The sequence below is a fragment of the Psychrobacillus lasiicapitis genome (assembly GCF_006861795.1).
In the GTDB taxonomy this organism is placed as follows: domain Bacteria; phylum Bacillota; class Bacilli; order Bacillales_A; family Planococcaceae; genus Psychrobacillus; species Psychrobacillus lasiicapitis.
In genome coordinates this window covers 230685-288355 of record NZ_VDGH01000002.1, presented here as the reverse complement: position 1 = coordinate 288355, position 57671 = coordinate 230685, and the positions used below count along the sequence as shown (strand labels likewise).

Sequence of the window (57671 nt, the reverse complement as noted above, 5' to 3'; positions counted from 1 at the left end):
CATACCCGATCGATAAAATTCCCTATTGCTCCGCCGAGTAGCATCATCAATCCGACTTGAAATACCGGCTTGCCTTTTGCTTCTTTATGAAAATAATAAATAATCCCGATAATAACGATGACTGTGATAATGGCAAATAAACCAAATTGTCCTTGAAGCATTCCCCATGCTGCTCCCTTGTTCCGATGGGAAAGTAGTGCAATATAAGGGTCCAATATAGGGATACGTTCCCCTAGTTCCATATTTTTAACAATTAACCATTTAGTCCACTGATCAAGGGCAATGACAATTGCCGCTATTCCATAAAATTTCCACACATCAAATTCCCCCGATTTAAAAGAATCTTCCCTAGTTTACCATACAATGCAACATTTCGTAAAAAAACAGAAAAAGAAATAAGCAATCGCTTCACTTTAAGTATTACGGTTGAATTCAGTTGCAGTATAGGGAAACTGCGCGGTAAAGATCTCAAGATGTTCGCCATGATTTCCGCTCCAGGCGGACGCTTTCCGTGGGGCGAGCGGTGAGCCTCCTCCTCCGCTAACGCTACGTGCGGGGTCTCACCTGTCTCGCTAATCCCACAGGAGTCGCCGCCTTGCACTCCAATCAATGGTACCTACTAATAATCACTATAAAGTATGTCTTATTCCATTAATCATAGGTTTTCCCTATAGAAAAAACAATGTAGCACTAGATCTAGTGCATTATGTCTTAGTAATTAGCAAACTCTACTGGATTGTAGCGAAAGGGTGGCGACTCCAGCGGGAACAGCACGAGCTGAAAGCCCCGCAGGAGCGTGAGCGACGAGGAGATTGAAGCCGTGCCCGCGGAAAGCGTCCACCCTGTAGCGAAAATCACGGCGGATACCTAATAAAGCCTTACCGCGCAGTTTCCCTATACTGCGCTTCATAGCTTTAGGCAAACGTTACACACAATATAAATTTTATCATTTCCTAAATAACAAAAAATGTGGTCCTGCTAAGAGGACCACATTTACTTATTACATATAATTTTCTTCTACAACATCCGCACAGCGCGCACATAATGTTGCGTGTTTGTCATTTGTTCCAACTGTTTCGGAAATAGTCCAACAGCGCTCACATTTTTCGCCGTCTGCTTTTTCTACTAATACAGACGCATGCTCTAGTACAAGACTATTTTCAGCAGCAGCTTTCACTAACTCAAATTGAGAGACAATGAATAACTGTGCAAAATCAATCGCATCTGTTTCAAACAATGATGTGTATTCATCTTTCACATATAAAGTTACTTTTGCTTCTAATGATTTACCAATTGTTTTTGCATTACGTGCTTCTTCCAATGCTTTTAACACATCATCACGTAAATCCATAATTTTCGTCCATTTAGAAGCTAAGCTTTCGAAGTTTGGATATTGTACCGCATCTGGCATATCCGTTAACTGAATACTTTCTTCTGTTTCATGCTCCAAATAAGCCCAAAGCTCATCTGTTGTATGTGGCAAGATTGGTGTCATTACTTTCAATAAAGTAAGTAATGTATCATACATTACTGTTTGCATAGCACGACGATCCGGATGATCCGCTCCATAAATGTACACAACATCCTTCGCAACATCTAAATAGAACGAACTTAACTCACCAGCAACGAAATTGTTTACAGCATGGTAAACTGCTGCGAAATCGTAGCGATCATATGCTGCACGAGCTGTTTTTAAAACATCTTGTAAACGCATAAACACGTATTGATCCATTTCACGTAAGTTTTCGTATGCTACACGATCTTTTGCAGGGTTGAAGTCTGCAACATTTCCATGTAAGAAACGGAAAGTGTTACGAATTTTACGATATACTTCCGAAACTTGTTTTAGCATATCCATCGAAATTCGTACGTCACCTGTGTAATCTACCGAAGCAACCCATAGACGTAAAATATCTGCTCCATATTGGTTCATTACTTTAGAAGGAAGAATAACATTTCCAACTGATTTACTCATTTTACGGCCTTCTCCGTCTAAAACGAAACCGTGAGAAAGCAGCCCTTTATAAGGTGCGTATCCATTAATCGCAACACTAGTAATAAGAGATGAGTTAAACCATCCACGATATTGGTCAGAGCCTTCTAAATAAAGGTCAGCTGGATATTTCATCCCACGTTCGACAAGTACACCTTGGTGAGAGGAACCTGAGTCAAACCAAACATCCATAATATCATTTTCTTTTGTAAATTGACCATTCGGGCTACTTGGATGTGTAAAGCCTTCTGGTAATAGTTCTTTCGCTTCTTTTTGGAACCAAATATTAGACCCATGCTCACGGAACAATTTAGAGACATTTGCAATTGTTTCTGGTGTAATAATCGGATCTCCATTTTCTGCGTAAAAAATTGGAATCGGTACACCCCATGCACGTTGACGAGAAATAACCCAGTCTCCACGGTCACGAATCATATTATACAGTCGAGTTTCACCCCATGCAGGTGTAAACGCTGTTTCGCGAACTGCTTGTAATAATTCATCGCGGAATGCATCAATAGAAGCAAACCATTGTGGTGTTGCACGATAAATAACTGGTTTTTTCGTACGCCAGTCATGTGGATAAGAATGTTTAAAGAAAGTTAACTTTTCAAGTCTTCCAAGCTCTTTCAGTTTTTCTGTTATAACTTTGTTTGCATCATCATAAAATAATCCTTCAAACCCAGGTGCCTCGTCTGTATAGCATCCTCGATTATCAACTGGACTCAAAATATCCAAACCGTATTGTTTACCAACTAAGTAGTCATCTTCCCCGTGACCTGGTGCTGTATGAACGCAACCAGTACCCGCATCAGCTGTTACATGCTCTCCAATCATGACAAGGGAATCACGGTCATAAATCGGGTGCTTAGCCACAACATATTCTAGGTCTGCTCCTTTTACTTCTTGCAACACTTCATATGCTTCCCACTCTAAAGTTTCAGCTAAGGAAGCTAGTAAGTCTTTCGCGACAATAAATTTATTGTCCGCTACTTGTACTACTGCATAAGTGAATTCCGGATGCACGGAAATACCTAAGTTTGCTGGAATTGTCCAAGGAGTTGTCGTCCAAATGATGAATTTTGCATCTGCTGGTACAACACCCTTTGCATCTTTTACTTCAAAGCTCACATAAATAGAAGGTGATTTTTTATCTTGATATTCGATTTCTGCTTCTGCTAATGCAGATTCAGATGATGGTGACCAGTAAACCGGTTTTAATCCTTTATAGATATAGCCTTTTTCAGCCATTCTACCGAACACTTCAATTTGACGAGCTTCAAATTCAGGTTTCAATGTAATATAAGGATTTTCCCAATCCCCGCGAACTCCTAAACGGCGGAATTGAGAACGTTGGTTATCAATTTGCTCATAAGCATATTTCTCACAAAGCTCACGGAATTCCGCAACAGTCATTTCTTTGCGTTTTACCCCTTTGTTAGTCAACGCTTGCTCGATTGGTAATCCGTGTGTATCCCAGCCTGGTACGTAAGGTACATGGTAACCAGTCATGGAACGATGACGAGCAATCATATCTTTTAGTACTTTGTTTAAAGCGTGCCCGATATGAATATCGCCGTTAGCATATGGTGGTCCATCATGTAAGACGAATTCTGGACGATCCTTTGTACGCTCTAGCTGTAATTTGTTAATGTCCATTTCATCCCATTTTTCTTGGATTTTTGGTTCATTTGCAGGTAAATTTCCGCGCATTGGGAAATCTGTTTTCGGCATCAATAATGTGTCTTTGTACTCCATTTAAATTCCTCCTAAAATGTTTGCGTAAGCGCCTAGTCGAAGGAATACAGTCTAAGTTCGCGATCTTGTTTCGCAACGATTGCATAACCTGCTTCCTGTAGGCCTCCGACAGACAAATGTCTTTAAAAAACAAAAAAACCCCTCATCCCAAAAAGGGACGAGAAGTTTATGCTCGCGGTACCACCCTACTTGCGATTTTTTAAAAAATCGCCGCTTAGTATGCCATAACGGGGCATAAACCGAAGACACTTACTTTGTTTTTGGGTGTCCTTGCTCCAAAGTGATAATCTAAAATATTTTCATTGCTTGAGCTCTCACCATCCCCAAGTCGCTTGTTCGAAACTATTTTAGACGTCTTTTTCAACGCATATTTATATGATATGAAATCATTATAGAAAATGTAAGTCCATCAGTCAAGAATTGTATTATTCTTCTGTTGCCGAAACGCGATCCAGACTTTCTGTATCCACATCGTACTCCATTAAATGATTCCAATCATCTGTATTGATAAGATCCAGTTGTGCTTCTACCAGCATTTTAAATCGATTACGGAACACTTTTGACTGTTTTTTCAGTTCCTCGATTTCTATCGCAACTCTTCTTGCCTTGGATAGTGCTTCATTGACAATTCGATCCGCGTTTTTTTCTGCTTCTTTTACGATTAACTTCGCTTCTTTTTGAGAGTTTCTTCGTACTTCTTCAGCAGCTTCTTGAGCAACAACGATCGACTTATGTAAAGTCTCTTCAATCGATGTGAAATGCCCAACTTTTTCGCTTGAAGATTTTAATTTGTTTTCTAGATCTTTTTTTTCTTTTAATAAGATTTCAAGATCTTTCATTATTTGATCAAGGAATTCGTTTACTTCATCTTCATTGTATCCACGAAAACCTTTACTGAACTCCTTGTTATGTATATCAAGTGGTGTTAATGGCATTTGTTCCATCTCCTTTGACTAGACTATCATTCGTCTCTCTATTATACATTTACGACAGTGGGAAAACATCTAAAATTCTAAGATTATGCATATATTTATTTTTTTTGCTCTAAACGTCCTATTTGTAGTCGTATTTTATCTTTTTTTGTTCTTCCTTCCATCATCAACAACTTAACTCGTCCAAATCCACGAATGGAAAGTAAATCCAGCTCCTGCAGTTCCAAAGACGTTTGATCTTTTTCTGCCCAGTTTACTTTCACTTTCCCACCGGAAATAAGTGAGGCAGATTTTTGACGAGAAATATTAAAGACTGCAGAAAGCACTGTGTCTAGTCGTAAAGAGCTTACTGTCAAAGTCTCGGTTAACCATTCCTCTGATTGGTCAAAATAATTTTCCGGATCTTCCACTAATTCCATTTGTACCTTTACTTTTCCGATAGCCGTGAAGTTCGCTCTTACATAGTCCAATACTTCCGAAGCAACGACAAATTGAATAGCACCATCTACTACTCGGATATCCCCAAATTTACTCCGGTCAATTCCTAACGACATCATGGCCCCTAGAACGTCCTTATGCTTCAGTGTAACAAACTTTGTCGGATATTTTACTTCCACTACAGCCATCGAAAAGTCTTCAGTTGTTGGTACAAAATAAGAAGGGAACAATAAAACTCTTTTTCGTTCTGCTTGATCTAATGCACCATCTGCTTCAGATTCGATTCCTTCATATTGCCTTCGAATAGAATCTACGATAAATTGTTGTCTTGGGTCTAAGAAATCAGTCAACTTAGGGGCATATCTATTTTCCACTTCATGCATCATGCTCACGGCTTGCTCTATAAAAGGCTGCTCTTCTTTCCTAAAATGCTGTAATACGTGTTCCATTTGAGTTTTTCTCCTTATGTATATTGAACTACCCCCACTTTTCCTTCGATTAAGCGCTCGTTGGACATTGTAACTATCCTTCTAAGATGAGGGGGAAACTAGTCAAAAAAGTGGCACTCCCCAATCTCTTCTTATAGCTGAATTTGTTCTGGAATTTGTCGGTTGCGATGGATACAAGGGCATTCACCAGAAGAATATCATCCGATTCGTTGCATTTATTGTATACCTATCTACTTCCTGAGTTTCGGTAGCTATAAGTAGTTTTCCATGATTGCCATATTTTCATACGTTTGTTTTATTGTAGGACTTGTCTATATGTACAATCGTTTAAGAAGGGATCATTTGGAAACGACAAAAACCCCACGTATGTGAGGTTTAAATGAATGCGAATAAAAGATACGCTACCCCACTCATTGCAAGCCTTAAAGCAAAAATAGCAACAATTGGAGAGATATCAATCATACCTATTGGAGGGATGATTTTACGGAATATATCTAAATAGGGATCGCAAATTCTTCCTAGAAACCTGCCGACTGCAGATTGTTGAATACTCGGCACCCATGACATTAATATATAAATAATCAATGCATACGTATATATTGTCACCGCTTGATTTAACAAGTTTAAAAATAAAATCATATTTTATAATGCTCCTCTATTAATCTAAATCGTTATAATAATAATCCGAAATGGCTCCTGCTACTTCTACGGAATCTGGAGCACAAAGGAAAATATCAGTGCCGACTCGTTGGATGTCTCCTCCTAAAGCGTACACGGTTCCGCTTAAAAAGTCGATGATTCTGATTCCTTGGTCTTTGTCAATACGCTGTAAATTTACAATGACCGCTTTTTTATTTTTTAAGTGTTCGGAAATATCTTGGGCTTCTGCATATACACGTGGCTCAATCAAAATTACTTTAGAAGACTTTTGCACGTTTTGAATGCTGACTAAATTTGGTACAGGCATTTCTTTAGGTGTCGTATTAAATTTACGCTCTTTCACAGGGGACTTAACCGGTTGCTGTCGCAGTTGACTTTCTACTGGTTGTTGCTGAGGTTTTGGCTGCTGTGCTACTGAAGTTTCTTCCTCTTCATCTAAGTAGAAGAAATTTTTCATCCAGTTTTTCATGCTCATTTAATTTCCTCCCTCTCTTTACCTACTAATGCTGTTCCGATTCTAACAAATGTAGCACCTTCCTCAATTGCAATTTCATAGTCTCCGGACATTCCCATGGATAGCTCCGTACAAGGTGCATGAATTAACTGTTTTGCTGCAATTTTTTCTTGTAATGCTTTTAACTGACGAAAGACATTACGGATAACGGAATGATCGTCTGTATTGGGAGCCATCGTCATTAATCCCACGACGCGAATACGGGAGTAATTCTCTAATTCACTTATAAAATCCTCAGCTTCTATGATAGAAAGACCATGTTTTGACTCTTCTTCTGAAACATTTACTTGTACAAAACAATCTACCTTTGAACTTGCTCTTTTTTCAATTTCATCTGCTAGACTGATGCGGTCAAGTGAATGTAAATAATCCACTTCATTGATGACTGCCTTTACTTTTCTCGTTTGCAGCGTTCCTATGTAATGCCATTTGACATTGTCTGAAATGGCATCTAATTTGTTCTTTAATCCCTCTGGTCTATTTTCTCCCAAATGGTTTATGCCGGTAGCGATTACTTCTTTTGTACGATTCACAGAAACTTCTTTCGTCACTGCAATAATCGTTACATCCTCTACTTTTCTTTCGGAACGATTACATGCGTCTTGAATATGTTGTTTTATTTGTTGTAAATTTTGCTGTACGTTTGTCATATGAAAACCAACTTTTCATCATTTGTTTTTGTTTATTGTATCAATGAAACACTGATTTATCAATGATGAAACATGCCTATTCTATGTTTCTCGAAACAATTATTACATCTTTACCAATAATAGCTATATTTTGAACTGCAATTTTTTTAGTTTCCCTTTTTTTGTTAAAGAATGCTGGATATGATCCATTAGTTTCCACAATAAATGAAGTAATATATCCGCTCTCTTTATCAATTTCCGCATCGACTATAAATCCTAATAATTGCCCACTACTCGCCTCAATTACTTCCTTTTGTTGCGCATCTGAAAATTTCATCGTCAACCTCCTTTTACCACATTGTATGAACGAAATCGAAAAAAAACGCTTCTTCTATGTAGAAAAAGCGTTTTGCCTATTTATCGTTGAAAAATTTTTAACATCTATTCATTTAGGATTCAAATGGCTTTGTATCGTAGACAATGCACTTTTTTCTAATCGCGAAATTTGTGCTTGAGATAATCCTAAGTCTGTTGCAATTTCCGTTTGTGTTGCCCCGTAGTAAATTCTTTTCGTTAATATTTTTTTCTGTCTTGCATCTAGATTTTGGAAACTTTCTTTTACTGTAAAATAGGTTACCCATTGTTCTTCGGATACATCATTATCACATAATTGATCCATCATATATATAGCGTCTCCTCCGTCACTAAAAATAGGTTCTTGGAGAGAAACTGGATCTTGAATAGCATCCAAAGAAAGTAATATATCTTCCACTGGTATTTCTAATATTTTCGATAAATCATCCAGTGTTGGTTCTTGTAAATGTTCATTTATATATTGTTCTTTTGCTTTCATCGCTTTGTAAGCAATATCTCGTAACGATCTAGAAACGCGTACCGAGTGATGATCGCGTAAATGTCTTTTAATTTCTCCAATAATCATCGGAACCGCATACGTGGAAAAACGAACGTTATGCTTTAAGTCAAAGTTTTCAATTGACTTAATGAGTCCAATACATCCAACCTGGAACAGATCATCTGCTTGTTCCCCGCGGTAGGCAAAACGTTGAACAAGACTTAGTACTAGCCTTAAATTACACATAACTAGTTCTTCCTTAACCGACTCTTCACCTGCTTGTAACCTGATAAACAACTCTTTCATTTCTTCATGCTTAAGTAAAGGAAGCTTAGATGTATCAATGCCGCATAATTCTACTTTTGTTCTCGTCATAGATCTTCCTCCGGACTTTTTAATTGGTTCTTAATCAGTTTGTCCTGAGGAGAGAAGATTATTCCGAGACGCCAAATCCAATTTCAACCATTACGCAATTGGTTCGTTTAGCAGCTCTTTTAAATCTAATATTATTTTCTTTTCCAAGCGAGATATATAAGACTGTGAAATACCCAAATGATCCGCAACTTCTTTTTGTGTCATTTCTTCTTTTCCATTTAAACCAAAACGACATTGCATAATATACTTTTCCCGATTTCCAAGTAGATTAATCGCTTCAAACACATGTTGTCGCTCTAGCTTTTTTTCCACATCCTCGATGATCAAATCTTCACTAGTTCCTAATATATCGGATAAAAGCAGTTCATTGCCATCAGAATCAGAGTTTAATGGTTCATCGAAAGAAACTTCGGATTTCATTCGATTCGTTTTTCTTAAATGCATTAAAATTTCGTTCTCAATACATCTGGATGCATATGTAGCGAGTTTAATTCCTTTATCCAGATTAAAAGTTTCTACCGCTTTAATAAGTCCAATGGAGCCAATACTAATGAGATCTTCTATATTCGTATTCGTTTGATCAAATCTTCTAGCAATATACACAACAAGCCTTAAATTTCGTTCAATAAGTACGTCTCTCGCATGCTCGTCTCCATCCATGAAAGCTAAGAGCATTTCGCGTTCTTCTTCTCTTGTGAGCGGTTTAGGAAGAGACTCATTTCCTCCAATATAATGTACGCCGCTTCTTCTAAAAGATAAAATCCAATAATATAATCTTCTTAGTAATCTCAACAGCATTATCTAACACTCCTTTTCTTTAAATGGAAATACGACGAACTATGCAAAATTCCATCTGCACCGTGTGGGAATTTATCTTTTACTCTTGTCATGACAATATAGCCTTTAGGTAATGATTGATCATTTACTATCCAGTCCTCGTACTTTATCCCAATGACCCATGTTTTCTCTTTTTGGATTGTAGATATTGGTATTAAACGTAATTTAGTAGCATATTCTTTGGAGAGTTTGTCAAGTCCTTTATCTTTTTCAAACTCCCAGTCACTAATAGCTTGAAACAATTCTTCTGGTAGCACATCTTGTAACACTTCTGATGCAACGAAATGTACTGGATCATTTGAAAGTGGTTCTTTACATACATTTCCCGAGTCAATAAAGAGAGTTAGCTCCTTTGTTTCGCCAAACAAAGTTATATGCGATGTATATAGTAACTCTCTTTCTGCATTTGATATGTTGAGATGTAGCACATGTTTTGTTAAGAAGTAGAGCCCACCAATTGCGATTAATGCGAAATTCACCATCATAAAAGCACTATTACTTTTGCTGTACATTGGTGCTATTGCAGTTAATAAACCTCCAGCGAAAATGCTAGCAAGTAATGTGAGTGTAATCGCTTTAACAATTTGTGTGCGTTTTTTCCAAAAGGCTATGCCGATCATCACAAAAAAAGATAAAAATATCGTACTTACGTGATGAGAGAAGATGACTGTAATCACTCCAGCAACAAAAGCTGAAAGGAATAAATATCTTTTTTGGTTTTCAATCCAACCAATTTTGTTCGCAAATGCTAACACGGTATAGTTGAAAAAAGTATTCGTTGCGATCATGACTTCCGCGTACATGATTCTCCCTCCTTTTTTACTAAATGGTACCATGTCATTTATAAAAACTTTGTCAAAAGAACGGTGGAAAAGCTTCTTTTTTAACGACAAAAAACCATAATAAAAAATATCTTTTCATGGTAGTGAGTGCACAGTATAGTGAAACTGTGCAGTGGTGCATTGAATGAAGAGTCCGCTAAAATTTCCGCTACACGGCGTACGCTTTCCACCGGCTTGGCTTCAGCCGCTTCCTTCGCTACGCTCAGTCCAGGGTCTTCAGCTCAAGCTATTCCGGCTGGAGTCGACGCCCTTCCGCTACAATCTATGAAGTATAACTTCATCTAATAGCCGTCACTGTTTGTGCTGTAAGACTGCAACCAGTTACTCTTAACATTCGTTTGGTTGCTCTCAGACTAGAACCGGTTGCTTTCGGCAGCTGTTTGGTTGCCCTTAGCCATTTATTGGATTTAAATTTCGAAAAAATGTTGATGATTTTGTTTTTAGCAAGTCGATTATCAATTAAAAAGAAATTACCATTGATTTTCACTGCTGGCGGCGACTCCAGCGGGAATAGCGTGAGCTGAAGACCCCGCAGGAGCGCAAGCGACGAGGAGGCTGAAGCCATGCCCGCGGAAAGCGTCCGCCTGAAGTGAAAATCATGGCGGACACCTATATGAAGCACTACCGCGCAGTTCCCCATATTACGCTTTTACCAAAAAGAACAATCCCGACACTGTTTGAATTGAAAAATTTACATAACAAAAAAGCTATCTCCAAATCAAATTTGGAGATAGCTTCACCTGTAACTATTTATATTAGCGACGTTGACGATTTCTTAAGAATGTTGGGATATCTAGTGCATCCTCTTGTGGATGGTTAGACACTTGACGTTCTTGACGTTCATGTTGCATTGGTTGTTGTATTTCTTCTTTACGTTGATCACGAATTGGAGGAGTTGGAGCAGCTTGTTGTGTTCTACTTCCACCAAAACCTGAGCTTCTTGGCTGTTTTTGCATAATTAGTTCTTCGTTGAAGCCAGTCGCAATTACCGTAACCACAATTTCATCTTTCAGGTTATCATTAATAACCGAACCGAAAATCATGTTTACTTCCTCATCTGAAGCGGATGCTACGATATCAGCAGCTTCTTGTACTTCAAACAAACTTAGGTTAGATCCACCTGTAATATTCATCAGCACTCCAGTTGCACCATCGATCGATGTTTCAAGTAATGGACTGGAAATGGCTTTTTTCGCTGCTTCTGCCGCACGGTTTTCACCCGAAGAAATACCAATCCCCATAAGTGCTGCACCTTTATCAGACATAATCGTTTTTACATCCGCAAAGTCCAAGTTGATAAGTCCTGGTACAGCGATTAGATCGGAAATACCTTGAACCCCTTGACGTAAAACATTATCTGCTTCTCTAAAAGCTTCTAGCATTGGCGTGTTTTTATCTACGATTTCCAATAAGCGGTCATTTGGAATAACGATTAATGTATCTACCGCTTCTTTCATCATACTGATACCGCCAACAGCTTGAGTAGAACGTTTACGGCCTTCAAAAGTAAATGGACGCGTTACTACACCAACAGTTAATGCGCCTAAATCACGAGCGATTTGAGCGATTACAGGAGCAGCACCAGTACCAGTTCCTCCACCCATTCCAGCTGTAACGAATACCATGTCTGCACCTTTCAATGCCTCTTCGATTAGTTCCTTGCTTTCTTCTGCGGCTTTTTTACCGACCTCTGGATTTGCACCTGCTCCTAATCCACGAGTCAGCTTACCACCGATCTGTAATTTCACTTCTGCTTCTGACATTTTTAAAGCTTGTGCATCCGTATTAACAGCGATAAAGTCTACTCCTTGAACTCCATGCTCAATCATTCGATTAACTGCGTTATTACCGCCGCCACCTACTCCAATAACTTTAATAACGGCTAATTGATCTTCGTTTGTTTCAAATTCTAACATGCTATTGCCTCCTATATTCTCTCAGCTATGATAAAGGTTTTGTTATTCAAAAAATTTGTCGAAAAATTTCTTCGCTTTTGACATTGCGCTTTCTTTGTTTTCATTTGTCGAATTTTGAACAGTTTGTTTTTGTTTTTTAGGACTTGAAACTGCTTCACTACTAGCCATTTGTGCTAATGCTTGGCTATTACCAATTTTACCATAGAAAAGATCTTCTTTATAGGCATATCTTATAAGACCAACAGCAGTTGTATATTGTGGTTCACGTACCCCAATATAATCTGGTGTATATAATCTCACTCTTGTTTGGAGGATATGTCTCGCTAATTGACCTATTCCATCCAATTTAGAAACGCCCCCAGTAATTACCACACCACCAGGTAGGTCTTGTAGACCCATTCTATAAAACTCTTCTAAAACCAATTCGAATAATTCTTCTAGACGAACACCGATGATCTCAGCAATATACCGCTGAGAATATTGCTCTTTCATATCAGCTCCAATTACTGGTACTTCAAAAAGTTCATCATCAGAAGCATCATCGTAAAAAGCATGTCCATATTTTATTTTAATCATTTCTGCTTGCTCTGTAGGCGTTTTTAATACAATCGAAAGGTCTTTTGTAATATGCTCTCCACCTACAGGAATCACAGAAGTATTGATCAAATGTCCTTCACTGAAAATCGCAATGGTAGTTGAGCCACCACCAATGTCAATGTAAGCAGTACCATGGTTTTTTTCATCTTCTGTTAAAGCAAAATGGCCAGCTGCAAGCGGTTGTAAATATATCTCTCTAATTTGCAGACCAGCTTTTTCCACACACCGCAACACATTATGTAAAATTGTTTTCGATGTTGTCATCATAATCCCGTCTAGCTCGAGACGTGTTCCGATCATACCGCGTGGGTCTTTTATTTCTTCTAGATGATCCACTATAAATTGCTTTGGTGCAATATTGATCAATTCTCTTTCAGGGGGTATAGACATTACTTGAGCAGATTCAATGACACGCTCCAAATCCCCATCAGTAATTTCTCTATCTTCTCTATTTACAGCTACTACGCCCTTAACGTTTTGTATATTTGCTAAATTAGCTGGAATTCCTAGAACGATTTCATGGATAGCCATTCCAATCATTCTTTCCGCTTCACTTATTGCTTTTTTAATAGACTGAACAGTTGCGTCTATATCGACAATGGTGCCCTTTCGAATCCCATTTGATTTTACATTACCTACACCTATAACATGCAGCGAGTCATCATTCATTTCTCCTATTAAAACTTTAATCGAAGACGACCCGATATCTAGTGATACATACAATTCTGATTGATTCAACCCGTGGCACCTCCTATTTGCTCTTTAACTATTATTCTAGTGTAAAAACCTTATAAAGTCTAAAACTTTATAGTTCGTAGAGTTTAATATTCAAATTTTTCGTACATATTGCTCATGCATTTTTTCTTTCTGACCATTTTGTCAATAGCATTCGACGAATCACCGCTATATTTTGAAACAAACGAACGCCAAACGCAAAAATAGCAGCCAAATATAAATCTACTCCAAGATGAACTCCTAAAAACGCAAGCGCTGCTGCAAGTCCGATATTGAAGAAAAATCCAGATACAAATACTTTATCGTCATATACATGTTGTAATTGAGCCCTAATACCTCCAAAAAGCGTATCGAGAGCAGCTAGTACAGCAATAGACAAATAGCTTTCATATATTTCTGGAATCTGGATATCTGTTAAAAGTCCAAGGGAAATCCCGAGTATTAAACCTAATAATGGCAACCACATGCGTTACTCTCCTCCTGGAATCTCTTTTAAGAATTGATTGTTTACGGATTGGTCATAACCAGAAATAGTGAGTTGGTTTTCTGGATCACCGATTTCTAGCGTTAAATTATCGATATAAAAGTCATCACCAATAGCCGAAGCCTCTAGTTGATTATACATTTTTTTTGCATCTTCAAACGTTGAGGTTCCAATTTTAATCGTAAAAGGGGCATTTCGTATTGTTAAATTATTTACAGTCGTTTTCCCATTTACATCTCTTATAGCTGACGAATAAATAATGCGTTTACCGTCAATTTCTACGGCTTTTGATTTAAATCGATTAATCTCATTGACCAATCGAATAAGTAAATCGGGTGAGATTCCTTCGATTGCTTGTCCCATTGCGATACTTTCTAAGGATGGCTTTACAGTAATGGTAAGCCCTGGGCCATCAAATGCTTCTAGTCCAATATCTTTTTTCAATTGATTCACTGTATCATTTAAAGCTACTTCGGGACTTTCATTTCGCATATTTTCGTATTTACCAATTGTTTGTTCTAGCATGCGCACTTCCGATAATAACTCCGAATGTAATTCAGTTTCTCTAGCAAGCTCCTGACGAATAGCCCAAATGTCTCTTGTGTCTCTCGCTTCTGGATTTTTGACGGTATTATATTGAACAGCTAACATAAAACCAACTATTAACAAAATGATCGTAAACCGAATATAGACGGCTTTTTTCATTATTCGGCCTCCTTTAACTTAGGAAATCATTAAATCTACAGTATGTGGACACCTTTCTACATGTAATTCTCCGTCCAGACTCCAGCGCCTTGCTCCTGCGCACAGCTCGTCGCAGAAGAACGTTGCCCCTCGGGGTCAAATGTGAAAAAGCTGTGGTGACTGAGGAGCTGCCTCCTTGGCCCGCACGATGCGGGTTATGTCTGCTTTGCCACAGGATGTGGCGCACTTTACAGATCTACCACATCCCCATTTGCCTTTCGGGGCAGACATAGGCGCTTGCGCTTTTGTTACTTGTTAGCTTTTTTCATCTCGTAGTGCGGGCATTGTTATGTTACCTTTCTCTTCAACCGTCACGACAATATTATCACTTGTTAGCTGGTCTAAGACGCCACCTCCTAGATGGACAGAAGCTAATAGTACTTCGGGATCTCCTACTGCTTCAATTGTAAACGGTGCTGGAAATGTCTTTCCATCTATCGTTATAACAGGGCCCGTACAACGAATAAACGAATTGGCTCGAAGTCTTTGGCCATTAATGGAAATCGCTTCTGCTCCCGAAATTTTCAATTCGTTCACCACTTTAAACACATGACTCTCATGGACAATATAATCATTCGGATTTTCTTGGGACGGGTTATATGCACCATCTTCTAATGATACCGAGATTCCCTTTCCTTGTGACGGTATATCCCCCATTAATAACCTTAACTTTTCTGCTTCTTTTACTAATGCCTCTGCACTTTCTTCGCTATTTGCAAATGTTTGCTCCAACTCCCGAATCGCTTGCTGACTTTCATTTATTTCTTCTGTGAGTTCCTTATTTCTTTCTTTTTGTTTAATTAATTCTTCTCTATATTTGGTCTGTTCTAAAAAACTTTCGCTTGTACTATTTCTTTCCGCTTCATTTTCTACGGCAATACTATAGGAATAGGCAAGTATAAAGCCTAAAACTAAACTTACTAAGGAGATAAGTATTCGACCTCGAGAAGGTATTTTAAGGAGTTGGTTCCTCTTCTTCAAGCTCTGTCGCCTCCTCGTCGATTTCTTCATTGTGCAATTCCATATATGGCTGAAAGAATGAGCCAACTTCTAGGTCAATAATTCCTTTTACGTCTGGATTTAACTGCGATACGATGGATGGATAAAAATTCATCTTTTCAGCAAAGGATGGAATAATGGCTTTTATCTCATTGCCATCATTCATAAATACTTGGATCGAGTATTTATCATTTTCTGTTGGCGTATAAATGATTTGCGAAATAGTTAACAATACTTCTGGTTGTAGATTAGCTAATTCTTTTATTAATCTTAAACGAACTTTTTCTTCTTTAAATCCGGAAAAGATCGGCCCTTCAAAAGGCAAGACTTGTCCTACTGTTTCAATCACTTTGCCATTTTCTAAAATAATACTAAGTGTTCCTTCTTTTTCCTCGTATCCAATTTGTTTGTATTCTTCTACTTGGATATGTACTTCTGTGAGCCAGTTGCGTTTTACGTGAGCAGATTTCACCCACTCATTTTGTTCTAAGTTTTTTTCAATATTCTTTTCGTTAAAACCCCACATTGAATCGCCCAATTTTAATGTACTTTGTTTAATATACGTTTCTTTTGGAACAAGGACAGCGCCTTTTAACTCAATGGCCTGTACTTGACTATAAGCTGATTGAAAATAGAGAACGATTAAGAGAGTCGTGACAAAGAGAAAAAGTAGAATGGAAAACTTTTTGTTTGTCCTGCGTCTCCTACGTTCTTTTAAAGTGGGTATACGATCTTCAATATCGATGATTTTTTCCATTCTACCGCCTCCCTTCTTGTATAGATGTATTTGCTAGATTGAATATAATCCCAATAATAATCCAAGTCATGACAAGAGATGAACCACCATAGCTTATAAACGGTAAAGTAACACCCGTTACAGGAAGTAGCCCTGTCACAACTCCCATATTCAAAAACGTTTGAACAGTTAACAAAGAAGTGAACGCGATAATCATTAACTGTGCTTCTCTCGTTTTGGTTTTAGCTGCCATCATAAAGCTTGTCGTGAAAAAAGTTAGAAAAGCAATGATAACGATCAACCCACCTATAAAACCTGTCTCTTCTAGCAAAATAGAAAAGATAAAATCATTTTGAGGTTCTGGTAAGTATAAAAACTTTTGTCTACTATTACCATATCCGAATCCAAACAATCCCGCTGGCCCTATAGCAAGTAACGATTGAATCGCCTGGAACCCCGAACCTAAAGGATCCTTCCATGGATCTAGAAAAGCTTGAATTCGGACAAGTCTATATGGTGCAGAAATGATCAATGCTATAAAACCAATGATTCCAACCCCACCAATTGCTAGAAAAAACTTGATAGACAGTCCAGCTGCGAACAGTAAAAAGAATACTGCCATAACTAATACAAACGCAGATCCAAAATCCGGTTGAAGCATGATTAAACTAATTGGTATTAGAAGCAAAATGGCACTTTGAAAATACACTACTTTTTTTGGCTTCTTTTCATTTGCCAAAGCACCGGCTAATACACCTAATACAGAAATTTTAGCAAGTTCTGCTGGCTGAAAATTCATAAATCCTAATGGAATCCAACTTTGCGAACCATTTCTAACTACACCTATTCCAGGAATTAATACCCCTATTAATAATACGATAGAAATTAAATATAAAATTTGCCAAAATGTAGGAATACGGATAATGCTTTTATTTCGAATAAAAAAAGCTACCGCAATACCTACGATTAAATATGTTGCTTGTTTAATGGCAAACGGCATTTGTCCTTTATAATGCACTTCACTCCAATAAGAACCAGCAGAATGGACAAATAAAATACCAATGATTGACAAAAATAAGACGGAGGAAACAAATAATACTTTACTTTTAACTTCCGATTATTTCATCCTTTCGTTACTCTTTCAGAGAAATAACTTTATTAATAAACTCATCGCCACGTAACTCGAAGCTTGCGTATTGATCCCAGCTTGCACAAGCAGGTGATAATAAGATGACATCCCCTGCATCTGATACGCTAATACCTTCATCAATAGCTTCCACTAAATTATTTACGCGAATAACAGTCGGAATCGATTGCTCCTCTCCGAACTTTTGCAAACGTTCTGCAGTTTCCCCGTAATGTATCAAAGCTTTTACATGATGTAAATAAGGAATTAACTCATCAAAAGAATGGCCCCTATCAACGCCACCAGCGAGCAAAATAATCGGCTCTGAAAAACCTTCCAATGCACTTTTAGTTGCCAATGCATTCGTCGCCTTAGAATCATTGTAGAATTTTCTATAATTCCATTCTCGAATAAATTGCGTGCGATGTTTTACGCCGTGAAAAGTAGAAAGAACAGCCTTGATATCTTCAATAGAACAATCCATTAAAAGTGCTGTAGCAGTTGCAGCTAACACATTTTCTAAATTATGTTTTCCTCTAAGTGCAATGATTGATCTTTCAAATACCTTTTCTCCATTCCAATAGACAAACTGATCGTCTGCGCTTATACCATCATTCGTTTTCTGGCTAACATAAAACGGGACTTTCATCGCCATACTCTTCTCGGCATATTCCATCACGATCTTTTGCTCTCCGTTGTAAATGAACCAGTCAGATGCATCTTGGTTTCTCGTAATATTAAATTTCGCATTTGTATATTCCCTGAAATCCGAATGGTAATCTAGATGTGCTTCATATAAGTTCATCAAAATGGAAATTTTCGGTTTTAATTGTTCCGTTCCCATTAGCTGAAAGGATGAAAGTTCTGTTACAATCGTATTTTCTTTTGAAGCTTCTTTAGCCACACTACTAGCAACGGTTCCAATATTGCCCGCGATCAATGGGTGCTTTTGTCCTTGTTTAAGTATTTCAAAGATAAGTGTAGTTGTTGTTGTTTTACCATTTGATCCCGTAATACCTATCATCGGTGCATCACTTATACGATAGGCTAGCTCCACTTCTGTCCAAACCGGTATCCCTCTTCTTTTTGCCTCCGCAATAACGGAGTTTGTATAAGGAATACCAGGGTTCTTTACTATAAGACTGAATCCCTCGTCTAAAAGATCCTCCGGATGGCTTCCGCATATGACCGTTAAACCTTTAGAAAGTAGATACTGAGCATTTTCGTTTTCATCGAAAGGTTTTGCATCATTTACAGTTACAAAGGCACCTAAATCATGCAAAATTTCGGCAGCAGCCGTACCACTTTTAGCCAATCCTAATACTAATATTTTTTTATGATAGACAATTGGTAACTGTTTCACTTTACAAAACCTCCATCAATACAACAATCATAGCGGCAACAAAACCAACTGCCCAAAATACAGTTACAATTTTGCGCTCATTCCAACCAGAAAGTTCAAAATGATGGTGAATCGGACTCATTTTAAAAATACGCTTTCCAGTTGTTTTAAAACTAATTACTTGTAAAATAACGGACAAAGTCTCCACTACAAAAACAATCCCTATGATTACAAGCATTAGCTCTTGCTTGACTAAAATAGACACCATTGCAAGCGAACCACCTAATGCAAGTGAACCAGTATCACCCATAAATACTTTTGCCGGATTCTTATTGAATAGTAGAAATCCTAATAGAGCTCCAGCCACGCTAAAAGCGAAAATAGCTATATCTGTCTGTTCAAAAGTAAGTGCTAGCACAGCAAATGTTACGAAAGCAACAGAAGCTGTTCCAGATACTAGACCATCTAATCCATCCGACAAATTCACCGCATTTGAAAATCCTACTAACCAGAATATTAGAAATGCTACATAAAATTGACCTAACGAGAAATCGATATTCGTAAATGGAATAGCCAAAGTGGTGTCAAATGGTCCTAATTTTAATAAAAAATAAGCAATAATGGATATAACAATTTGGCCAATCAACTTCTGGATAGACGTTAGCCCAAGATTTCGTTTTAATACGACTTTGATAAAGTCATCCAAAAATCCAATTGCCCCAAATCCAACTAAAATGATGAGCAATACGATCGATTGCGTCGTTAACTTATCGAAGTAAAACGAAAGACCTATCGTTGAAACGATAATGGAAGTGATAAAAATAAGTCCTCCCATTGTTGGCGTTCCTGCTTTTTTTTGATGTGATTCAGGTCCTTCTTCTCTAATACTTTGACCAAACTTCATCTTCCTTAAATAAGGAATTACGATTGGTGCAAGAATGACCGATAAAAGAAAACTAACAAATAGTGTAATAATCGTTGCAGATAATGTCATGAAAAAATCTCCTTAATTGCCATCAACTATAGCTGAATGTTCCATAGTTATTTATTTTTAAAATTGGTTATTTCGTATATACATGTATGGTTCCATCAATAGGTATGAGACTATCTTCTTTTGGTAGCTGGGTCAGTATTTCTTCCCCCTCACCATGCCAAACTATTGAAAATGGATACATATAGGATGTTACTTCTTTTTTCTTTATACCTACTAAATTTGGAACGCGAACTTGTTCAACGTCTCCCCATCTGTATTCTTTTTCTAATTGTTTACCACCGCCGGTAACTTCCAATGAATCCTCGATGATTTGCCCAACAATGGGTGCTGCAATAGTAGAGCCAAATACCGTAGAACTTTTCGGATTATCAATTGCAACGTATACAACGATTTCCGGGTCATCCGCTGGTGCAAAACCGATGAATGATACGATATATTCCCCTTCTGCGTATCTACCGTTTATGACCTTTTGGGCAGTTCCTGTTTTCCCACCAATTCGTAATCCATCTCTATAAGCATTTCTTCCAGAGCCTAACGCTACAACATGTTCTAGCGCATCTCGAACTTTTGCAGAAGTTTCTTCGCTGATTACTTGCTTTTTCATCTCTGGTTCGGTAGTCGATAAAATGTCATTCGTTTCTCCGTCTAACACATTTTTTACGATATATGGTTTATACAAATAACCACCATTTACCGCTGCAGCAACCGCCTGCACTTGTTGAATCGGCGTTACGGAAATACCTTGACCGAATGATGTAGTCGCATGTTCAACAGGACCGTAACGATCTTTACTAAATAGAATGCCCGTCGATTCTCCAGCCATGCCTGATTCTGTCGATTTTCCAAAACCAAAATTTCGAATATACTCTTGAAGCTTTTCGGGACCAACTCTTCTACCTAGTTCGATAAAACCTGGGTTACAGGAGTCTTGAACGACTTCTAAGAAAGTTTCATCACCATGGCCTTGCCTTTTCCAGCAACGGAGTCTAGTACCTTCTACCATTACGTATCCTGGATCAAAAAAATGATCATTCTCTAAATCTACTACATTTTCTTCGAGCGCAGCACTCAGTGTAATTATTTTAAATGTAGAGCCGGGTTCAAATGTCATCCATACTGGTAAATTACGATTATAAATAGTCGATTCCACATCTTGATAATTAGCAGGATCAAAGTTTGGAGCAGAAGCGAGGGCGAGTATCTCTCCTGTTTTAGGGTTCATCGCAATACCAATAGCTTGCGTCGCATCGTACTGCTTCATCGCTTGAGAAAGTTCTCTTTCTACTACTTGTTGTATGTTCATATCAATCGTTAGCTGTACATGATTACCCTTCGTACCATTCTTCCAACCATCATCTACATGAGGTAGTGGGATGCCTTTTGCATCTGTGTACATCCGAATGGCTGATTCTTTCCCTGTTAAAACAGCATCGTATTGATATTCAATTCCCGCAAGTCCTTGTGTATCATACCCGGTAAAACCTAGCAATCTAGATAGCATCTCTCCATGTGGATAGTCTCTTATGTAGTCGACGCCTGAATATAAACCTTTAATATTCTTATCTTGTATTTCCATTGCTAGTTCAGTAGAAATATTTTTACCTGCCGGTGCAATTTTTATGATACTCTCTCTTTTATTTATTTGTTCCAACAGCTTTTCTTTATCCACCTCAATAAGCGGGGCGATTTGGTCTGCTACTTGTTCAGGATCATCATTTTGAGAAGGCATGTAAAATAGTGTCGGAGCGAGCTTATTTCCTACAATGACTTCTCCATTTCTATCCAAAATATTCCCTCGCAGAGATGAATAAGGCAGTTCTCGATCCCAGCTCTCTTTTGCCTTAGACGTCAATTCATCAAATTGAAAAAACTGCAGCTGTATTAGTTTAGCTCCAACCATCAAAAACAGAATAATCGTTATTAACCAAATCATTCGCAGTCGGATCATTTGCTTTAGTTTAGAAATGCCACTTTCTCCTTTTACTCGTTTTAGATAAGGTATGAGAAAATGACAATAACTATTCTATTTCTCTTCATATAACTCTTAATCCTGGGGTAGTTCTTCCACTATTTCCTCTTCCAAAGGAGCATTTTCTGTTACTTCTTCAGGTGTCGCTAGCTTGACTACAACAGGCGTTTCGCTGGATACAATAGAACCAGCTGTCAAACTTTGCTCTGTTACAAAGCCTTCTCCATTAATTTCAATAGGAATATTCGCTAATGATTTATATATCATTAAATTCCGCTTTGACCAACCTGTAAAATTTGGTAACTGGATTTCTCCTTGTCCTTTGATAAACACCGTGCCACTTGAAATAATAGAAGTGCCAGCAGACGGATACTGCTCTATTACATTTTCTGCCTGACCAATTATAACAGTTTTCAAACCTTGTGACTCTAGCATACTTTGACTTTCAATAATATTTTTACCGACTACGTTTGGCATTTCAATCGGACTAGCAAGCTCCAGATTTTCAGGTTGAACGTTTAAGTATTTCAGACTTTTTTCTGTTACTGTATTAAATACTTCCGCAACTGGTTGAGAGCCAGACTCCGTTAACTCTAAATGCGGTTTATGCACAGTCACATATACGATGAGTTGGGGATCTTCTACAGGTGCCATTCCTAAGAAGGAATACAGGAATACTTCCCGCCCCCAATAGTAACCTCCACCAGGTTTTGCGATTTGTGCCGTTCCAGTTTTTCCTGCCGTTGTATATTCATCTAACTTAAAACGCTTTGCGGTCCCATATTCAGATGTAACTGTACTTGCTAAAATTTCTTTCACTTTTTCAGCTGTTTCTGCTGAAATCGGTGATTTTTTTTCGGTTGGCTTATGATTGCTTAATACTTCACCGGTATTAGGGTCAACAATTTTATCAATCACATATGGTTGCATCATTTTTCCGTTATTTGTTATGGCAGTCATTCCTTGAATCATTTGAATAGGGGTTACAGTTGTACCTTGACCATATGTCGTAGTTACTCTGTTTAATGGATAAGTATCCAGAACTGTTCCTGTAGCTTCATTTGGAAGATCAATGCCCGTTTTCTCTCCGAAACCAAAACGATGAATATAGTCAATAAATACTTCATCGCCCATACGATTTAGTAAATATGCCATTGATACGTTGGAAGATCGTTGAAACCCTTCTAAAAATGTAATTGAACCCCATCCCTGTCCATTATTATGATCTCGAATAGTATCACCAAATAATGTATAGGAACCAGATTTAAAATGATCATTTGGATTCCATACGCCCTCTTCAATTGCAGAAGCTAATGTGAAAATTTTCATCGTGGAGCCCGGTTCAATTGTTTGTTCAGTGGCTTCATTTAGCCAATTCGTTGACAACCCATCTCGGGTATTTGGCTCAAAGGTAGGTCTTTGAGACATAGCAAGAATTTCTCCTGTTTTGGCATTCGCCACAATGGCCGTCATTTTTTCAGGATTATATTTTTCCTCTGCATTATTCAGTGCATCTTCTAAAAAGTTTTGAATCGTTTTATCGATGGTCAAATAAATATCTTGACCATTCTTCGGTTCCGTCACCATTTTTTCTGCATTTGGAAGTAAAAAGCCTTTGGTATCACTTTTAAATTCTACTTTTCCTGGGGTACCTGTTAGCGCTTTGTCATATATATACTCAAGGCCCATTTTACCTTTTGTTTCTGCTTCACCATCTTCATTTTCCTCTTTTAATGCAAAACCTATTAAATGAGAAGCAAATTGCCCGTTAGGATATAATCTTTTCAAATCTTGTGAAAAGATAATACCGGGTAGATTATGAGCTTTTATCTCATTCATTTTTTTATGACTAATGTCTCTACCGGCTTTACCAAATTCTACTTGATATTTCTCATTCTCTATATTTTTTTTCAATAAGGCTACTATTTCTTCTTCTGTCATATCAATATATTGCGATAATACTTGCGCCGTCTTTTCCGGATCTATTACATGTCGAGGAGCTTTGCTATTTTCTGTAGCTTTTGGGCTAATAACCGCAACCATCTTATAGCTTAGCGTATCTTGGACAATCACTTCCCCATTACGGTCGATAATTTTTCCTCTACTTGCCTGTAAAACTTGCTCTCTATTGTACTTTGAATCTGCTTTTGCTGATAACACTTGTCCTTCAGCTACTCCAGTGGCTTGAATATACATGAATCTACCCAATAATAGAAAAAAGAGCCCTCCATATAGTAAAAACATAAGAAAGGCTCCCCATTGAAAACGAAATTTTTTATTCATTGTCCTGGTACTACCTTCACGTTTTGCTCATTCAGTTTCAACCCGAGCTCCTCCGCCTTTTTCCAAATGCGATCATAGGTAGATAATTCGCTTACTTGTATGGACAAATCTGTATTTTCTTTTGAAGTAGTATCGATTTGTTTTTCGATTTGAGAAATGTCCGTAGTTGTAGAACGAACGGCCGTTTGCGTTTGAATAATCATGACAGCGAGTAACGTTACAACAGAAAGCAGACAAATGAGTAATATTTTCTCGCCTTTTGATAATAACTTTCTATGCCTCTTTACCGTTTTTTGTATTTGTGGTTGTTCTGGAATAGAAGGACGACTTATGTATGTTTCTGAATGATGATGGTTACGTAAAGCCATTTAGACACTCCCTTTTTCTATTAGTTTTTCCACAATTCGTAGCTTAGCGGATCGAGATCGATTGTTCACTTCTAGTTCTTCGGCTGAAGGCAATATCGGTTTTCTTGTTACTAGTTTTAACATTGGCTCCATCCCTGCTGGAATTATCGGCAAGTTTGGTGGTAAATCTGGTAACGTTGAAGCTTCTTTAAAAATTGTTTTCGCTAATCTGTCTTCTAGCGAATGAAATGTAATTACACTAATTCTTCCACCTACATTGATAAGTTGAATAGCATCCTCTAGAGAATCCTCTGCTGCTCCCAACTCATCATTTACAGCTATTCTGATGGCTTGAAAAATTCGTTTAGCCGGGTGCCCACCCGTGCGTCTTGCCGCAGCTGGAATTCCTGCTTTTATTAATTCTACTAATTGGAAAGTGGTCTCAATTGGAGCAGACTCTCGTGCCTGTTCAATTTTGCGTGCAATTTGTTTCGAAAACTTCTCTTCTCCATATCGGAAAAAGATTTTTACTAGCTTTTCGTATGCCCACTCATTTACAACATGGTAAGCAGTCAATTCGCTCGTTTGATCCATGCGCATATCAAGGGGAGCATCATAGTTATAGCTGAAACCACGTTCTGGTGTATCGAGTTGCGGTGATGATACCCCAAGGTCATATAAAATGCCATCTACTTTTTCAATTCCAATGTTCGCTAGCTCGTTTTTCAAATGGCGGAAATTCGCATGTACAAAAGTCACCTTTTCTAAATATGGTGCAAGCTTTACTTTTGCATTTTCAATTGCAGTCATATCTTGATCGAAACAAATTAACTTACCATGTGTATTTAGTTGTTTCACTAGGTACTCACTGTGACCCGCGCCACCTAATGTACAGTCCACATAAATACCATCTGGACGAACGGCAAGTCCATCTACCGTTTCTTTTAATAATACTGTTGTGTGATGAAACAAGCCTTTCCCTCCTTTTTCTCCTATTGATCAAATTCGCCTGGGGTATTTGCCTCATTTTTTTTCGAGCTTAGACCTGCGAAATACAGGTATCCCTCTAAAAAAAATCTGTGACATTCCCCTGAGGCTCTAACTTCATGCAGTGGTAATCTCCCCTGCTAAATAAAGTTAGATATCGAAGCCAATCATATTTTCCGCAATATCATTAAAGGAATCCTCAGATTCTTCAAAGTAATTTTCCCATGCATCTTTCGCCCAAATTTCTAGGCGATTAGAAACACCTAACACGATACATTCCTTGTCCATCTTTGCATAGTTACGAAGATTACTTGGAATATTTATGCGTCCTGTTTTATCGATTTCAACTTCAGTGGCACCTGAAAAGAAAAACCGAGTAAATGCTCGTGCATCTTTTTTCGTTACGGGAAGTTCCTTTAACTTTTCTTCGAGTTTTCGCCATTCATTCATAGGATAACCAAATAAACAATTATCAAGACCACGTGTTAAAACAAAACAGTCTTCTAAGTGTTCACGAAATTTAGAAGGTATTATTAACCGTCCTTTCGCATCAACGTTATGTTGATATTCGCCCATGAACATGCTACTCACCCCACTTTATGTCATTAACATACCACATCCCCCCACTTTCCTCCACCCATTTTTTTAAAAATGAGCATTTAATTTTTCAAAATGCGTAAATAGTACTTGTTGAGACAAAAATAGTGCTAAAAAGCTATATTTTTCAACACACAAAAGCCCCCACATAAACTGTGAGGGCCTGTATTTTTTATATATATACTACTTGATGTTTCCCATTAAACTCGTAAGGAAGCTGTAAAAGCTCTTTTATAAAGCTTGGTCCTAGCTCATTTAATAATTGAAGTGGGGAATAGGTTCTCTCTTGTAGTCCTCCATTTGGGATTAGATCCATTATAATTCTATCATAGCGATGAATAGAAGCATCTAACTTCCCAAGAAGTGTGTCATCTATTGCATGTTCGATAAATGTAAATTGTCTCTCATGATACTGTAAATTTTTTTGAACTAATGGACTTAGTTTAAGATTATCTTTTTGTAAGAGCTCCTCTAACTTCTCATACTTAGCAGCAAGATCTAGTCTCATCGTTTCAATCAACTGAGGAATTTGCTCATTCCGATGATTGTTAATGTACTGGAGTTTCGCCTCTTCCACTGCTCCATTCCATACATCTTGGATCGTGAATGAAAATTTATCAAGTAATGTTTGTGTTTTAGCATTAGCAACAGTGACACTTAGTCTTGGCATAATGACTGGCATTTTCATATGAAATAGCTCAAATGCCGTTTTCAATGTTCCCCAATAGGCGATTTCCCCCGGACCTCCGATAAAGCTCAATACTGGGAATACCATCTCTTGCATAATTGGTCGTGTTACCACATTATTACTTAGTCTTTCAGGATGATTCTTCGCGATATTCATCAACTCATCTTCTGTAAAGGATAGCCCTTTTGCTTCGTTGATGAATACTCCCTCTTTTCTTTCTAATAAATATCGTTCTCCAGCTTCCACATAAAATAAATGCGCAGCTGAATCCTTCGTTTGGATTGGCGTACCAAAGCCGCATTTCTCAAATTCACTTTCTTTTTCAAAGACGATTTTCGCAAGCTCCGAAGCATTCTTCACAAACAGTTGAAAATATTCGCTTTCTAGCTTTCTAAATGGTTCATAAGCAGCATCTATTAATAGTAATCCTTCTTCATGAAAAAGATCATTCATAAGCGCTGCAAAGAATTCTGTATACGTTTCGTTATCTTCTAAGTGAGCCATCACTTTAGAAAAAAGCTCTTTAGTGTACAACGTTTCCGGTAAACTTTGAAAAATTTCAGTCAAATACCGATCCATTAAAGGTTTATCAAATGTTGTTTCTGATGCTATTTTCTTTATTCTTGATTTTTCAGGATATACAAATTTTTGAAGCTTTCTACTTCTTTCTATGTAAACATGGTTAATCTCGTCAATATCATGATCTTCTCCAGCAATCCAAAAAACAGGAATGACAGGAACTCCAAGTTTTTCCCTTTGCTGTTTTGCTAATGTAATAACTGATATCGCCTTATGGATAGAATACATCGGTCCTGTTAATATACCAGCCTGCTGTCCTCCAATTACAACAACCCCGTTGTCTTTTAACTCTTCTAAATGTTGACTACTTTTTTCTGAAAGACCAAACTTCCGCATATAAGTCGTCAATACTTCTACAAGTTCCATTCTTTTGGTTTTGCTAAAATCAGTTTCTTGAAGTCTTCTATTAAGCGCCTCTTGATTCCATTCATAATGAAAAAAAGAAGATAAACTAGTTGCATCCTCTAAATATTTCTTATAAAAAAGGGTCGCGAATGGTTGTGTGTATTGCTCTAATCGCACGATTTTTCCACCTCTAATTATCAATTTCACCCCGCCGTTGCTTTTCAATAAAAAAGATATAAGCCGCCGGTTATTATCCTAATCCAACAATCTTTTTCGATCTACCTGAATTAAGACAAATTCTTGTTTGAGTATATCATTACAGAAGAAGGCGTGGAAAATTATTAGCTTATATAACTTAATACATATCGGATAACTCCGAATAACCAAAGAAACACATAAAAAAGACAAAGTAATATAAATAACAATCTCCAAATTTTTCGAAGTAGTGGCCCCACTTCAATTTCACGCTTTGATCGCCAATCCAAAAACGTCAGAACAGTTGCAAATATCAAGGAACAGATGACTAATTCAAAGCCAATATTCTTAGAGAAAATGACCGAAAAAACATGTGTAACCGAGAAAAACAATAGAAACGTGGTTATATCCGCCGCAATCCCGATGGATTTTTTTCGTTTGTGTAATATGTATTTAGAGACGATAAACGTCAAAATAAATAGCACGATCGGAAACAATATAAAAAACGAAACAATCGTATTAAAGATGTCTTTCACCTACTTTATTCTTTTCCTTTAGTAGTAAATAGAATGTATGCAATATCGGTAATTTCTTATTTCTTTTACTCGCTTCCGCTAGAATTGCACCAACAATTGTATCAAGTTCCATCAAGCGACCATTCTCATAATCTTTTAACATCGATGAGTGATTATATTGTGTATTTGTACAAAGCGTAACTACTTCATCCCATAAGAGACGATTTTTCCACTCAACAAACACTTCCATCAATTCATCGTATATATTTTTAGCAATCGTTTTATACGTTAAGTTTTGTACAAGTGCTCCGTTTGGCACACATGCAATCGTCGTTAAGGGATTGATCAAACTATTTAGCATTGCTTTTTTAAATAATACGTCTTCTATTTCGGAGGAGAATTCCACGGGAAAATGCTCGTTATGATGAAAGAATAACTCCCCCACTCTTTCCCATTCACCCTTCCACATACCAATCGTTGTAACTCCTATCCCTAAATGTTGAACCGTTTGGGCATTCTTTTTCATTGCTCCATGTAAAACAGAGCCAACCAATATAGTATCTTGCTTTAAATCAGCAGCAAACGAAAGTTGGAGTAACCCATTTTGCAAAAATAAAAGAGGTATATCCTTTGGCAACGCATCTAATCCATCCTTTAAAGAATGCAAATGATGATATTTCACCGCAATGATGATTAAGTCCATTTCATCTAGCTTGTCCATGCTATATACGAGCTTGCAAGGGATTAACTGCTGTCCAATATTGCTTTTTTCTATGTATAACTTAGTTGGCGTATTAGGATCTCGAACTAAAAATGTAATGTTATGCTTTGCTTCTGCTAAATAGGATCCAAATAACAGGCCGATAGATCCGGCCCCTATTATTCCTATATTCATATAAATCACCTCAGCTTATTAGTTAGAGGAATACAGTCTAAATACGCGATATAGTGTCGCAACGACTGGATATCCTGCATACCGACAGGCAAATGGGAACGTGCCTGGTCTATAAATTCCGCCATATCGTGCGGGCTAAAGAGGTAGCACCCCAGTTCACACAAGCGATTTTGTTTGCGACGAGCTGTGCACAAGAAGGCGCTGGATAGATACTGAATGAAAATAGTTTATATTTACTATCTTATAAAAAGGTCTACCGAGATGGTAGACCTTTTCAAAGATATTATACAGGAAGCACTGGGTGTTTTCGAGGTGCAGGCGCAATTTCTTTGTCTTCGTAATAACGAAGTCGATCGGCAAGCTCTCGGCGTAAATCACTTGGTGCAACAATTTCATCGATAATCATCTCGGAAGCTAATTTGTAAATATCAATTTCCTCTTTGTATTCCGCATGCTTTTCTTGTACAAACTTTAGTCTTTCCTTTGGATCTTCAATAGCTTCAATTTTATTGGAATAAACCGCATTTACAGCAGCTTCTGGACCCATAACGGCGATTTGAGCCGTTGGTAGTGCTATACATACATCCGGTTCAAACGCTGGGCCAGCCATCGCGTATAATCCCGCTCCGTATGCTTTACGGACAATAACAGAGATTTTTGGCACCGTTGCAGAACTCATCGCAGCAATCAACTTAGCTCCATGTCTAATAATTCCAGCTCTTTCCACCTTCGTTCCAATCATAAATCCTGGTACATCCGCTAAAAATACTAACGGAATCGAGAAAGCATCACAAAGCGAGATGAATTTTGCTGCCTTATCTGCTGAATCAACAAAGAGTACCCCACCCTTTGCTTTCGGTTGGTTAGCAAGTATTCCAACAGCCTGTCCTTCAATACGAGCAAACCCTGTAATTAGCTCTGGCGCAAAAAGTTTTTTCACATCAAAGAATGAGCCTTCGTCTATAATTGCTTCAATTGCTTCATACATATCAAACGGTGCATTTTGGTTTTCTGGAATAATCGCTTCTAGTGTTCTTCCTTCTTTAATCGCTCTTGTTTCTACTTTTTCAGGCTTTTTTGTATAGTTAGCTGGGAAGAAACTTAGGTATCGCTTAGCTTCAGAAATTGCCTCTTCTTCGGAAGTTACAAGTACATCCCCAACCCCACTAACTGTACAGTGCATTCTCGCACCACCCATTTCCTCCAATGTCACTTTTTCACCAATCACTTTTTCTGCCATTCGAGGTGAACCTAAATACATGGACGCATTACCCTCTACCATAAAGACGATATCACAAAAAGCCGGAATATATGCTCCACCTGCTGCGGATGGACCGAATAATAAGCAAATTTGTGGTATGAATCCTGAAAGTCTTACTTGGTTGTGGAATATTCTACCTGCACCTCGACGGTTTGGAAACATATCTAGCTGATCGGTAATACGAGCACCAGCGGAGTCTACCAAGTATAATAATGGCACTCTATTCTTTTCAGCTATTTCCTGTATACGGATAATTTTTTCAACTGTGCGAGATCCCCATGAACCCGCCTTTACAGTAGAATCATTGGCCATTACACAAACAGTTTGTCCATTTACTTTACCAGTCGCCGTTACAACCCCGTCTGCTGGTAGGTCTCCCGCTTCTACATTCGCAAATCGACCATCTTCCACGTATTCTCCATTATCGAAAAGTAATTTTAAACGATCTCGTACAAATAATTTATTTTGTTGTTTCATTTTTTCATGATATTTCTCGTGACCACCTGCGTAAATAGATGTTAGCTTTTGTTCTAATCGTTCATTATACCCTTTTGTTTCTCCCACTTTGTATTACCCCCTTATATGAATGCGCAAGCGCCTAACAAAGGAGACAGCCAAAGCTTGCGACCCTTGTCACAATGACTGTATGTCCTTCATCTTTTATGGGCTCCTGACAGGCAAAACGTGAAGGTAAAGCCCTAACATTGCGAGAGACTAGGTTACAGTTCTCTAGCCACCCCAAACGTTTTGTTTCAGCCGAGCTTAGCATAGGAGTACTTTTTCACATTTACCTCCGAGAGCCCCTAAAGCTGGACGCCCTATAAAAAAGATTATGCTTCCTTATTCAAACGTAACTAATACGTCGCCTTCGTTAACGAAATCGCCTTCTTTTACGTTGATAGCCGCTACTTTACCTGCTGTTTCTGCTTCAATAGGGATCTCCATTTTCATTGACTCAAGTACTAATACTACTTGTCCAGCGGAAACTTCCTCTCCTGCTGCTACGTTGACTGTAAATACAGTTCCTGCCATTGTTGATGCTAAATTTTTCATCGTGATCTTTCCTCCCTTTGATGTACCAACCATTCCCTTAAAAAGGATGTTACATATATTCCTTTTTTAAATCTTACAGTTTGTAAGAATTCATTGAAAAATGGAATATCTCCTTTACTCTTTCTATTTTAGCAGAAGAAAATACTTTATGTACGTTCTTTATTGCTAATTTTCTATTTTCTTCGATAAAAAAAAGCCTCTAAAATAAGAGACTTCTAGATTATTGTCGTTCTAAATGCGTAATTCCTTGTTTGGCCCAATTTAATAATTGCTCGTAATCTTGTTTTAATAAATTATAGGCACTAGAAATTTCATCATAGGATTGTTTCATTTCATCATAGCTTTCCATCGCTAACTGCAGATGGTTCTGTAATGTAGAGGAGTCTGCCACTTCTCTTACTACATGCTCTTTCCCGGTAGTTTCTTTCTTAAATATTTGTGGGCGTAAATTTTTATTCCACCTGAACGCACAAGCTTGTTTGGAGCGACCTAACAAAATGCTTGCTTCTTCAAACCCAGAAATTTGCGTAAGACCTTGCTCTATTTTCTTTAAAACTATTTCTTTTAAAAGATTGTCTTCTTCCGCACTCCAACTATCTTTTCTAATTTTAACATTCATGTTTATCACCCTTTGCTTTTTTACTAATATATGCAAAGTGGGTACAAATAGACTCTAAAAATGGTTATCTTTTTAAAAAAGCATCAACTGCCTTGTGATGCGTGTCTTGCTCCCAAAGAATGGAACAACCCGATACTTCATCCATAATTCGGTCATATAATTGAGTGTTTTCCCATTTTTGAATAGCTTGTTTCTTGTATGCTTTTAAAACAGAAGCATGTGGAATAATCATTTTCTCGCTAAACTTATGTAGCGCATTATATTTATCTCCTTCGTAAACTTCCGTTGCCCAGCCAATAGAAAGTAGATAGTCTGAAGTATATGGTACTGCTTCTGTCAGCATTTGTAATACGTGGTCATGTCTCATGCCTTTTTCAAATAAGTACGACCCTCCACCCCAGCCAGAAGTAATTCCTAATTTCCCTTGAATAAAACCACATTTAGATTCTTTCTTTACTAAACGAAAATCACATAACGTAGCAATTTCACACCCACCACCTACAGCAGTTCCGTTTAACAAAGCAATTGTTGGAATTTCTATCGTTGCTACTTCATATAAAACTTGCGCTGTTTCAATTAACATTTTGTATGCTTCTTTTTCTGTTTTTAACATATGGAATACAGAGAGATCCCCACCTGAACAAAACGTTTTTTCCCCCGCTCCTGTAATGACAGCAAGTTTGATAGAAGAATCCGTTTTTACTCTTTGTACCAATTGTTTAAATCCCTCTACCACTTCTCCATTAATCGCATTATGGATTGTTGGTCTGTTGATTTCAAAGATAATAATTTCGTCTCTTTTTTCGATTGTATATGCCATATCCATTCCCCTTTGCAATTTATATATCAAGGGTACCATACCTCCTGATTAACAAGAAGCATGATTATGGAGAAGAATTGCAAGATAATTACAAAACATACTTTGTGAAGTATAGGGAAACTGCGCGGTAAATTAAATGACTCTGTTAGTGTCCGCTATGATTTTCACTGCAGTCGTACGCTTTCCGCCGGGTGAGCGATGAGCCATCCCCGCAGCTTTGGCGTACGTTGGGATGTCTCATTTTGCTCCCTCATCCGGCAGGAGTCGACGCCTACAGCGAAAATCAATGATAAATTCTTTTTTATTTTGATCAACTTGCTAAAAACAAAACCATCGACAGTTTTTTTATAAATCCAATAAATGGATAAGGGCAACTAAGCAGCTATCTAAAGCAACCAAACAATGGTGGAGAGCAACCAATTTTTCATAAAACAAGTTTACTTGGAATGAGACTCCTACATAATAGAGCATTATTTAGGATTACCTCACAAAAAGCTTGTATAGGGATCCAAAAACAGGATGTTGGTCTCCTAGGCTGTGCCACACGATGTGACGCTCTTAGCCTTTGTTCCTAAAGTGAGAAAGAGAGTTCAAAGCGTCCGCCCTGTAGCAAAAATCCTGTGGACACTTCATCAACTATCTAAGTCGCAGTTTCCCTAAACCCTCTATCTCATAAATTATTTCCTAAAACAAAAAAAGACTACCGAAGAGCCATGGTCTCTTTGGTAGTCTTTTACGGAACAAATACTGAATTATTTGCTCACTACTTCTTTCCCTTTGTATTGACCGCATGATTTACAAATACGGTGAGCCAATTTCATTTCACCACAATTTGAACAAGCAACCATACCAGGTACGGATAATTTAAAATGTGTACGACGTTTTCTTTTTACAGTTTTAGAAGTTCTTCTAGCTGGTACTGCCATTGGTGGCACCTCCTTACAGATCTATTATTCGTCTGTTTGATCAAAATACTTAGCTAAATCAGCTAGTCTTGGATCCAATTTTGGTTGTTCATCTTCTTGCATATCGTTCAGATCATCATCTGTTGTATAACTCCAACCACTTCCACCTTCATGTCTAAATTGGTCTGCACCTTCTTTATACACTTGCAATGGAATTTCTAAAAGAATTAACTCTTCTAGAATAGGGTCTACATCAATGACATCTCCTTCTACCACATGGAAGTTATCATGTGCTTGCGCCGAAGCAGCTGCCGTCTCAGACCAGTTGAAGATTTCATCAGATTGAATTTCAAATGGATATTCTACATCTTCCCATGTGCGAGCACAAGGTAATATAAGAGTCCCTGAAAGCTGAAAATGACAATTCATTTGCGCTGCACCAAACGTGCAATGCCCTTTTACATGAACGGGTGAAATCTTTCGAACGTCCGGGTTTCGTTCCTTCACTTTTTCAAGTGTGACGAACTCATCTAACGGCATCCCGTTTTCACGATATTTTGCTAGTTGACTAATTGCCCATTTCATACGATTATCACCTCAAGACAACAAAGTTGATTATATAATGACTGAATTTAGATGTCAAGATAATTTCTTGTCACTACAATATAATAACATTATAATTTGATTATGAAAAGCGAAAGCGCCTATTAAAGAAATACAGTCTAAATTCGCGACATCGTGACTTAACGACTGCATGACATGCATGCTGCAGGCCTCCGACAAGCAAACATGGGGTAGGTCTGCAATGTGCGATACTTCATGTAGCAAGGCGTTGTAATCGGGAACTCAAGGAAAGGATTTGGTTAATTTATGAAAGCTACCGGAATTGTGGTGGAATATAATCCATTCCATAATGGACATTTACATCATTTAGAACAGTCCCGTGTGAAAACAGATAGTGAAGTTATGATTGCCGTAATGTCTGGTAACTTCTTGCAGCGGGGTGAGCCAGCACTTGTTGATAAGTGGACTCGAACGAAAATGGCCCTCAACGCTGGCGTAGACTTAGTAATAGAACTACCCTATGCATTTGCTACTGCTCAAGCGAGTGATTTTGCAAAAGGAGCGATTTTTTTATTAGATGCGTTAAAATGTAAGTCATTTTGTTTTGGAAGCGAAGAGGGCTCTTTACGGGCGTTTTTGCATACGTATGAGTTATTGACGGAAAATGAAGCGTCCTATAATTTAGCAATCTCCACACTTATGAAAGAAGGCATTAGTTACCCAAAAGCATTAAACGAAGCTTATAAGCTTGTTTCCAAAGATGTGAGCGTGCCATTAGTTGACCTTTCGAAGCCAAATAATATTTTAGGCTATCACTATATAGAGGCTGCTCAAATGTTACATACACAAATTCAACCAAAGACTATTCAACGCGTCGTAGCTGATTACCATGATGATGCGAAAGCTTCGGAAACAATTGCAAGTGCTACAGGAATTCGAAAGATATTGTTTGACGATAATGATCTGTCAGCGATAAAACCTTTTATGCCAACTACTAGTTTAGACGCGTTAAATGAATGGCAAAGTACAGCCGACTCTTTTGGTAGCTGGGAGCGATTTTATCCACTGCTACGATTAATTATTTTACGTCATACAAAGGAGTCGCTCGCTCAATGTGCAGAAGTGACAGAAGGTATGGAAAATGCTATATGGAATGCAGCTACAACTTGTATAACCTTTCAACCTTTTATGGAAAAAATAAAATCGAAGCGTTTTACATGGACGAGAATTCAACGAATGTTAACTCATATTTATACAGAATTTACATGGAAACAATTGCGTGAAATCGAGTTACCGACTTATATTCGCCCATTAGGAATGAATCAAAAAGGACAAGCTTATTTACAATCGATAAAAAAAGACTTGCAGCTTCCACTTGTTAGTAGAGTTGCCGCAAGTAAAGATAATAAATTACTTCAGTTAGATATTAAAGCAGCGAACTTATATTATCTCGGTTTACAAAGTTCGTATGGTCAGCAAATGGTTGGCAGCGACTTTCGAATAGCACCAATTAGAATTTAATAATTTATTTTGGCTCTAATTTATCTAAATATGCAAGTGCATCGTCAACTGTTTTAACAGGTACAATTTTCATTTTTGTGCCTATTTTTTTCGCCGTTTTTACTGCTAAATCATAGTTGGATGTTAAATCTGGGTTTTTCTCTAATACTGCTGGGTCTATCTCATCATCAGGAGCGAACATGATTTCCATTCCTTTTCGATCTGCTGCAATTACTTTTAAGTCAATCCCACCGATACGCCCAACAGTTCCATCCTGTAGCATCTCCCCAGTTCCTGCAATATTGTGTCCTTTTGTAAGATCTTCCGGCAACAATTGATTTAATATTTCCAGTGTAAACATAAGACCAGCAGAAGGACCTCCAATATCTTCGGTGTGCATATTCACGACAGGTGTAGTTTCAACTATTTTATCCTCTTTATAAGATATCCCAATACCTGGTTTATCAAGAACGCCAGGTACTACTTTAAGTGTGACCTCTTTCTTTAGTTCCTTGCCTTCTCGTTCGACTACTAATTGAATGGTATCTCCTTCTTGTTTATCAGCCAAATATGTTTGGATGGATGCTTCCGTTAAATCCTTTTCATCATCCATCTCCAAAATTTTATCGCCAGGTTCTAAAATACCGTCTGCAGCACTACCGTCCACTACATTAAAAATAAATATTCCGTTATTTGTGATTGTATAAGGCTTATTCGCTCGATTGTATGCAACCGTAATAGCATTAAATTGAGAATCAGACATAAGCTTTAATTGACGAACATTATATTCTTTATCGTCTTCATCTTCTTGCCTAATTTGATTGGCCTTATATATTTTTTGATTATCCACTAGTTTTGCGTATGCGTATGTAAGTGGAGTAGCTTTTGCAAGTGCTATGGTGAGTAGACTCATGGTACCGGTGTCATCCTCGTCTCCACCGTCCACTTCGACAAATGGAGAAAGCTCATAGGCACCTCCTGGTTTGGAAATATAAGATTCCATCGGATAGAAGGCAAGAGCCAGCACAATTGCAAATACGAAAAGAAGGATAACGGACTTTCTCTTCTTCATAAGTTCTCCCTCTCTTTCTTAACTATATATGAGTATTAGTTTATCACTTCCATTTTTTTCTGACAAAACAATCGAAAATAAAGGATGAAATTACATGCATATAATTATAACTATCGCAAGCTGGGCATTAATTATTTTATTGTTTCTTCAACCGGGAACAGCCCATAAGGGGGCCGTAGAAGGAATGCGTATCTTTACGACGGCATTACTTCCCTATTTGTTGCCTTATTTAGTCATTACCCAAATGTTTATAAGATCACAAAATAATTTTTTACATACAACGAATAAGTTTAAATTATATTTGAATGTTTACATATTAAGTGCGATCGGGGGGTTTCCAAGTGGAGCTGCTGTTATTTCTTCGTTGAAGGAAATGGGTACCTTAAATGAACGTAACGCTAGTTGGTTATTAGGAATTTGTCATGCGCCGAGTCCAATGTTTGTGATTGGATTTGTCGGAATAGAAATTTTCCATGAAGAATTTGCAGGTTTGAAATTGTTAATCATTATCCATCTTATCAATTTAATCTTCCTTTTAGTATTCATCTTTTTTTCCAAGCCTATTCAACAGAATGAGTACAAAGCAACAATTGCCATTTCTCCATTCCAAGAAAGTATTAAAGAAACATCCCAAATATTATTGCTAATCGGTACAACCGTCATTTTTTTCACTACAGTAAGCATTGTTGTTTTTGAATCCGTGAAGGAAGTGTTACCATCTATTTCACCATTATTATTAGTATTTGTCGCATCTTTTTTCGAAATGACAGGTGGGATCAGTTTAGCGGGAGAAATACTCGCTGGAAAAGCTGTACTTCCATTTATCGTAGCAATCATCGTAGCTTTTAGCGGTTTAAGCATTCATATGCAGATCATTGTACTTGCTCAAAAAGCTAGAATTCCGATAAAACGTTATATTCTATTCCGCTTCCTACACATGCTCATAATTCCTTTATTTTTTATAATTTAAACTAATTATGACAAAAGCCCTTTTAGTCTAGATGATAAGTCACAGCTCAACAAAAACGATTATGCTACTGTCTCCAGCCCACTTTAGTTCATAGGAACACACAATAGGGATACTGTGCGGCAGTGAGTTGAATGAAGTGGACGCTTGGATTTCCGCTACAGGGTGGACGCTTTCCGCGGGCACGGCTTCCATCTCCTCGGAGCTCTCGCTCCTGCGAGGCTTTCAGCTCGTACTGTTCCCGTCGGAGTCGCCACCCCTTCGCTACAATCCAATAGAGTTTGCTATTTACTCCATAAGGAGACACTAAATTTAGTACGATGTTGCATTTTCTATGGGCGAAAACCTTTGATTAGCTGAATAGGATATACTATCTAGCGATTGTGATTAATTATTGGGAGCTACCATTGCTTGAATGGCTAATAGCAACCTTTCCTATAATTATAAAATGATTCTAAATAAGAGACTGCTTGACAGTTGTAAATAAATTAAATAGCTTTTTTGCATTGAATTATGGATTAGTCAGCAAGTTCTATTGATTGAAGCGCAAGGCGGGACACCTGCGGGATCAGCGGGACAGGTTAGACCCCGCAGGAGCGTGCGACGAGGAGGCTCAACGCCCGCCCCGCGGTAAGCGTCCGCCTGGAGCGGAAATCAATTACCTTTGCCGTATCTCTTTACCGCGCAGTTTCCCTATACCATGTACAATAAAAAACATGTCATTCCCTGTGGTACTTGATAAGGTTATTCCCATATCTACATCTTTTCTAGTTTCTTAAACTACGAAAAAAACCTTGCCATATTGGCAAGGTTACGCTTTATTGAATTTGTTACGTAGGGCAGCTTCAACATGTGGAGGGACTAATTCCTCTATTTTCCCTCCATATTTAGCTACTTCTTTAACGATACTAGAACTTAAAAAAGAATATTGGTTTTTGGTCATAATGAAAAATGTTTCGATTTCATCGTTTAAAACACGGTTCATGGATGTAATTTGCATTTCATATTCGAAATCAGAAACTGCACGTAGTCCTCTAATAATTGCGCTTGCATGGACACTTTCTGCGTAATCCATCAACAATCCTGAATACGTCTCCACTTTTACATTGGATAGATGACTTGTTGCCTCTATAATAAGCTCCATTCTTTCCTCAACAGAAAATAGCGGATTTTTAGAGGAGTTATTTAAGACGACAACATTGACTTGTCCAAAGACAGCCGCTCCTCGATTAATAATATCCAAATGCCCATTTGTTATTGGATCAAAACTTCCTGGTACAACTGCAATTTTAACCAATTTTAATTCCCCTCTTCTTCTAAACGTTTACGATAAATAGAAATAATTGTACCACCGTAAGTTTCCCGTCTAGCAAGAGTAAAAGTATCAAAATCAGCTGCCAGGTCAACCATTTTATCATGCTCACACACGATAATTCCTGTATCGCTCATACATCCAACTTCCACAATCTTTTGGGCTAAATCATAAAATGCAGTCTTGTTATACGGTGGATCTACAAATAGTAACTCGATTTTCAATTCTCTTTTTTCAAATGCTTTTACTGCTCGCGCGGCATCTATTTTATATATTTCACTTAAATCCTCTAAACGACATTTCTTTAAATTTTCGTTGATCGTTTGAATGGCTTTCTGATCTTTTTCGATGAAAATACATAAATCGATTCCTCGACTTAATGATTCGATGCCTAAGTTACCACTCCCCGCAAATAAATCTACTGCAATCCCTCCGTCAAAATAAGGACCAATCATGTTAAAAATAGATTCCTTTACTTTATCCGTTGTAGGTCGTGTATTTGTTCCAGGTACCGCTTTTAATGGCAACCCTTTTCTCGATCCTGATATTACTCTCATGTTTAAACTCCTAATGTTAAAATGTGGAAGACTCCGTAATATTTATGCGGTCTTCTTGTTTTTCTATATCCAATAAAAACAATCGACTCATCCATGCTTCTTCAATATAAAATTTGGATCCGATTTGCTCAAACGGTTCTGACATCGCGTCATATCTTTTTTCATTCATCACGTAAAATGGTTCCTGAATCGGAAAACGAAATGCTCTTGATTCATTTTGCACATATAAACCTTTATCTGTATCATTTAATGTGTAACCCAGTTCAGCTAACAATGGTTCAGCAGCATATAAAATTTTCCCGTCTTTCATTACTAATTTCAACTCTTCTTGTTGTACTCCATTCACATATACAGCACGTGAATCCTCAAGAAGTAACGGAAACTTTTCTATATCAGATTGACCATTCATTTGAAAAAAAGAAGTGTTAGATCCGATTATTTCTGACAGCAGCTTATCTAATTTTTCCGCATTTAAGGAACTATTTTTAGTCAATTCCGTTTTCCATTCCGATAACTGGTTGGTTGTAAAATAATTGTTAAGTGTTTCATACATCCAAACTGATTTTTCTGACCCTATTGGTCTATCCATCGAAAAACTGCTAACCACTTCAGAAAGCAATGGACTATCATCAGTCAATCCATATTGGTATTGAACAGTTTTCACTATTAACTCAAGTTCAATTGAGTCAATATCTTTACTCTCCATAAATACAATACGTGGTGACTTAATATTATTTTTATTTTCAGCGAAAAGCAAGGTTATATTCGCACTATTTGGAATGTTCAACTTATCTAATCGTGTACGCAATTCCTCGGAAAGCTCTTCATTTGAATGAACAGTTAAATAATCATTCTTATATTTCACTGGTATAACTGCTTGTTGCCAATATAAATCTGTTATATTTCCAGTTCCAGAAAAAAGAGTATAATCGATTAAATTTAACGATGTGGATCCTATTACCGGTAAACCGCTAATCCACATCCCCCCTCTTTTTACCTCATCCGTTATATGAAGCGTTGTATAGGAGACTCCACCCTTTTCGATTTTCCCAAAAAATCCAGAAAGTAATTTTCCGTCTTGTAGTCCTTCAGGTAATGGAATTTCATACGAGATACTCTGTTTGGTTGACTCACCTTCTTCAAACGAAGTTAAATCATCCGATAATCGACTACAGCTATCACTTGTAGTGCCTAAATCACAGCTTCTATTTTCACTTGAAATAGGCCAGGCAATGGACATTTTCTCTTTTGGCAAATGAAGAAAATGTTGCTTAACAATGACTTTGTCACTTTTAAACTTCAGTTCAATTTCTTGTTCATAAGAAAAAGTTTGTTCTTCTTCCTCCAAACTAGAGGAATAAACGTGATATTGAAATAAAAGCAAAACACTATTTGTAACCACAAGCAACATAGTCAAAAAACTTATAACAAATTTCATAGAATTTTCCTCCAACAAAGTGGTAAGATGGATTGGAAAGGAAGTGTCCCCATTGATTCAACGTTTTATAGAGCTGGGTGAAGGTTATGGAGATGTATTTGAGCTTTGTGAACTTGCTCGATTAAATAGAAATCGTATACATCACGCCTTCTTATTCACATCTAAAAAAGAGGATAAAGAGTACTTTTCCATTGCAGTTGCTCTAAAGCCTATTAATAATGCTAACTTCTTCCCCATTTATATATGTCGAGAAGGAATACCAAAATCGGAAGCTGTACCAAAAAGACTTTCCGCATTTAAAGAGACGTTAGAAGAGCTAGAAATCGACCCAATCCAAATCGACGTGAAACATTCTTCCACTTTTGTAGACACAAATTTATTTTATCAGTATATAATTGGTGTTTTACGGTTAAATAACTTAATACCGCCGCTTCAATAAACGAAAGTAGATTTTACAACCCAATTTTATAATCGTATTCTTTTGCTTTATCTGGCTTACTATTTTCAAACTCAGTTTTTAAAAATGGTCGGTACGATTCTAGAATTTCTTTTACAAAAGGAAGTTTGTTCATCTTTTGTTTGGCAGTATCTATTTGATCTTGATCACAATATAACACGACATATTTCATCTTTTTAGAAATATAATGGACATGGCCATATTTTCTAAGTGATTTCGCTTGTTTTAGATGATGCACATAGACAATTAATCCTTGTCTTTCTGTCATACTTTTTCCCCTCATTTCTTCCTCTTTAGGATAACATATCCGGGAAAATGATAGCAACAACAACTAGCTGACAGTTGAACGTTCAAAAGATATAATGAGAGAAGCTAACGGTTAAAAGGAGGATAAATCGATTAATGGGAAAAAAGACTAATGTTGTTTTCGCTATTGCCGCAGCTGCAGGAGCAGCTTGGGCCAGTACAAAAGCTATTTCTAAACCACAAAGTCGTACTCCAAAAGAAGCGCTTGAATACGAGCAACCAATCATTCTTGCGCATCGAGGTGGAGCAGCGCTTGCTCCAGAATGTTCGCTTGCCGCTTTTGAAAATGCAGCAAAATTAGGAGTCCATGGATTTGAGATAGATATACGATTAACAAAAGATGAAGAGATTATCGTTTTTCACGATGAAGACTTAGATAGAGTTACAAATTTAAATGGCAAAGTAGCTAATTACACATTGGCACAATTGAAAGAAGCGGATTTAGGTCACCACTTTGTCGATTTAGAAGGCGCTTATTCATATAGAGGTTGTGGTGAAAAAATAATCACTTTAAATGAACTTCTAGATGCATATCCCCAAATGCTTATAAATATCGATATAAAAGATGCTCCCCAAACTTATGAGGGAAGTTTAATGCCTTCCAAGCTTTGGAGACTATTAGAGGAAAAACAAGTTTACAAGCGCGTTGTAGTTACTAGTTTTTATGACGAGCAAATAGATCGCTTTAACTTATATGCACAAAATACAGTTGCTTTAGGAGCTGGTGAAAAAGAAGTAAAAAAAGCATATACTGCTTACACTAGCCAATTTAAGCATTTATACCATCCAAAAGCAGATGTATTTCAAATTCCGGTGAAATCTAATGTATTTCCGCTGGACAGTGCAGGCTTTATCAAACATATCACTTCCTTGAATATCCCCGTTCACTATTGGAATATCAATGATCCGGTAGTAATGAGAAAATTGATACAAAACGGTGCAAAAGGAATCATCACAGATCGCCCCGATATAGCAATTGAAGCATTAAAGCTAGACTAAAAAGGATGTGTGCAAATAAATGCACACATCCTTCGTATTTCTTATGCAGAACAAGAGCAAGCTCCGCCAGTACCACAGCCGCTCCCACAACTAGAGCCACTGGATGCAAAAAACGGATTGCTCACTGGAACTTTAACACCTTCTGAAACTGATTTACCTATTAGCAAGCTCACTTCATCGAGCAAATCTTGCAATTCATTTTCTGCAACTCTTAATGTTGCAATTTCATCTATCAAATCTAATTTTCGTTTAGTTACGCGGATATCCTTCATAACTTTCGAATAATCAGGATGATATTTTCCGAATCGTTGAACCTCTTCATACTGGTCTTTAAGTTTCGTAAAATGATTAATTTCACTTACTAGATTCGAATTTGTATATACAGCACGATGTGCATTTAAATAATGATAAAATTGTTCAGAGGAAAGAACCATTGTACATAGCATATCTGATTGGTCCATTATAGTGGCCCATTCATTGGTCATTATCAATTATAAAACCTCCAATCTGTGTATATCATACCAGAAATGGAGAAGCAATTGCCAAATTATTTACTTACTGTTAGGAGAAAAAACAATGAACGAATTACAATCATTACTGCACCAAGTAACAGAAAACGCATCAGAAGCTGATGTAGCCCTTCTAAAAGACTTTCTTATAGCTATCCAAACGAAACAACAAGATACTTCTGCAACCTATTTAAATGCGGTTTTACAAATGGATATTCAATTCGAACAGGATACATGCATCGTCACTTTTCCTATTACGCCTCTTTCCTTTAATACATTTGATAAACCACACGGTGGAATTATCGCAACGGTCATGGATAATGCGATGGGATACCTTGTAAACAAAGATTTACGACCAGAAGGAAAAGGGGCTGTAACAACAAATATGAACATCCATTATGTGAAAGCAGCTACACAAGAATCGTTGATTGCTACAGCATCCTACCTACATAAAGGTCGACAAACATTAGTGTTAGAATGCACAGTCACTCAACCAGATGGTAACAGAATTGCTCACGCTACTGGATCATTTTTTGTTATTAGTCCACCCGACTCGTCTAAATAATTTCTTACAACATGATGGTCAGAAAAAGGGACGACAAGACCATTCGTAATTTGTTCTTGCTCATGTCCCTTTCCTGCTATTAAAATGACGTCACCTTTTTGAGCAGTGCTTAACGCCAAAATAATCGCTTTTTCCCGATCAGGTTCGATCATCACTTTACTAAGGCTCACTCCACTTACAATTTCAGCAATAATGTCTTCTGGTCGTTCATCTCTTGGATTGTCGGAAGTAATAATTATTTTTGTCGCATATTTTGTCGCAACTTCTCCCATACCTTTTCTCTTTTGCTTATCCCGATTTCCTCCACAGCCAAACACCACATAGATATCCTTTTTAGCATAGGATGAAATCGTAGATAAACAAGCCTCCAATGCATCAGGAGTATGAGCATAGTCTATAAGAACCTCTAGACCATTTTCATTAGGGATTTGCTCTAACCTTCCTTTTGGTAATGTTAGTACTTTTATGTCTTCCAGAGGAATATTTAATCCCGATAAACTTGCTAAAGCTGCTGCTATGTTCATCCCATTATAATAGCCACTGTTTTTCATCTTTAATTGTACTTCTTTATCTCTCACAATATATTTGTAATGGACAATTTCTGATGAATAATCTGCTTTTTGATAGATGACGTCATTCGTATATCGTTCACCAAAACGTATAACCGGAAGCTCTGTCTTTTCTGCGATGGATCTACACCACTCATCATCATCATTGATGACAATTTGTTTGGAAAGTGTGGCAAGTAACTCTTTTGATTTTTTATATGGTACCATTCCACCGTGAAACTCTAGGTGATCCTTTCCTATATTCAAAAAAACACCTACATCGATTGGATATATACCTAATCGATTGTCCAACAATCCTTGAGAAGAAGCTTCTAATACAATATATTCCACTTTATGTTCAAAACAATATTTTACTACTTGTAAAAAATCATAAAATGGCAATGTTGTATTACTTCTAAATGGCCGATTTAATTTTTGACCATTTACAAAAACGCCTAATGTGCCAATAATACATACTGATTTTTGTTGTTGCATCAATAATTGTCCTATAAAGGACGCAACGGTTGTTTTTCCATTGGTACCAGTTATACCAATAGTTTTTATATTTCTTCCATACAATTTATGTGTCATAAGGGAAATTCTTTCCTTAAACAAATGCATATCGGTCGGTAAAATAACTTGAGGCACGCTACAGTCATGGATAAAATATTCGGTGAGTATCGCTTTCGCACCATTTTGAATCGCCTCTTCTATAAATACTCGATTTCCTGTTTCCGAAACGAATATATCCCCTTCTTCAATTTGCTTTGAGTGATCGATAAACCTGTTTATCATAAAGTCCTTCAAATCACCTGTAACTTTGTATTCCAAACAACTTAATAGTTCTTTTAAAGGAAAAATAGTAACACACTCCCTACACCATTCTTGTGAGTTCGCATAAAGTAAAGTGAATTCCTTGTATCGTATGAACGGAGTGTTTGAAATGTCACGAGATGAGTGGTTGAAAATATGATTGTGCAAAAATTCGGTGGAATTGCAATGCAAGATCATCAGAACAGGAAATTGGTATTAGCAAGGATTAAAAAAGCAATTAGTATCCATCAAAAGGTTTTGGTAGTTGTTTCTGCAATGGGAAGAAGAGGACAGCACTATGCAACAGATACATTATTAGATTTAATACCTAGCTCCAGTTCCGCGAACAGTGTTGAAACTGATTTACTTTCGGCATGTGGTGAACTAATATCTGCCTCAGTACTTTGTTCGGAGTTAAAAGAAGCAGGGATTTTAGCAACTCTTTTATACGGGAAAAGCGCGGGAATTATGACAAACAATGCTTATGGAGATGCTCAAATAGAAAAAGTAGAAACTACATCCATTACAGCGGCCTTCCAACAAGTCAATTGTATAGTGGTACCAGGTTTTCAAGGTCTCTCAGAAGAAACGCAAACATTCACTACGCTTGGAAGAGGTGGCAGTGATCTAACGGCAGTCGTTTATGGACATTATTTGAATGCAGATGTCGTGGAGTTCTATAAAAATGTCCCTGGTGTTATGACTTCTGATCCTTTTAGAGAGAAAAACGTTCAATTGATTTCTTCCATGACTTATGAAGAATTACAACATAAAATCAATGGTCCAGTAGAAGTCATACAAAAAAGAGCAGCTAAATTCGCTGCCCTTCATAATGTTCCTTTGCATATTCGCTCACTATATGAAGATAAAGAAGGTACTTTCGTTTTTAATTAGATATTTTTAGATCTGGTATCAATTAATAGCCAAAATTCGCTTTGGATGACATAATCACAACCAAGTACTTTGGCATATAGGCAATTTAGATGGAAAAGGAGAAGGGATGCGACTGTGTCGTATCCTTTTTGCATGCTCAAAACATCCTTCATTCCATCTAATTCCCAAGTGCTTATCCGAATAGTTCAGGAATACTGTAGGTTAATCAATATTTATACTATTTTTTCGTGTTTTTACTTTATGTTGTTCGATTAAATTTTGTGTATAGTAATTACTATATACTCCTACTCCAGTATGTGTATACCATTCGCCTAGTATAGAGGCTCGATGATCTCTCGAATTTAACCAACCATTAACGGCTTCACCTGCATCAAAGTAAAAAGCGGCTGTGTTCCCCGCTGCCCGTGCAAACTCAATAGATGATTCCTTTAACTTATCGCTAAATTTAGGAATTTCAAATGTATCATTAATAACTATATTATTTTTTGCCATTTCTTCACTATGTTCCCTTGCAATTTGTTGCAAAGCATAATCAGACTCTAGCACTTGTAAACCATGCCTGTGACGAATAACATTCGTCATTTCGACAACCTGTCGCTCATTCGCCCTATCTATAGCGGCTTGCAAAGAAGAAGCTGGGGTTTCCACATCTATCATCGTGCCGTTATATAAAATATCGTACGGTCTCAGTTTTAACAGCGTGTTTGCATCTGTAAACCGAACTGCCTCTAGCTGTTGATCTTCCATATCTATATACAATATGGCAAACAAATTATCAAATGGTACTAAAATACGCGTATTAATATCTTCTTCTGTTAAGGAAAAAGTATACGTATTCGAATCTATTGACATAGTGACTTCTGATTGTACAAGCGTAAATCGATAAATATCTGTTAGCGACTGTCCTATTTTATATGGAGTAACATCTATATCGCTACCGATTGCAAATGACTGGGTTATCTGATCATCTGTTATGCCAAACAATCTATACGTAGAAAAGGAATCATTATACACCCACCAATCATAATCAAAACCCGACGGTTCAACTCTCGTAGGCTTGCCAAACAATTCAATTAGCTTTTGGGAAGACTCACCTATTAATGATGATACTCCTTCCTTTGGTCTATCAAAAATGTTTGCAGGCTCAGTAACCTCTGGTAATTGCTGTGGTATTAACTGCCCAGAATTGTTAGAACCTCTTATAAGCTCATTTTCCTGCACAGGATTATCAAAATATATAAAAATTACCAGTACAATAGTAATAGCCACTAATATGCGGAATAGATTTTTCATCTCATTTTTCTCCTTAACAATTACTTCATTATCACTAGTATATCAAGCATACATGGAAAGACACAATGTTGCCATTGCAACATTTTCAAATTTGAATTAATATTAATGAGAACGTATTCTTTGGTAATCGAACGTGAAGGAGGACTATTCAATGTATTTCGAAAACACTGGTATAGAAAACACTGTCATTGATCTTAATTTATTAGATGATCTTATGAAAAAGAACGGATTAATCCGCGCTGGTCAGTGGGATTATGAACGTGTAACTTATGACAAAAAGTATGAAATAAAAGAAGGAACTTTTTACCTTCGAGTATTTGGTTTTACAAAAGACGGGGATGTAGGCGCTCATGATGCAAACATCACATTGTTAAAACCAGTAGTCGGCAAACATTACTATCCACATGGTGTAGAATATGGCGAAAATGAAGTTTTCCCAAATCATTTAGTAAAATCATGTGAACAAGTATTAGCTGCTCTAAAAAAAGACTTAAGTTCATTTGAACTACAAGCATAATCAGGGCTGCATAAAACGCTAGAGAATAGTTTCTCTGGCGTTTTTATCTGTTCAAATATAGATATGTTGTCTATACTAGGGAAAAAGCTGAAGAAAGGAGTATAACCAATCTTGTTGAAACTCTTTAAAAAAGAGTATGTGAAATATATAATTACATGTCTCTTCCTTATATTAATTGCTATCTTCATCATACCAGTATCGCTTCCGATCATCTTAGCCTTGATTACTGCAATCATTATCGAACCTCTTGTAAAGTTGACACAACGAACATTTAAATGGAATCGAAAACTAGCAGTTATGACTAACTTCTTTTTCTTTATCATTATCATTTCAGCTTTTATATATTTTGTCATTACAAAGCTAATAAGTCAGCTCATTTATACATCTAAGGTAATCCCTTTTCATTTAAATAGTTTAACTGGCATATGGATCAACGTGCAGAATAATCTGTTTCAATACACGGAAGGCTTACCAAAAGAAGTAGTTGAATCCATCCAAGATAAATTCGATTCTACTCTTATGAGCATGAAAGACGCTTTACTTGATTTGCTAAGCTACTCGAATATAACTGCTCTTCTAACGAATGTACCAAACTTTTTAATCAGCTTTATCGTATTCATTATTGCTCTTTTCTTATTCATGCTGGATCTAGAAAGGTTACGAACTAAATTCTTTCGTTATTTATCGGATGACACTGCTGAAAAAGTTCGTGTGATGAGCACAAGTGTAAAAAAAGTAACAATTGGATTTATGAAAGCACAAATTTTAGCGAGCTTTATTATTTTAGGTGCTTCGCTAATTGGGTTATTATTTGTCATTTCTCCAAAGTATGCGATTATTATGGCACTAATTATATGGATCGTCGATATTATTCCTATTTTAGGTTCAATCGCTATTTTAGCACCATGGGCTATTTACGAATATCTTACAGGAGATATTGTGTTAGGTACTAAACTTACGATTTTAGCGATAATACTTTTAATAATCCGAAGAGCCGTCGAACCAAAATTAATGGGTTCCCAAATGGGAATATCTCCACTTGCAATATTAATAGCTATGTTCATCGGCGCAAAACTATTTGGATTTCTCGGATTTATCATCGGACCGCTCATCGTCATTCTTTTTATAACTGCTAGAGAAGCCGGAATGATAAAGCTTAACTTTAAACTATAATAACTCTTATAGGATATACAAAAAAAGTAGCATGCGGAAGCTTATTCCCCACATGCTACTTTTTATGTTCAACCGCCTATAATCGCTTTTATGACAGAAGTTGTTTCTCCACCGTGATAAAATACATACAGTAATAAATACACCGCAACTCCGGTAATTGCAACAAAGAACCAAATTATGCTGGTAATAGGACCAATTTTACGATGCTTTGCAATATTATTCTTTAATCCTAAAACAATCGTAACAATTCCAAAAACAGCACCAGTAGTCGCTAGTACAATATGGAAGACTAAAAATATTGTATAATAAATTTTTATATCATCGGGTCCCCCAAATGCGGTATTTCCGATAAAAATTGTTCGTGACGCATAAATGATGAAAAAAATCAAAGCAGAAATGGCTGCAGCAAACATTGTTTTCTTATGTGCCTCTATTTTTCTTTGCGATACTAATACCCATCCAATTGCAACTAATACTGCGCTTAACACGATGAAAAAGGTACTAATAGTAGGTAATACAGGTAAACTCATCGTCATTTCTCCTTGAATACATTAAAATTTGTTATCGTAAGTTGCTTTAAGCTTTAAATCATCTAAAGCTTTCTGTGTAATTTCATCAGCTGTTTCTTGTTCATTTTTAAACCATTTAAAGAAAATCGAAGCTAACACTACAGCATAAATAATTTCTTGAATAATTTTCATCAAAATACCACCAAGTTGTTGATCCGCTTCAGGTGACATATTAGAAAATAGCTCAGGACCAGAAAGTGATAAACCAGATAGTGTACTAGAAGGTACACATAATTCCATCGCTTTAAGCCATGCCTCTCCATCGGTATACGTAGTATAATTTGCTGCTCCTGAGAAAATGATTAAAGCACAAGCTGGTGTTATTAATATAGCACTTCCTACTATAAAACCAATCTTCTTTAGACCATGCAGTCCCTTCTCGCCTTTAATAACATCCACAATAGACCACCACATGAAAATAGCAGAAATAAATAAAATAAACGTATATGTACCATGCAATACCTCGTCCATTTTAATATAATCAAGAATCAATGGAATATGATAAAGCGAAAACAAACCTGAAAATACAATTAACGAAAATAATGGTTTAGTTAAAACAGGAAATACCTTTCGTACAGCAGGTAATTCAATGACAGCTTTCCATACCCACCACGGAATCCCTTTTAATAATAACGGCGGGATTAACAATAGTAACAAAGCCATTTGTACCATGTGATAGGAGAACATGATATGAGCCATTAAATCTACCGGTGATCCTTTAACTATATAAACAAGGACTATACTTGTTAAAAAATATGCAATTTCTTTTTTTGTTAAAGGTTCTGAAACTTTAAAGTCTTTTCGCCATTTGACTGTTATTAAAAAATATAAAATAGTTATAAACACTAATAATCCGATTAATATTGGACTCCAATTAGCCTGAAAACCAAATATACTTAAAGGCATAGGTAACCTCTCTCCTTTATTTTTACTACTAATTCCATTATAGAGCGCAACTACAATAACTTCAATGAACGAACTATGACAAATGAAAAACTCTTGTTTTAAAGGATGTTCCTCCTACAATATAGGGATTTAGCGGTGAAGTGAAATACTTCACATTATAGGGAAACTGTGCGGTAGTGAGTTGAATGAAGTGGACGCTTGGATTTCCGCTACAGGGCGGACGCTTTCCGCCGGCTTGGCTTCGACGCTTCCCTTGCTCCTGCGCAAGCTCGTCGCAAAAGTAAATTTCGCTACCCTTAGTCCAGGGTCTTCAGCTCAAGCTATTCCGGCTGGAGTCGCCGCCCTTTCGCTACAATCCACCATATTAGCTAACTACTCAGCTTTACCACTTTCAATCAAAATTACTTTTAAAAGCGATAATGCTTAAGAGATGTTCTGGTTGAGTAATTCGAACTTTTTCCTGCTAAATGCAGATACTTTATTAGAAAGAAATTCCCATTGTTTTTAGCGGAAGGTGGCGACTCCGACGGGATTAAGCGGGACAGGTGAGACCCCGAAGGAGCGTTAGCGACGAGGAGGCTCACCGCCCGCCCCGCGGAAAGCGTCCACCTGCAGCGAAAATTCTAGCGGTCACTTAATAAAACATTCTACCGCGCAGTTTCCCTAAACAGTTATATCTTATATCTAATTGAAACCATTCACCTAAACAGAAAAAAAGTCGAGACTAAGATTATTCTTAGTCTCGACTTTTTTGTTTGAATTAACCCCACCAGATGATCGTTAAGAACGTCAGGATGAAGATAAATCCGAAGAATGCTCCAACAAATAAGAAATACATTGGTACATTATGATTTTTTTCACTCATATGCATGAAGTAAAAAAGTTGTAATGCTACTTGAACAGCTGCAAGTAACAAAATTACAGGTGCTATTAAGTATTTAGAGAAACCAGCTGCAACAGTAGTGAATGCAATTAGCGTAAAGAAAATCATAATTGCAAAAGTTGTGATTTGGTTGCGCATATCTTGTCTTCTCTTTTGCTTAATATAATTAAACTCAGCATCCGACTTAACATAAACTTGAGCGTCGTGAGACATATTAACCAACAACTCCCATCAAGTATACTACTGTAAAGATGAATACCCACACAACGTCGATGAAGTGCCAGTATAGAGAAGCAGTATAGTATTTTGGTGCATTATACAAGCTAAATCCACGCTTCGCATTACGTACGATTAATAGCGTAATCCATACTAAACCAACCACAACGTGCAAACCGTGCGTTCCAACTAACGTAAAGAAAGCAGATGAAAATGCACTTTGACTATAATTAAAACCTAAATGTACATAGTGATTAAACTCATAAATCTCTAAAGCTAAAAACGCTAGCCCAAGAACAACCGTAATTCCCAACCAAAGCTGCATACCTTTAAAGTTATGGTTTTTCATATGATACATTGCATAAACACTTGTTAATGAAGAAGTAAGAAGTATCATCGTCATAACGAATACTAGTGGTAATTCGAATAATGACTGAGTAGAAAACTCCATACCACTTGGTCCTTTATTTTTAAGCGCTAAATAAGTAGCAAATAAACTCGCAAACAGTACAGTTTCTCCACCTAGAAACAGCCAGAAACCTAAAAACTTGTTCTTACCTTCCATTGTAACTTGTTCTGGGTGATCTGGCCAAGTTTGTGGGGTGTACTTTTTATTTAAGTCCATTATTATTTACCCCCTTTTTCATTCATCAAATCTTCTTTGTGAATATGAAAACCATGATCATCTTTTAATGAACGAACAGCCATTGAACTAAAAGTAATAGCGAATCCAAGTATTAATACAGGAAGAGCCCAATCTTTTTCACCGTGATAAAGAGCTCCAAAACCAGCGATAAATAAACCAACTGTCATTACGAAAGGAATAAATGAGTTGTTTGGCATATGGATATCAGAGAGAGGCTCTGCATATGTCATACCTTCTTTATTTCCTTCTTGTTTTTCAATCCAGAATGGATCAAGTCCACGAACAAGTGGAGTTTGTCTAAAGTTATAGAATGGAACTGGTTGTGGAATAGCCCACTCTAACGTACGTCCATCTTCCCAAGGGTCATTGCCAACTGGTACGTTTCTAACAGCCGTAACAATGATATTATATACAAGAATTATAACACCAATTGCCATGAATGCTGCACCGACCGAGCTGATTAAGTTGAATAAATCCCAACCTTGGTCTGCTCTAAACGTAAATACTCGACGAGGCATCCCCATTAGTCCTAAGAAATGCTGAATAAAGAATGTTAAATGGAAACCGATAAAGAAGAACCAGAAAGTCCATTTACCTAATCTTTCGCTTAACATTTGGTTAAACATTAAAGGCCAATATAGATGTACTGCTGCTAAAATTGCAAGCACAACCCCACCTACGATTACATAGTGGAAATGGGCAACGATAAAGTAAGAATCATGTAATTGATAATCAAGAGGAGCAGCCCCTTGCATTACACCTGTTACCCCACCTGCTACGAATGAAGGAATAAATCCTAAAGCATAAAGCATTGGAGTCGTAACTTTAATACTTCCTCCCCACATCGTAAGCAACCAGTTAAAGATTTTCATACCAGTAGGTACAGCGATTGCCATTGTAGCAACAGCGAAAATAGCGTTTGCTGTAGGTCCTAAACCAACTGTAAACATATGGTGAGCCCAAACCATGAATCCTAAGAAACCGATTAATACGGTCGCAAATACCATAGATGAGTATCCAAATAGACGTTTACGAGAGAAAATAGTGAAAATTTCTGAGAAAATACCGAAAGCCGGTAATATTAAGATATATACTTCAGGATGTCCAAATATCCAGAATAAATGCTCCCAGATAATTGTATTACCACCCATTGTATGATCAAAGAAGTTACCTCCAAACATACGGTCAAGGATTAAGAAGAATAATCCAATTGTAAGTGGTGGGAAAGCAAAAAGAATTAACGCACTTGCAACAAATGTAGTCCATGTGAATAATGGCATACGCATATATGTCATACCTGGTGCACGCATATTAATAATCGTTACAAGGAAGTTAATACCACCTATGTAAGTACCAGCACCAGCTATCTGTAGTCCTATTGCATAAAAGTCAATACCATGACCTGGTGAAGCTAAAGATAATGAAGCATAAGAAGTCCATCCTGCGTCAGGCGCACCGCCCATAAACCAAGAAAGGTTTAGGAATAGACCACCAAATAAGAATAACCAAAAACCAAGTGAATTTAGGAATGGAAACGCAACGTCACGTGCCCCAATTTGAAGTGGCATAACAGCGTTCATAAAACCAAATAGTATTGGCATGGCCGCAAGGAAAATCATCGTTGTTCCGTGCATTGTAATAATTTCATTAAACAGACCAGCACTAACAAAATCGTTATCTGGCTTCGCTAATTGAATACGAATTAGCATTGCCTCAATACCGCCGATTACGAAAAATAATCCACCAGCAATGAGGTACATGACCGCTATCTTTTTATGGTCAACTGTTGTTAAGTAGTCCCATAAAGTTGCGCCAAAGCCCTTTTTCTGTGCGATTGAACTCACAACTTTAACCTCCCTCATAATTATCTACTGAAATTATTTTTCAATAGACAGTCCCATTAAATATTCTGCAAGAGCATCTAATTGCTCTTCACTAAATTCTTTGCCATCGTTAAGTTGTTTTGGCTGAGGCATTAAGTTACCTGGTTTGTATTTCTGTGGATCAGAAATCCAGTTTTTAAGATCTTCTTCTGTATGGTCCATAAATCCAGCAACACGGTTACGATCTCCAAATGTTGCTAAGTTAGGGCCAACACCGCCAGCAGTTCCTTCAGCAGAAGTCGCATGACATGCAATACAGCTTGTATTAAAGATTTCTTCTCCTTGAGTAGCAAGCTCACCGTCTGCAACAGCTTCTGTTGTTTTCGCTGACTCTACCCATGCATTAAAGTCGTCACGACTCAATGTTTTTACTTTGAAATCCATTAAAGCATGTGATGGACCACAAAGCTCAGCACATTTACCATAAAATACGCCGTCTTTTAAATCAGCAGATTCTTTATCGAATTCTAAGTAGAATTGGTTTACATTCTCTACGTTTGTATCCATTTTACCACCAGCTGCTGGAATCCAGAATGAGTGTTTTACATCAGCTGCTTTTAAGTTAAAGTAAACTTTTTCCCCTGTAGGAACTACAAGTTCTTGTGCAGTTACAACGCCTAAATCTGGGTATTCAAACTCCCACCAATATAGCTTTGCAGTTACATTGACTGTAACAGCTGTTTTGTTCCCGTCTGCATCTACGTGATCCATAGCCGCTACATCCGCGTGCTTATAAGTATAAATTACAGTTGGAACAGCAAGTATGATCAATAGAAGAATTGGAATAACTGTCCAAATAACCTCTAATGTATGACTTCCTTCTACTTGTTTAGGAATAACATTTTCTCCAACTTTTTTGCGTCGGAATTTCACTAGCGCAAGTACATAGATAATTACTACTACGATAACAACAAATGTCATGATAGCAGATGCTAAAAGTAGTAAATTAAATTGATCTCTTCCGACTTGTCCTGCAGGTGTAAGTGTCGATAGATATTCCTCGCCACAACCCGATAAGAAAATCGTTAGAGCTGCTAACAGTGAAAAAAGACGCCATTTTTTAAGCCCTTTCATCATAGCTAAATCAAACCCCTCTTTCATAGTTGTATTCATGTGCATTTAGACGGTCGTTCTGTTTTATATGAATTCTTATGGACTTTAAGAAAGAATTCCCTAAGTTAGATAAAGATAGAAAAGATAATCATTGATACAAATAGGATTGTCATATAGTTTAACGAATAAATAAACATACGTGTGGCCCATTTAATATCATCTTCTGCACGAAAACCTTTAATAGATAGCAATAACCAGCCAATATTAAGCACCGTTGCTAAAATAACAAAAATTATTCCAAGATCCATCAATAAAAAGGGTAGTGGGAACAAAAGTAAAATCCATAAAAGCATAGATACTTTTGTACGTTTGAAACCCTTTACAACAGGTAACATCGGAATGTTGGCTGCTCTGTATTCCTCCGTCCGCTTCATTGCTAATGCATAGAAATGCGGAGGTTGCCAAGCAAACATTATTAAGAATAATGCTATTGCACCAAAACTTAATCCCGGTTCTACTGCTGCCCAGCCAATTACTGGAGGTATAGCACCTGAAATACTACCTACTACCGTATTACTAACATGTTTTCTTTTAGACCACATTGAGTATAAAACAACATAACTAATAATCCCCGCCAAGCCCCAAACTCCCGCAGAAGTGGAAGCCATAAATAACAAGATTTCACCTACAATTAAAAATGAAAAGGAAGTTATCAGCACGGCTGATGGTGTAAATCTTCCAGTAACAGTAGGTCTACCTTTCTTACTTTTCATGACAGGGTCAATATCACGATCGATATAGTTATTCATCGCTGCAGATCCTGCAATTATAAGTGCTGCACCAAAAAGCGTATAAAATAACAAATCTAACTCATGTAGAAAGTTTCTATTAGTAAATTGAAATGCTAGCCACAATCCAGTAAATGTCGTTATTAAATTGGAATTCACGATTCCTATTTTAATAAGCGACAAAAAATCTTTCATGAATGAACTAGATACTGGCTTTGTTTCAGCTTCGGTAGTAGCGGTTATTGAATGACCATTTGACATGCTGCCCCTCCTTTCATTTTTGTAAGCATATTCCGCTACCTTTTACTATAGCGAAAATCTTTCCCAATTTCTATAGTGAATAAAGATTTTCGCACAATAAGTTCTAAAAGGATGTAAATTAAGATAGAACATATCAATAGTAAATCATTTTTTGTCACTATTTGTGAAGGTTCGGGCACGAATTTATGAACAATTTGTGAAATGCTAATTTCATGTTCATGTGTTCAAAGTATATACATTGTAATTTTTCTCATGTTTCGATATTATCTAGTAGCAGATATCGTCTCATATAGACGAACAAGATACATAAAGTAGGTGGCGCATTGCACATTCATAAATATTTAAAAGCCCTTGCAATTGCCTCGACAGTTGGTATGTTACTTATCCTGTTGGGAGGAGCACTAGTCACAAAAACTGATAGTGGCATGGGCTGTGGACGACACTGGCCAGGTTGTAATGGACAACTTATACCAGATGTTATTACGACAGAAGTATTAATTGAATTTTCCCATCGTCTTGTAACTGGAGCTGTCGGCATTTTTATTGTCGCTTTAGCAATTTGGGCTTGGCGTTCTTTAGGGCATGTTCGTGAAACAAAATTCTTATCATTCATGGCAATCTTTTTCTTAGTATTGCAGGCACTTATTGGCGCCGCACAAGTAAAATGGGGACAAGGAGATTTTATTCTCGCACTTCATTTTGGTATTTCTCTAATTTCATTTGCGGCCGTATTATTATTAACTCTGTTAATTTTTGAAGTTGATCGAAAATTCGACACGGATAAAATTAGAATAGGTAAAACACTAAGATTTCATACAATCGGTATTACACTTTATTCGTACGTAGTCATTTATACGGGTGCACTTGTACGACATACGGAGTCTAGCTTAGTCTGCCGCGATTGGCCATTATGTAGGAATGACGAATTTTCTTTACCTACTAACTTATACGAGTGGGTTCAAATGGGACAC

57 protein-coding genes, 1 pseudogene and 1 other annotated feature (2 of these 59 cut by a window edge) are annotated in these 57671 nt (G+C 37.2%); of the genes and pseudogenes, 9 read left to right on the top strand and 49 right to left on the bottom strand.

Features of this window, described 5'->3' with window-relative positions:
- The 34 genes and pseudogenes from lspA to FG382_RS04150 form a co-directional block, all read right to left on the bottom strand.
- Positions 1 to 317 carry the 5' portion of a signal peptidase II gene (lspA, locus tag FG382_RS04320; protein ID WP_142537666.1) on the bottom strand. It extends 160 nt beyond the left edge of the window, so only the first 317 of its 477 coding nucleotides appear in the window; it begins with the start codon at positions 315 to 317; its stop codon lies off the left edge, out of view.
- A gap of 683 nt (positions 318 to 1000) precedes the next feature.
- Positions 1001 to 3751, bottom strand: coding sequence for an isoleucine--tRNA ligase (gene ileS, locus FG382_RS04310; RefSeq protein ID WP_142537665.1), 2751 nt, complete (start codon positions 3749 to 3751; stop codon positions 1001 to 1003).
- A 150-nt stretch (positions 3752 to 3901) separates the two neighbouring features.
- Positions 3902 to 4124, bottom strand: a binding site (T-box leader).
- Positions 4125 to 4176: 52 nt separating this feature from the next.
- On the bottom strand, positions 4177 to 4686 hold the full coding sequence (locus FG382_RS04305; protein WP_142537664.1) for a DivIVA domain-containing protein: 510 nt from the start codon (positions 4684 to 4686) through the stop codon (positions 4177 to 4179).
- Between the two features lie 95 nt (positions 4687 to 4781).
- The gene (locus FG382_RS04300; protein ID WP_142537663.1) at positions 4782 to 5570 is read right to left on the bottom strand and encodes a YlmH family RNA-binding protein; all 789 of its coding nucleotides are present in this window, start codon (positions 5568 to 5570) and stop codon (positions 4782 to 4784) included.
- A 375-nt stretch (positions 5571 to 5945) separates the two neighbouring features.
- The gene (locus FG382_RS04295) at positions 5946 to 6209 is read right to left on the bottom strand and encodes a YggT family protein (protein WP_142537662.1); all 264 of its coding nucleotides are present in this window, start codon (positions 6207 to 6209) and stop codon (positions 5946 to 5948) included.
- 19 nt (positions 6210 to 6228) lie between these two features.
- Positions 6229 to 6705, bottom strand: coding sequence for a cell division protein SepF (locus tag FG382_RS04290; protein ID WP_142537661.1), 477 nt, complete (start codon positions 6703 to 6705; stop codon positions 6229 to 6231).
- Complete coding sequence (locus FG382_RS04285; protein ID WP_142537660.1) at positions 6702 to 7394, bottom strand: YggS family pyridoxal phosphate-dependent enzyme; 693 nt, start codon at positions 7392 to 7394, stop codon at positions 6702 to 6704. The genes FG382_RS04290 and FG382_RS04285 overlap by 4 nt, the downstream gene beginning before the upstream one ends.
- Positions 7395 to 7470: 76 nt before the next feature.
- Positions 7471 to 7710, bottom strand: a complete 240-nt coding sequence (locus tag FG382_RS04280) for a YlmC/YmxH family sporulation protein (RefSeq protein ID WP_142537659.1) — start codon at positions 7708 to 7710, stop codon at positions 7471 to 7473.
- Between the two features lie 108 nt (positions 7711 to 7818).
- Entirely contained in the window at positions 7819 to 8601 is a 783-nt protein-coding gene (gene sigG, locus FG382_RS04275) for an RNA polymerase sporulation sigma factor SigG (protein ID WP_142537658.1), read from the bottom strand.
- Positions 8602 to 8691: 90 nt separating this feature from the next.
- Complete coding sequence (gene sigE / locus FG382_RS04270) at positions 8692 to 9399, bottom strand: RNA polymerase sporulation sigma factor SigE (protein WP_142537657.1); 708 nt, start codon at positions 9397 to 9399, stop codon at positions 8692 to 8694.
- Positions 9399 to 10241 (bottom strand): sigma-E processing peptidase SpoIIGA, encoded by an 843-nt coding sequence (locus FG382_RS04265; RefSeq protein WP_170206447.1) that lies wholly within the window; start codon positions 10239 to 10241, stop codon positions 9399 to 9401. The genes sigE and FG382_RS04265 overlap by 1 nt, the downstream gene beginning before the upstream one ends.
- Positions 10242 to 11035: 794 nt before the next feature.
- Positions 11036 to 12196 (bottom strand): cell division protein FtsZ, encoded by a 1161-nt coding sequence (ftsZ, locus tag FG382_RS04260; protein ID WP_142537655.1) that lies wholly within the window; start codon positions 12194 to 12196, stop codon positions 11036 to 11038.
- Positions 12197 to 12238: 42 nt separating this feature from the next.
- A complete protein-coding gene (gene ftsA / locus FG382_RS04255; RefSeq protein WP_142537654.1) occupies positions 12239 to 13531 on the bottom strand; it encodes a cell division protein FtsA in 1293 nt (430 codons plus the stop codon).
- Between the two features lie 112 nt (positions 13532 to 13643).
- Positions 13644 to 13994, bottom strand: a complete 351-nt coding sequence (locus FG382_RS04250) for a small basic family protein (RefSeq protein WP_142537653.1) — start codon at positions 13992 to 13994, stop codon at positions 13644 to 13646.
- Between the two features lie 3 nt (positions 13995 to 13997).
- Positions 13998 to 14717: a DUF881 domain-containing protein gene (locus FG382_RS04245; protein WP_142537652.1), complete on the bottom strand. Its 720-nt coding sequence runs from the start codon at positions 14715 to 14717 to the stop codon at positions 13998 to 14000.
- Positions 14718 to 15011: 294 nt separating this feature from the next.
- Complete coding sequence (locus tag FG382_RS04240) at positions 15012 to 15737, bottom strand: DUF881 domain-containing protein (protein ID WP_229677263.1); 726 nt, start codon at positions 15735 to 15737, stop codon at positions 15012 to 15014.
- Complete coding sequence (locus FG382_RS04235) at positions 15712 to 16512, bottom strand: cell division protein FtsQ/DivIB (RefSeq protein ID WP_142537650.1); 801 nt, start codon at positions 16510 to 16512, stop codon at positions 15712 to 15714. The genes FG382_RS04240 and FG382_RS04235 overlap by 26 nt, the downstream gene beginning before the upstream one ends.
- A 1-nt stretch (position 16513) precedes the next feature.
- Positions 16514 to 17569: pseudogene (locus FG382_RS04230) on the bottom strand (FtsW/RodA/SpoVE family cell cycle protein); the annotation flags it as partial.
- Positions 17570 to 17624: 55 nt separating this feature from the next.
- A complete protein-coding gene (murD, locus tag FG382_RS04225; protein WP_142537648.1) occupies positions 17625 to 18980 on the bottom strand; it encodes a UDP-N-acetylmuramoyl-L-alanine--D-glutamate ligase in 1356 nt (451 codons plus the stop codon).
- Position 18981: 1 nt separating this feature from the next.
- Entirely contained in the window at positions 18982 to 19953 is a 972-nt protein-coding gene (gene mraY, locus FG382_RS04220) for a phospho-N-acetylmuramoyl-pentapeptide-transferase (RefSeq protein WP_142537647.1), read from the bottom strand.
- A 67-nt stretch (positions 19954 to 20020) separates the two neighbouring features.
- Positions 20021 to 21886, bottom strand: a complete 1866-nt coding sequence (locus FG382_RS04215) for a penicillin-binding transpeptidase domain-containing protein (protein WP_229677264.1) — start codon at positions 21884 to 21886, stop codon at positions 20021 to 20023.
- A gap of 111 nt (positions 21887 to 21997) precedes the next feature.
- A complete protein-coding gene (locus FG382_RS04210) occupies positions 21998 to 24166 on the bottom strand; it encodes a penicillin-binding protein (RefSeq protein WP_142537645.1) in 2169 nt (722 codons plus the stop codon).
- Between the two features lie 35 nt (positions 24167 to 24201).
- Positions 24202 to 24573, bottom strand: a complete 372-nt coding sequence (gene ftsL, locus FG382_RS04205) for a cell division protein FtsL (RefSeq protein WP_142537644.1) — start codon at positions 24571 to 24573, stop codon at positions 24202 to 24204.
- Positions 24574 to 25524 carry a 16S rRNA (cytosine(1402)-N(4))-methyltransferase RsmH gene (rsmH, locus tag FG382_RS04200; RefSeq protein WP_142537643.1) on the bottom strand — a complete coding sequence of 317 codons (951 nt, stop codon included), beginning with the start codon at positions 25522 to 25524 and terminating at the stop codon, positions 24574 to 24576. It abuts the gene before it with no gap.
- Positions 25525 to 25689: 165 nt separating this feature from the next.
- The gene (mraZ, locus tag FG382_RS04195; RefSeq protein WP_142537642.1) at positions 25690 to 26121 is read right to left on the bottom strand and encodes a division/cell wall cluster transcriptional repressor MraZ; all 432 of its coding nucleotides are present in this window, start codon (positions 26119 to 26121) and stop codon (positions 25690 to 25692) included.
- A gap of 187 nt (positions 26122 to 26308) precedes the next feature.
- The gene (gene bshC, locus FG382_RS04190) at positions 26309 to 27925 is read right to left on the bottom strand and encodes a bacillithiol biosynthesis cysteine-adding enzyme BshC (protein WP_170206445.1); all 1617 of its coding nucleotides are present in this window, start codon (positions 27923 to 27925) and stop codon (positions 26309 to 26311) included.
- Between the two features lie 164 nt (positions 27926 to 28089).
- Entirely contained in the window at positions 28090 to 28479 is a 390-nt protein-coding gene (locus FG382_RS23495; RefSeq protein ID WP_142537640.1) for a DUF3397 domain-containing protein, read from the bottom strand.
- A complete protein-coding gene (locus FG382_RS04180) occupies positions 28463 to 29353 on the bottom strand; it encodes a ketopantoate reductase family protein (RefSeq protein WP_142537639.1) in 891 nt (296 codons plus the stop codon). The genes FG382_RS23495 and FG382_RS04180 overlap by 17 nt, the downstream gene beginning before the upstream one ends.
- Positions 29354 to 29636: 283 nt before the next feature.
- Entirely contained in the window at positions 29637 to 31178 is a 1542-nt protein-coding gene (locus tag FG382_RS04175; protein WP_142537638.1) for an acyl-CoA carboxylase subunit beta, read from the bottom strand.
- Between the two features lie 276 nt (positions 31179 to 31454).
- Positions 31455 to 31667, bottom strand: coding sequence for an acetyl-CoA carboxylase biotin carboxyl carrier protein subunit (locus tag FG382_RS04170; protein WP_142537637.1), 213 nt, complete (start codon positions 31665 to 31667; stop codon positions 31455 to 31457).
- A gap of 220 nt (positions 31668 to 31887) precedes the next feature.
- Positions 31888 to 32286, bottom strand: coding sequence for a hypothetical protein (locus FG382_RS04165; protein ID WP_142537636.1), 399 nt, complete (start codon positions 32284 to 32286; stop codon positions 31888 to 31890).
- A gap of 64 nt (positions 32287 to 32350) precedes the next feature.
- Complete coding sequence (locus FG382_RS04160; protein WP_308421221.1) at positions 32351 to 33145, bottom strand: enoyl-CoA hydratase/isomerase family protein; 795 nt, start codon at positions 33143 to 33145, stop codon at positions 32351 to 32353.
- A 713-nt stretch (positions 33146 to 33858) separates the two neighbouring features.
- Positions 33859 to 34032 (bottom strand): 50S ribosomal protein L32, encoded by a 174-nt coding sequence (gene rpmF, locus FG382_RS04155; RefSeq protein ID WP_093263953.1) that lies wholly within the window; start codon positions 34030 to 34032, stop codon positions 33859 to 33861.
- Positions 34033 to 34056: 24 nt separating this feature from the next.
- Positions 34057 to 34596 carry a YceD family protein gene (locus tag FG382_RS04150; RefSeq protein ID WP_142537635.1) on the bottom strand — a complete coding sequence of 180 codons (540 nt, stop codon included), beginning with the start codon at positions 34594 to 34596 and terminating at the stop codon, positions 34057 to 34059.
- Between the two features lie 285 nt (positions 34597 to 34881).
- On the opposite strand from FG382_RS04150, the gene FG382_RS04145 reads away from it, so the two are divergent.
- The gene (locus FG382_RS04145) at positions 34882 to 36096 is read left to right on the top strand and encodes a nucleotidyltransferase (protein ID WP_142537634.1); all 1215 of its coding nucleotides are present in this window, start codon (positions 34882 to 34884) and stop codon (positions 36094 to 36096) included.
- A gap of 4 nt (positions 36097 to 36100) precedes the next feature.
- Here the strand turns inward: FG382_RS04145 and FG382_RS04140 are convergent, their stop codons facing one another.
- The gene (locus FG382_RS04140; protein WP_142537633.1) at positions 36101 to 37147 is read right to left on the bottom strand and encodes a SepM family pheromone-processing serine protease; all 1047 of its coding nucleotides are present in this window, start codon (positions 37145 to 37147) and stop codon (positions 36101 to 36103) included.
- Positions 37148 to 37241: 94 nt separating this feature from the next.
- Between FG382_RS04140 and FG382_RS04135 the strand changes: the two genes are divergently transcribed.
- The gene (locus FG382_RS04135) at positions 37242 to 38117 is read left to right on the top strand and encodes a hypothetical protein (protein WP_142537632.1); all 876 of its coding nucleotides are present in this window, start codon (positions 37242 to 37244) and stop codon (positions 38115 to 38117) included.
- Positions 38118 to 38925: 808 nt separating this feature from the next.
- Here the strand turns inward: FG382_RS04135 and coaD are convergent.
- The 3 genes from coaD to FG382_RS04120 are packed head-to-tail and all read right to left on the bottom strand — an operon-like array spanning position 38926 to position 41421.
- Positions 38926 to 39411 (bottom strand): pantetheine-phosphate adenylyltransferase, encoded by a 486-nt coding sequence (coaD, locus tag FG382_RS04130; protein ID WP_142537631.1) that lies wholly within the window; start codon positions 39409 to 39411, stop codon positions 38926 to 38928.
- A gap of 2 nt (positions 39412 to 39413) precedes the next feature.
- On the bottom strand, positions 39414 to 39983 hold the full coding sequence (gene rsmD / locus FG382_RS04125; RefSeq protein ID WP_142537630.1) for a 16S rRNA (guanine(966)-N(2))-methyltransferase RsmD: 570 nt from the start codon (positions 39981 to 39983) through the stop codon (positions 39414 to 39416).
- 16 nt (positions 39984 to 39999) lie between these two features.
- On the bottom strand, positions 40000 to 41421 hold the full coding sequence (locus FG382_RS04120; protein ID WP_142537629.1) for a hypothetical protein: 1422 nt from the start codon (positions 41419 to 41421) through the stop codon (positions 40000 to 40002).
- Positions 41422 to 41473: 52 nt separating this feature from the next.
- On the opposite strand from FG382_RS04120, the gene FG382_RS04115 reads away from it, so the two are divergent.
- Complete coding sequence (locus tag FG382_RS04115; RefSeq protein ID WP_142537628.1) at positions 41474 to 41860, top strand: DUF7147 family protein; 387 nt, start codon at positions 41474 to 41476, stop codon at positions 41858 to 41860.
- A gap of 13 nt (positions 41861 to 41873) precedes the next feature.
- Here the strand turns inward: FG382_RS04115 and FG382_RS04110 are convergent, their stop codons facing one another.
- Entirely contained in the window at positions 41874 to 42146 is a 273-nt protein-coding gene (locus FG382_RS04110; RefSeq protein WP_142537627.1) for a YlbG family protein, read from the bottom strand.
- A 134-nt stretch (positions 42147 to 42280) separates the two neighbouring features.
- Between FG382_RS04110 and FG382_RS04105 the strand changes: the two genes are divergently transcribed.
- On the top strand, positions 42281 to 43183 hold the full coding sequence (locus tag FG382_RS04105; protein WP_142537626.1) for a glycerophosphodiester phosphodiesterase family protein: 903 nt from the start codon (positions 42281 to 42283) through the stop codon (positions 43181 to 43183).
- A gap of 41 nt (positions 43184 to 43224) precedes the next feature.
- Here the strand turns inward: FG382_RS04105 and FG382_RS04100 are convergent, their stop codons facing one another.
- Positions 43225 to 43674, bottom strand: a complete 450-nt coding sequence (locus tag FG382_RS04100) for a YlbF/YmcA family competence regulator (protein ID WP_142537625.1) — start codon at positions 43672 to 43674, stop codon at positions 43225 to 43227.
- Positions 43675 to 43759: 85 nt separating this feature from the next.
- Here FG382_RS04100 and FG382_RS04095 point away from each other — a divergent pair, with 85 nt between their 5' ends.
- Positions 43760 to 44257 carry a PaaI family thioesterase gene (locus FG382_RS04095; RefSeq protein WP_142537624.1) on the top strand — a complete coding sequence of 166 codons (498 nt, stop codon included), beginning with the start codon at positions 43760 to 43762 and terminating at the stop codon, positions 44255 to 44257.
- Here FG382_RS04095 and FG382_RS04090 read toward each other — a convergent pair.
- Positions 44206 to 45636 carry a UDP-N-acetylmuramoyl-L-alanyl-D-glutamate--2,6-diaminopimelate ligase gene (locus FG382_RS04090; RefSeq protein WP_170206444.1) on the bottom strand — a complete coding sequence of 477 codons (1431 nt, stop codon included), beginning with the start codon at positions 45634 to 45636 and terminating at the stop codon, positions 44206 to 44208. The two genes, FG382_RS04095 and FG382_RS04090, sit on opposite strands and share 52 nt — an antisense overlap.
- Positions 45637 to 45762: 126 nt before the next feature.
- On the opposite strand from FG382_RS04090, the gene FG382_RS04085 reads away from it, so the two are divergent.
- The gene (locus tag FG382_RS04085; protein ID WP_211356365.1) at positions 45763 to 46512 is read left to right on the top strand and encodes an amino acid kinase family protein; all 750 of its coding nucleotides are present in this window, start codon (positions 45763 to 45765) and stop codon (positions 46510 to 46512) included.
- Between the two features lie 201 nt (positions 46513 to 46713).
- Here the strand turns inward: FG382_RS04085 and FG382_RS04080 are convergent, their stop codons facing one another.
- Complete coding sequence (locus FG382_RS04080; protein WP_142537621.1) at positions 46714 to 47805, bottom strand: CAP domain-containing protein; 1092 nt, start codon at positions 47803 to 47805, stop codon at positions 46714 to 46716.
- 151 nt (positions 47806 to 47956) lie between these two features.
- Between FG382_RS04080 and FG382_RS04075 the strand changes: the two genes are divergently transcribed.
- Entirely contained in the window at positions 47957 to 48322 is a 366-nt protein-coding gene (locus tag FG382_RS04075; protein ID WP_142537620.1) for a YugN family protein, read from the top strand.
- A 111-nt stretch (positions 48323 to 48433) separates the two neighbouring features.
- Positions 48434 to 49495: a sporulation integral membrane protein YtvI gene (gene ytvI, locus FG382_RS04070; protein ID WP_142537619.1), complete on the top strand. Its 1062-nt coding sequence runs from the start codon at positions 48434 to 48436 to the stop codon at positions 49493 to 49495.
- Between the two features lie 68 nt (positions 49496 to 49563).
- Here the strand turns inward: ytvI and FG382_RS04065 are convergent, their stop codons facing one another.
- The 7 genes from FG382_RS04065 to cyoE form a co-directional block, all read right to left on the bottom strand.
- A complete protein-coding gene (locus FG382_RS04065; protein WP_188713279.1) occupies positions 49564 to 50025 on the bottom strand; it encodes a DUF420 domain-containing protein in 462 nt (153 codons plus the stop codon).
- Positions 50026 to 50046: 21 nt separating this feature from the next.
- Positions 50047 to 50970, bottom strand: coding sequence for a cytochrome c oxidase assembly factor CtaG (gene ctaG / locus FG382_RS04060; RefSeq protein ID WP_142537617.1), 924 nt, complete (start codon positions 50968 to 50970; stop codon positions 50047 to 50049).
- Between the two features lie 760 nt (positions 50971 to 51730).
- A complete protein-coding gene (gene ctaF / locus FG382_RS04055; RefSeq protein ID WP_142537616.1) occupies positions 51731 to 52066 on the bottom strand; it encodes a cytochrome c oxidase subunit IVB in 336 nt (111 codons plus the stop codon).
- Between the two features lies 1 nt (position 52067).
- Entirely contained in the window at positions 52068 to 52694 is a 627-nt protein-coding gene (locus FG382_RS04050) for a cytochrome (ubi)quinol oxidase subunit III (protein WP_142537615.1), read from the bottom strand.
- 2 nt (positions 52695 to 52696) lie between these two features.
- Positions 52697 to 54559, bottom strand: coding sequence for a cytochrome c oxidase subunit I (locus FG382_RS04045; protein WP_142537614.1), 1863 nt, complete (start codon positions 54557 to 54559; stop codon positions 52697 to 52699).
- A gap of 33 nt (positions 54560 to 54592) precedes the next feature.
- Positions 54593 to 55675 (bottom strand): cytochrome c oxidase subunit II, encoded by a 1083-nt coding sequence (gene coxB, locus FG382_RS04040; protein WP_142537820.1) that lies wholly within the window; start codon positions 55673 to 55675, stop codon positions 54593 to 54595.
- Positions 55676 to 55776: 101 nt separating this feature from the next.
- A complete protein-coding gene (gene cyoE, locus FG382_RS04035; protein ID WP_142537613.1) occupies positions 55777 to 56700 on the bottom strand; it encodes a heme o synthase in 924 nt (307 codons plus the stop codon).
- Between the two features lie 323 nt (positions 56701 to 57023).
- Here cyoE and FG382_RS04030 point away from each other — a divergent pair, with 323 nt between their 5' ends.
- On the top strand, positions 57024 to 57671 hold the 5' portion of the coding sequence (locus FG382_RS04030; RefSeq protein ID WP_142537612.1) for a COX15/CtaA family protein. 264 nt of this gene lie beyond the right edge of the window; only the first 648 of its 912 coding nucleotides appear in the window; the start codon lies at positions 57024 to 57026; the stop codon falls past the right edge of the window.

Bases quoted from the DNA above. Each gene is read 5' to 3' on its own strand.
- ctaG (WP_142537617.1), bottom strand. From the start codon at position 50,970: ATGCCTTTAAGTATATTTGGTTTTCAGGCTAATTGGAGTCCAATATTA.
- FG382_RS04135 (WP_142537632.1), top strand. From the start codon at position 37,242: ATGCATATAATTATAACTATCGCAAGCTGGGCATTAATTATTTTATTG.
- sigG (WP_142537658.1), bottom strand. From the start codon at position 8,601: ATGACGAGAACAAAAGTAGAATTATGCGGCATTGATACATCTAAGCTT.
- FG382_RS04105 (WP_142537626.1), top strand. From the start codon at position 42,281: ATGGGAAAAAAGACTAATGTTGTTTTCGCTATTGCCGCAGCTGCAGGA.
- ileS (WP_142537665.1), bottom strand. From the start codon at position 3,751: ATGGAGTACAAAGACACATTATTGATGCCGAAAACAGATTTCCCAATG.
- FG382_RS04235 (WP_142537650.1), bottom strand. From the start codon at position 16,512: ATGGAAAAAATCATCGATATTGAAGATCGTATACCCACTTTAAAAGAA.
- FG382_RS04075 (WP_142537620.1), top strand. From the start codon at position 47,957: ATGTATTTCGAAAACACTGGTATAGAAAACACTGTCATTGATCTTAAT.
- FG382_RS04215 (WP_229677264.1), bottom strand. From the start codon at position 21,886: ATGATTTGGTTAATAACGATTATTCTGTTTTTGATGGTTGGAGCTAAA.
- cyoE (WP_142537613.1), bottom strand. From the start codon at position 56,700: ATGTCAAATGGTCATTCAATAACCGCTACTACCGAAGCTGAAACAAAG.
- rsmD (WP_142537630.1), bottom strand. From the start codon at position 39,983: ATGAGAGTAATATCAGGATCGAGAAAAGGGTTGCCATTAAAAGCGGTA.
- FG382_RS04160 (WP_308421221.1), bottom strand. From the start codon at position 33,145: ATGGTACCCTTGATATATAAATTGCAAAGGGGAATGGATATGGCATAT.
- FG382_RS04305 (WP_142537664.1), bottom strand. From the start codon at position 4,686: ATGCCATTAACACCACTTGATATACATAACAAGGAGTTCAGTAAAGGT.
- FG382_RS04210 (WP_142537645.1), bottom strand. From the start codon at position 24,166: ATGTTTTTACTATATGGAGGGCTCTTTTTTCTATTATTGGGTAGATTC.
- FG382_RS04095 (WP_142537624.1), top strand. From the start codon at position 43,760: ATGAACGAATTACAATCATTACTGCACCAAGTAACAGAAAACGCATCA.
- FG382_RS04300 (WP_142537663.1), bottom strand. From the start codon at position 5,570: ATGGAACACGTATTACAGCATTTTAGGAAAGAAGAGCAGCCTTTTATA.
- FG382_RS04250 (WP_142537653.1), bottom strand. From the start codon at position 13,994: ATGTGGTTGCCATTATTAGGTTTAATACTCGGGATTTCCCTTGGACTT.
- FG382_RS04145 (WP_142537634.1), top strand. From the start codon at position 34,882: ATGAAAGCTACCGGAATTGTGGTGGAATATAATCCATTCCATAATGGA.
- ftsZ (WP_142537655.1), bottom strand. From the start codon at position 12,196: ATGTTAGAATTTGAAACAAACGAAGATCAATTAGCCGTTATTAAAGTT.
- FG382_RS04290 (WP_142537661.1), bottom strand. From the start codon at position 6,705: ATGAGCATGAAAAACTGGATGAAAAATTTCTTCTACTTAGATGAAGAG.
- FG382_RS04140 (WP_142537633.1), bottom strand. From the start codon at position 37,147: ATGAAGAAGAGAAAGTCCGTTATCCTTCTTTTCGTATTTGCAATTGTG.
- FG382_RS04150 (WP_142537635.1), bottom strand. From the start codon at position 34,596: ATGAAATGGGCAATTAGTCAACTAGCAAAATATCGTGAAAACGGGATG.
- FG382_RS04120 (WP_142537629.1), bottom strand. From the start codon at position 41,421: ATGAAATTTGTTATAAGTTTTTTGACTATGTTGCTTGTGGTTACAAAT.
- FG382_RS04170 (WP_142537637.1), bottom strand. From the start codon at position 31,667: ATGAAAAATTTAGCATCAACAATGGCAGGAACTGTATTTACAGTCAAC.
- coxB (WP_142537820.1), bottom strand. From the start codon at position 55,675: ATGATGAAAGGGCTTAAAAAATGGCGTCTTTTTTCACTGTTAGCAGCT.
- ftsL (WP_142537644.1), bottom strand. From the start codon at position 24,573: ATGGCTTTACGTAACCATCATCATTCAGAAACATACATAAGTCGTCCT.
- FG382_RS04245 (WP_142537652.1), bottom strand. From the start codon at position 14,717: ATGAAAAAAGCCGTCTATATTCGGTTTACGATCATTTTGTTAATAGTT.
- FG382_RS04165 (WP_142537636.1), bottom strand. From the start codon at position 32,286: ATGAATGTTAAAATTAGAAAAGATAGTTGGAGTGCGGAAGAAGACAAT.
- ctaF (WP_142537616.1), bottom strand. From the start codon at position 52,066: ATGTCTCACGACGCTCAAGTTTATGTTAAGTCGGATGCTGAGTTTAAT.
- mraZ (WP_142537642.1), bottom strand. From the start codon at position 26,121: ATGTTCATGGGCGAATATCAACATAACGTTGATGCGAAAGGACGGTTA.
- FG382_RS04280 (WP_142537659.1), bottom strand. From the start codon at position 7,710: ATGAAATTTTCAGATGCGCAACAAAAGGAAGTAATTGAGGCGAGTAGT.
- FG382_RS04285 (WP_142537660.1), bottom strand. From the start codon at position 7,394: ATGACAAACGTACAGCAAAATTTACAACAAATAAAACAACATATTCAA.
- sigE (WP_142537657.1), bottom strand. From the start codon at position 9,399: ATGCTGTTGAGATTACTAAGAAGATTATATTATTGGATTTTATCTTTT.
- mraY (WP_142537647.1), bottom strand. From the start codon at position 19,953: ATGACATTATCTGCAACGATTATTACACTATTTGTTAGTTTTCTTTTA.
- rpmF (WP_093263953.1), bottom strand. From the start codon at position 34,032: ATGGCAGTACCAGCTAGAAGAACTTCTAAAACTGTAAAAAGAAAACGT.
- FG382_RS04065 (WP_188713279.1), bottom strand. From the start codon at position 50,025: ATGAGTTTACCTGTATTACCTACTATTAGTACCTTTTTCATCGTGTTA.
- FG382_RS04080 (WP_142537621.1), bottom strand. From the start codon at position 47,805: ATGAAAAATCTATTCCGCATATTAGTGGCTATTACTATTGTACTGGTA.
- FG382_RS04050 (WP_142537615.1), bottom strand. From the start codon at position 52,694: ATGGACTTAAATAAAAAGTACACCCCACAAACTTGGCCAGATCACCCA.
- FG382_RS04295 (WP_142537662.1), bottom strand. From the start codon at position 6,209: ATGATTTTATTTTTAAACTTGTTAAATCAAGCGGTGACAATATATACG.
- FG382_RS04265 (WP_170206447.1), bottom strand. From the start codon at position 10,241: ATGTACGCGGAAGTCATGATCGCAACGAATACTTTTTTCAACTATACC.
- FG382_RS04180 (WP_142537639.1), bottom strand. From the start codon at position 29,353: ATGAATATAGGAATAATAGGGGCCGGATCTATCGGCCTGTTATTTGGA.
- FG382_RS04110 (WP_142537627.1), bottom strand. From the start codon at position 42,146: ATGACAGAAAGACAAGGATTAATTGTCTATGTGCATCATCTAAAACAA.